The 57671-nt window shown below is 69.8% G+C and carries 41 protein-coding genes and 2 pseudogenes (1 of these 43 running past the window's edge); 25 read left to right on the top strand and 18 right to left on the bottom strand.

The features are described 5' to 3' along the window. The 6 genes and pseudogenes from ABZ948_RS29655 to ABZ948_RS29630 form a co-directional block, all read right to left on the bottom strand. A pseudogene (locus ABZ948_RS29655) lies at positions 1 to 318 on the bottom strand (extracellular solute-binding protein) (its annotated part extends 414 nt beyond the left edge of the window); the annotation flags it as partial. Between the two features lie 182 nt (positions 319 to 500). After that, positions 501 to 1472 carry a succinylglutamate desuccinylase/aspartoacylase family protein gene (locus ABZ948_RS29650; RefSeq protein ID WP_359764600.1) on the bottom strand — a complete coding sequence of 324 codons (972 nt, stop codon included), beginning with the start codon at positions 1470 to 1472 and terminating at the stop codon, positions 501 to 503. A 12-nt stretch (positions 1473 to 1484) separates the two neighbouring features. Then, positions 1485 to 2621 (bottom strand): N-methyl-L-tryptophan oxidase, encoded by a 1137-nt coding sequence (solA, locus tag ABZ948_RS29645; protein WP_359764598.1) that lies wholly within the window; start codon positions 2619 to 2621, stop codon positions 1485 to 1487. Between the two features lie 52 nt (positions 2622 to 2673). Continuing rightward, positions 2674 to 3807: an N-methyl-L-tryptophan oxidase gene (gene solA / locus ABZ948_RS29640; protein WP_359764597.1), complete on the bottom strand. Its 1134-nt coding sequence runs from the start codon at positions 3805 to 3807 to the stop codon at positions 2674 to 2676. 120 nt (positions 3808 to 3927) lie between these two features. Continuing rightward, the gene (locus ABZ948_RS29635; RefSeq protein ID WP_351336132.1) at positions 3928 to 4674 is read right to left on the bottom strand and encodes an IclR family transcriptional regulator; all 747 of its coding nucleotides are present in this window, start codon (positions 4672 to 4674) and stop codon (positions 3928 to 3930) included. Positions 4675 to 5111: 437 nt separating this feature from the next. Then, positions 5112 to 7325: a helix-turn-helix transcriptional regulator gene (locus tag ABZ948_RS29630; RefSeq protein ID WP_359764594.1), complete on the bottom strand. Its 2214-nt coding sequence runs from the start codon at positions 7323 to 7325 to the stop codon at positions 5112 to 5114. 531 nt (positions 7326 to 7856) lie between these two features. On the opposite strand from ABZ948_RS29630, the gene ABZ948_RS29625 reads away from it, so the two are divergent. The 5 genes from ABZ948_RS29625 to ABZ948_RS29605 all read left to right on the top strand — a co-directional run bounded on the left by ABZ948_RS29625 (position 7857) and on the right by ABZ948_RS29605 (position 15281). Next, a complete protein-coding gene (locus ABZ948_RS29625; RefSeq protein WP_359764591.1) occupies positions 7857 to 9284 on the top strand; it encodes an RICIN domain-containing protein in 1428 nt (475 codons plus the stop codon). A 406-nt stretch (positions 9285 to 9690) separates the two neighbouring features. Next, positions 9691 to 11037 (top strand): extracellular solute-binding protein, encoded by a 1347-nt coding sequence (locus ABZ948_RS29620; protein WP_359764589.1) that lies wholly within the window; start codon positions 9691 to 9693, stop codon positions 11035 to 11037. Positions 11038 to 11132: 95 nt separating this feature from the next. Then, positions 11133 to 11984 (top strand): carbohydrate ABC transporter permease, encoded by an 852-nt coding sequence (locus ABZ948_RS29615; RefSeq protein WP_359764602.1) that lies wholly within the window; start codon positions 11133 to 11135, stop codon positions 11982 to 11984. Next, complete coding sequence (locus ABZ948_RS29610) at positions 11981 to 12811, top strand: carbohydrate ABC transporter permease (RefSeq protein WP_359764587.1); 831 nt, start codon at positions 11981 to 11983, stop codon at positions 12809 to 12811. The genes ABZ948_RS29615 and ABZ948_RS29610 overlap by 4 nt, the downstream gene beginning before the upstream one ends. 124 nt (positions 12812 to 12935) lie before the next feature. Then, positions 12936 to 15281 (top strand): glycoside hydrolase family 3 N-terminal domain-containing protein, encoded by a 2346-nt coding sequence (locus ABZ948_RS29605; RefSeq protein WP_359764585.1) that lies wholly within the window; start codon positions 12936 to 12938, stop codon positions 15279 to 15281. A 7-nt stretch (positions 15282 to 15288) separates the two neighbouring features. On the opposite strand, the gene ABZ948_RS29600 is transcribed toward ABZ948_RS29605, so the two are convergent. After that, positions 15289 to 16320, bottom strand: a complete 1032-nt coding sequence (locus ABZ948_RS29600; RefSeq protein WP_359764583.1) for a LacI family DNA-binding transcriptional regulator — start codon at positions 16318 to 16320, stop codon at positions 15289 to 15291. Between the two features lie 87 nt (positions 16321 to 16407). Then, the gene (locus tag ABZ948_RS29595; protein WP_359764581.1) at positions 16408 to 18612 is read right to left on the bottom strand and encodes an RICIN domain-containing protein; all 2205 of its coding nucleotides are present in this window, start codon (positions 18610 to 18612) and stop codon (positions 16408 to 16410) included. A 353-nt stretch (positions 18613 to 18965) separates the two neighbouring features. Here ABZ948_RS29595 and ABZ948_RS29590 point away from each other — a divergent pair, with 353 nt between their 5' ends. The 7 genes and pseudogenes from ABZ948_RS29590 to ABZ948_RS29560 all read left to right on the top strand — a co-directional run bounded on the left by ABZ948_RS29590 (position 18966) and on the right by ABZ948_RS29560 (position 27476). After that, the gene (locus ABZ948_RS29590) at positions 18966 to 21866 is read left to right on the top strand and encodes a glycosyl hydrolase (RefSeq protein ID WP_359764579.1); all 2901 of its coding nucleotides are present in this window, start codon (positions 18966 to 18968) and stop codon (positions 21864 to 21866) included. A gap of 120 nt (positions 21867 to 21986) precedes the next feature. Beyond that, entirely contained in the window at positions 21987 to 22340 is a 354-nt protein-coding gene (locus tag ABZ948_RS29585; protein WP_359764577.1) for a VOC family protein, read from the top strand. Between the two features lie 90 nt (positions 22341 to 22430). After that, positions 22431 to 23177: an SDR family NAD(P)-dependent oxidoreductase gene (locus ABZ948_RS29580; RefSeq protein ID WP_359764575.1), complete on the top strand. Its 747-nt coding sequence runs from the start codon at positions 22431 to 22433 to the stop codon at positions 23175 to 23177. A 76-nt stretch (positions 23178 to 23253) separates the two neighbouring features. Further along, entirely contained in the window at positions 23254 to 23955 is a 702-nt protein-coding gene (locus ABZ948_RS29575; RefSeq protein ID WP_359764573.1) for a GntR family transcriptional regulator, read from the top strand. Between the two features lie 95 nt (positions 23956 to 24050). After that, the gene (locus ABZ948_RS29570; RefSeq protein ID WP_359764571.1) at positions 24051 to 25205 is read left to right on the top strand and encodes an acyl-CoA dehydrogenase family protein; all 1155 of its coding nucleotides are present in this window, start codon (positions 24051 to 24053) and stop codon (positions 25203 to 25205) included. Beyond that, positions 25202 to 26266: an acyl-CoA dehydrogenase family protein gene (locus tag ABZ948_RS29565; RefSeq protein WP_359764568.1), complete on the top strand. Its 1065-nt coding sequence runs from the start codon at positions 25202 to 25204 to the stop codon at positions 26264 to 26266. Before ABZ948_RS29570 ends, ABZ948_RS29565 begins: the two co-directional genes overlap by 4 nt. Then, a pseudogene (locus tag ABZ948_RS29560) lies at positions 26263 to 27476 on the top strand (CaiB/BaiF CoA transferase family protein). Before ABZ948_RS29565 ends, ABZ948_RS29560 begins: the two are co-directional and overlap by 4 nt. 45 nt (positions 27477 to 27521) lie before the next feature. On the opposite strand, the gene ABZ948_RS29555 reads toward ABZ948_RS29560, so the two are convergent. Further along, positions 27522 to 28148 (bottom strand): TetR/AcrR family transcriptional regulator, encoded by a 627-nt coding sequence (locus ABZ948_RS29555; RefSeq protein WP_359764566.1) that lies wholly within the window; start codon positions 28146 to 28148, stop codon positions 27522 to 27524. A 171-nt stretch (positions 28149 to 28319) separates the two neighbouring features. On the opposite strand from ABZ948_RS29555, the gene ABZ948_RS29550 reads away from it, so the two are divergent. After that, positions 28320 to 29153: an IclR family transcriptional regulator gene (locus ABZ948_RS29550; protein WP_359764564.1), complete on the top strand. Its 834-nt coding sequence runs from the start codon at positions 28320 to 28322 to the stop codon at positions 29151 to 29153. Between the two features lie 82 nt (positions 29154 to 29235). Next, complete coding sequence (locus ABZ948_RS29545; RefSeq protein ID WP_359764562.1) at positions 29236 to 31215, top strand: flavin-containing monooxygenase; 1980 nt, start codon at positions 29236 to 29238, stop codon at positions 31213 to 31215. Between the two features lie 43 nt (positions 31216 to 31258). On the opposite strand, the gene ABZ948_RS29540 is transcribed toward ABZ948_RS29545, so the two are convergent. Then, positions 31259 to 32065 (bottom strand): enoyl-CoA hydratase/isomerase family protein, encoded by an 807-nt coding sequence (locus ABZ948_RS29540; RefSeq protein WP_359764560.1) that lies wholly within the window; start codon positions 32063 to 32065, stop codon positions 31259 to 31261. Positions 32066 to 32272: 207 nt separating this feature from the next. Here ABZ948_RS29540 and ABZ948_RS29535 point away from each other — a divergent pair, with 207 nt between their 5' ends. Continuing rightward, on the top strand, positions 32273 to 32677 hold the full coding sequence (locus ABZ948_RS29535) for a nuclear transport factor 2 family protein (protein ID WP_359764558.1): 405 nt from the start codon (positions 32273 to 32275) through the stop codon (positions 32675 to 32677). A gap of 43 nt (positions 32678 to 32720) precedes the next feature. Here ABZ948_RS29535 and ABZ948_RS29530 read toward each other — a convergent pair whose 3' ends face one another. Next, positions 32721 to 33578: an LLM class F420-dependent oxidoreductase gene (locus ABZ948_RS29530; protein ID WP_359764556.1), complete on the bottom strand. Its 858-nt coding sequence runs from the start codon at positions 33576 to 33578 to the stop codon at positions 32721 to 32723. Positions 33579 to 33862: 284 nt separating this feature from the next. On the opposite strand from ABZ948_RS29530, the gene ABZ948_RS29525 reads away from it, so the two are divergent. The 8 genes from ABZ948_RS29525 to ABZ948_RS29490 all read left to right on the top strand — a co-directional run bounded on the left by ABZ948_RS29525 (position 33863) and on the right by ABZ948_RS29490 (position 41689). Further along, positions 33863 to 35020, top strand: a complete 1158-nt coding sequence (locus ABZ948_RS29525; RefSeq protein WP_359764554.1) for a serine hydrolase domain-containing protein — start codon at positions 33863 to 33865, stop codon at positions 35018 to 35020. Then, the gene (locus ABZ948_RS29520) at positions 35017 to 35889 is read left to right on the top strand and encodes an SDR family NAD(P)-dependent oxidoreductase (RefSeq protein ID WP_359764552.1); all 873 of its coding nucleotides are present in this window, start codon (positions 35017 to 35019) and stop codon (positions 35887 to 35889) included. Before ABZ948_RS29525 ends, ABZ948_RS29520 begins: the two co-directional genes overlap by 4 nt. Positions 35890 to 35903: 14 nt before the next feature. Further along, positions 35904 to 36854 (top strand): alpha/beta hydrolase, encoded by a 951-nt coding sequence (locus tag ABZ948_RS29515; protein ID WP_359764550.1) that lies wholly within the window; start codon positions 35904 to 35906, stop codon positions 36852 to 36854. A gap of 61 nt (positions 36855 to 36915) precedes the next feature. Next, complete coding sequence (locus tag ABZ948_RS29510) at positions 36916 to 37842, top strand: SMP-30/gluconolactonase/LRE family protein (protein ID WP_359764548.1); 927 nt, start codon at positions 36916 to 36918, stop codon at positions 37840 to 37842. 76 nt (positions 37843 to 37918) lie between these two features. Next, positions 37919 to 38824: an SDR family NAD(P)-dependent oxidoreductase gene (locus ABZ948_RS29505; RefSeq protein ID WP_359764546.1), complete on the top strand. Its 906-nt coding sequence runs from the start codon at positions 37919 to 37921 to the stop codon at positions 38822 to 38824. A gap of 26 nt (positions 38825 to 38850) precedes the next feature. Then, a complete protein-coding gene (locus ABZ948_RS29500; protein ID WP_359764544.1) occupies positions 38851 to 40077 on the top strand; it encodes a cytochrome P450 in 1227 nt (408 codons plus the stop codon). A gap of 20 nt (positions 40078 to 40097) precedes the next feature. Next, positions 40098 to 40418 (top strand): 2Fe-2S iron-sulfur cluster-binding protein, encoded by a 321-nt coding sequence (locus tag ABZ948_RS29495; RefSeq protein ID WP_359764542.1) that lies wholly within the window; start codon positions 40098 to 40100, stop codon positions 40416 to 40418. After that, positions 40415 to 41689 (top strand): NAD(P)/FAD-dependent oxidoreductase, encoded by a 1275-nt coding sequence (locus ABZ948_RS29490; protein ID WP_359764540.1) that lies wholly within the window; start codon positions 40415 to 40417, stop codon positions 41687 to 41689. The genes ABZ948_RS29495 and ABZ948_RS29490 overlap by 4 nt, the downstream gene beginning before the upstream one ends. Positions 41690 to 42354: 665 nt before the next feature. Here the strand turns inward: ABZ948_RS29490 and ABZ948_RS29485 are convergent. Further along, the gene (locus tag ABZ948_RS29485; RefSeq protein ID WP_359764538.1) at positions 42355 to 43674 is read right to left on the bottom strand and encodes an MFS transporter; all 1320 of its coding nucleotides are present in this window, start codon (positions 43672 to 43674) and stop codon (positions 42355 to 42357) included. A gap of 146 nt (positions 43675 to 43820) precedes the next feature. Here ABZ948_RS29485 and ABZ948_RS29480 point away from each other — a divergent pair, with 146 nt between their 5' ends. Then, positions 43821 to 44837 (top strand): LacI family DNA-binding transcriptional regulator, encoded by a 1017-nt coding sequence (locus ABZ948_RS29480; RefSeq protein WP_359764536.1) that lies wholly within the window; start codon positions 43821 to 43823, stop codon positions 44835 to 44837. Between the two features lie 174 nt (positions 44838 to 45011). Here the strand turns inward: ABZ948_RS29480 and ABZ948_RS29475 are convergent, their stop codons facing one another. From ABZ948_RS29475 to ABZ948_RS29460, 4 genes are all read right to left on the bottom strand, one after another. Continuing rightward, on the bottom strand, positions 45012 to 47354 hold the full coding sequence (locus ABZ948_RS29475; protein ID WP_359764534.1) for a beta-glucosidase family protein: 2343 nt from the start codon (positions 47352 to 47354) through the stop codon (positions 45012 to 45014). 89 nt (positions 47355 to 47443) lie between these two features. After that, entirely contained in the window at positions 47444 to 49903 is a 2460-nt protein-coding gene (locus tag ABZ948_RS29470; protein ID WP_359764532.1) for a glycoside hydrolase family 2 TIM barrel-domain containing protein, read from the bottom strand. 77 nt (positions 49904 to 49980) lie between these two features. Then, the gene (locus tag ABZ948_RS29465; RefSeq protein ID WP_359764530.1) at positions 49981 to 51153 is read right to left on the bottom strand and encodes a glycoside hydrolase family 1 protein; all 1173 of its coding nucleotides are present in this window, start codon (positions 51151 to 51153) and stop codon (positions 49981 to 49983) included. Between the two features lie 55 nt (positions 51154 to 51208). Then, on the bottom strand, positions 51209 to 53470 hold the full coding sequence (locus tag ABZ948_RS29460) for a glycoside hydrolase family 3 C-terminal domain-containing protein (RefSeq protein ID WP_359764528.1): 2262 nt from the start codon (positions 53468 to 53470) through the stop codon (positions 51209 to 51211). A 426-nt stretch (positions 53471 to 53896) separates the two neighbouring features. Between ABZ948_RS29460 and ABZ948_RS29455 the strand changes: the two genes are divergently transcribed. Continuing rightward, on the top strand, positions 53897 to 54955 hold the full coding sequence (locus tag ABZ948_RS29455) for a LacI family DNA-binding transcriptional regulator (RefSeq protein ID WP_359764526.1): 1059 nt from the start codon (positions 53897 to 53899) through the stop codon (positions 54953 to 54955). A 324-nt stretch (positions 54956 to 55279) separates the two neighbouring features. Here ABZ948_RS29455 and ABZ948_RS29450 read toward each other — a convergent pair whose 3' ends face one another. Together ABZ948_RS29450 and ABZ948_RS29445 are read right to left on the bottom strand one after the other, a co-directional pair. Then, positions 55280 to 56053: a carbonic anhydrase gene (locus ABZ948_RS29450; RefSeq protein ID WP_359764524.1), complete on the bottom strand. Its 774-nt coding sequence runs from the start codon at positions 56051 to 56053 to the stop codon at positions 55280 to 55282. A 78-nt stretch (positions 56054 to 56131) separates the two neighbouring features. Beyond that, a partial coding sequence (locus ABZ948_RS29445) for a M1 family metallopeptidase (protein ID WP_359764522.1) occupies positions 56132 to 57671 on the bottom strand: 1540 nt, incomplete at its 5' end.

The raw sequence follows: 57671 nt of genomic DNA, 5'->3' as shown, positions 1-57671 counted from the left end.
CTTGGCGTGGTCCATCATCGAGTTGTTGATGAGGTCGAACTGGGGGCGGCCCTGTTTGATCTGGGCCAGCATCTGGGTGCCCTGAAGGTTGGTGACCTGGACGCTGATGCCGGTCTCCTTGGTGAACGGCGTGTAGACCGCCTTCTGCAGGGCCTCGCCGAAGGCACCGCCGCTGTCGCGGACGATGACCGTCTTGCTGCCGCCCTTGCCGCCGGACGCGGCGCGGCTGGTGCCGGTGCCACAGGCGGAGAGGGAGGGCAGAGCGGCGAGAGCGGCGAGACCGCCGGCTCCGCGGAGGAGCGATCTGCGACCGATCATGGGATCATTCATGACAAATCTCCTGTGTGTTGACGCGTGGGGACGGGTTGTGCGGGGAGGGGAAGAGGCGGAGGGAGCGTCAGGAGGGGGGGTGTGGGATGCCGGCGGGACGTGAGGGCCGGTCAGTCGTGCGGCGGGGCGTGGGGGCCCGTCAGTCGTGCGGCGGGGCGTGAGGGCGCCGGTCAGTCGTGCGGCATCGCGATAGCGGCGAGTTCCGCTCCCGCGGCTACGGTGAGTCCGTTCATGCCGTAGAGGATCTTGCCCGTGGCGTTGGCGGCGACCTTGTGTTCGCTGCCGTCAGCCGGGTCGATGACGCGGCCGATGGTCTGACCCTCGGTCACCTCGTCGCCGGTGGCCGCGTCCGGGTACCACAGGCCGGTGGCCGGGGAGGCGACGTGGCCGGTCCAGACCCACTCACGCGGCTGGACGGTCACCGCCGCGACGTGCTGGGGCTTCTCGACGACGCCGAGATGGTGCAGCAGCCGGTACAGCCCGTCGAGCAGGGTCCGCGTTTGCTCGGGATCCCGGTCACCGAGCTGACCGGTCTCGATCAGGATGGCGGGGATGCCCTGGCGTGCGGCCGCGGCGTGGCTGTTGCCGCCCTGGGCGGTGCGGCCCAGCAGCACGCGTTCGTAGCCGACGGCGTGGGCCATGGCCTGTGTCCTGGCATCCAGTTCCTCGTCCGAGGTCAGGCGGTAGCCGACGAAGTCGAGCAGGGTCTCGTCGATGCCGCCACTGTGCAGGTCCGCGTAGGCGTCGGCGCCGCTGATCACCTTCTCGAACAGCCAGGCCGCCAGCCGCTCGGTGGGCCCTCCTGCGGGGTCGCCGGGGAAGACGCGGTTGATGTTGACGTCGTCCAGCGGGGACTTGCCCAGGCGGCCGTCGTACACGGCCGGGGGGTTGGCGACCGGACAGATGACCACCTGGCCGGTGATCTCCTCCGGCTCCAGGAGTCCGCCGAGGCGTGCGGCGGCATCGGTGCCGACGAACTCGCCGCCGTGCACGCCGCCGGTCAGCACCACACGGGGTCCGGGGCGGGCGCCGTTGACGAGGATCAGGGGAATGCCCACGGCCGTGGAGCCGAGGTCCACCGGGACGGTGCCCCGGGTCTTGCGGCCCGGCTCAGCGCTGAGCGGGCCGATGGTGAGTGTCATGTCGTTCCTCATTCAGGCGGTGGCGCGGCCGAGCGTGCTGATGAAGTCGATCGGCTGGTCGGTGCGGCCCTCCATGGCGAGGTCCGCGGCGATGTCGCCCATGGCGGGCGAGACTTTGAAGCCCTGGCCGGAGAATCCGGCCAGCAGGACGATGTCGTCGCAGCCGGGCAGGGGGCCGACCAGCGGGCGGGTGCTGCCGGTGTAGCCCTCCATGAAGACGGAGAGCCGCACCGGGTCGGGGTTCAGGCCGGGCAGATAGCGGCGCACGATCTCGGTGAAGGTCTCCAGTTCGTCGGGGGCGACGGTCCTCTCCAGCCGGTTCGGGTCGTCCACGGGCTGGTGATGGGCCTGGGGCAGGCCGAGCTTGACGGAGAGGCCGTCCGGGGACGGGAGCCCGTAGAAGTGGTGAGCGCCCCTGCGCAGGAAGCCCGGGCGCTCCTCGACGGCCGGGTGGTCGCCGTCGGGCAGGAACCAGGCGCTGATCGCACGGTGGACGCTCACCTGCCACGGCAGGTCCGGAAGCAGGTCACCCACCCACGGCCCCGGTGAGACGACCGCGGCGTCGAAGCGCTCGGTGTCGGTGTCCGTGCGGATCTCCACGCCTCCCCCGGCCACGGGACGGACCTCCCGCACCGGGGTGTAGCGGCGGATCCGGGCACCCAGCTCCTCGGCACGGCGGGCCGCGGTCTGGACGGTCAGCTCGGGGCGGACGAAGCCCGCGCGGGGATCTAGGACCGTCAGGTCACCGTCGTCGACCCGGAACTGGGGGAAACGCTTGGCCATCGCGTCGGCGTCGATCACCTCGTGGTCGAGTCCGTGCTCGGCGATGACGTCCATGACGGTGCGCATGTCGGGGTCGTCGGCCGGCCCCATGAACAGGCATCCCGTCAGCTTGCGCAGCTCCCTGCCGGTCTCCGCCTGCAACTGCTGCCAGAGGGCGTCGGCGTGCCGGACGAGCGGCACGTAACGGCTGTCGTCGGTCTGCACACTGCGGAAGACCCGGGTCTCGCCGCCGGCGGCACCGCGGTCATGGCCGGGGGCGAACCGGTCGTAGGCGACGACTTCGGCGCCCCGGGCCGCCAGCCGCCAAGCGGCCTGGCTGCCCACCGTGCCCGTACCGACGACGGCGACACGTTTCCTCGTGGCCATGTGGTTCTCCTTGCCGGATGTGCCGGATGTGCCGATTGGTGGTCGGGGGGCGTCAGGCCGCGGTGCGGCCGACGGTGGAGACGAAGTCGATGGGCCGGGGCGAGGTGCCGTCCAGCGCCAGGTCGGCGGCTATGTCGCCGAAGGCGGGCGAGAGCTTGAATCCGTGACCGGAGAAGCCGGCGAGCAGGACGACGTTCTCGGCGCCGGGCAGCGGGCCGACCAGCGGGCGACTGCTCTCGGTGTAGCCCTCCATGTAGACAGACAGCCGGGTGGGGTCCGGGTGCAGATCCGGCAGGTGGCGGCGGACCAGTTCGGTGAAGACCTCCAGCTCCTCCGGACGGACGGTGCGGTCCAGCGCGTTCGGGTCGTCCGCCGGGCTGTGCAGCTCCTTGTTGAGCCCGATCTTGACAGAGACGCCGTCCGGGGAGGGCAGTCCGTAGCAGTGCGTGGGGGAGGTACGGATGAACGCGGGGCGCTCCTCGCCGAACCAGGCGTCGGTGGTGGGCACGTACCAGGCGCTGATCAGGCGCCGGATGTCCACCTCCCACGGCAGGTCCGGGAGCAGGTCGTTCACCCAGGGTCCGACGGTGACGACGGCTGCGTCGAAGCGCTCGCTTCCGGAATCGGTGCGGATCTCCACACCGCTCCCGACGGGGGTCATCTCCCGGACCGGTGTGTAGCGGTGGATGCGGGCGCCCAGTTGTTCTGCCCGGCGGGCCGCGGTCTGGACGGTCAGTTCGGGCCGGATGAAGCCGGCGCGACGGTCGAGCACGGCGGCGTCCCCGTCCTCCAGCCGGTACTGCGGGAAGCGCTTGGCCATCGCCTCGCGGTCGAGCACCTCGTGGTCGAGACCGTGCTCGGCGATGGACTGCAGGACGGTCGCCATCTGGTGGTGCCCGGTCGGCCCCATCAGCAGGCATCCGGTCAGACGGCGCAGCTCACGGCCGGTCTCCTGCTGGAGCTGTCCCCACAGGGCGTCGGCGTGCCTGAGCAGCGGGACGTACCGGGAGTCCTCGAAGTGCGCGCTGCGGAAGATGCGCGTCTCGCCGCCGGCGGCACTGCGGTCATGACCGGGCGCGAACCGGTCGTAGGCGACGACTTCGGCGCCCCGGACCGCCAGCCGCCAAGCGGCCTGGCTGCCCATCGTTCCGACGCCGATGACGGCGACGCGCTTCTTGGCGGACACGGGTCTTCCTTTCGTTTCCGGGCGAGGATGCTGGGCGCCCGGCCATACGGACTGTGGGGTTCCACGGCATAGGGCAGCCGTGGCCCGAGGATCACTTCTGCCAGGGGGTGCGGAAGCCCCCTAGTACCTGGCGTGGGAGTCGGCGATCTCCCGGGCCGTGTCAGCGACCAACCGCCCCAGTTCGGGGAGGCGTTCCGCGTCGTAGCGCGTGCTGGGCATCGAGACGGCGACCGTCGCGAGCGGTGTGCCGTCCTCGTCGAGGATCGGCGCGGCCACGGCGCACACCTCCGGCAGGTACTGGTTGCGGTTGACCGAATAGCCGTCGGCCCGCACCCGCACCAGCTCGGCACGCAACTGTTCCGGATCGACCGGTGTGGCCTCACCGAAGCGTTCCAGCCCGTGTTCGACGGTCTCGTCCACGTCCTCCTGCGACAGGTGTGCGAGGACGGCACGGCCGGTGGCGGTGGCGTGCATCGGCGACGTGTCGCCGATGGCGTGGAAGGTCCGGACCGCGTGCGTGCAGTCCACCCTGTCCACGACCACCATGTACCGCAGCCCGTCCGGCACCGACAGGTGGATGGTCTCGTTCACGGCGTCCCGCAGCCGGATCATCGGCTCCCGCGCGGCCGCGCACAGACTCGACCCCTGGAGCGCCGCCGGCCGGACGACCAGGGCTCGGGCGCCGATCTCCCAGCGCGTCGTGTCCTTGCGGTTCGCCCGTAGCCACCCCGCCTCGTTCAGAGTGGCCAACGAGCGTTGCACCGTCGACTTGGGGAGCCCGAACAGTTTGGTGAGCTCCCCCACCGTCACCGGCTGGTGATGCGCCACCGCCTCGAGGATCCGCAGCGACCGGGTCACGCTCTTCATTTCCATTTGCTGCCCCCGTCGATTTCGCTGAGATCCATACGCACATCGATTGAATTCCTTCGGGCAGACACCCTGTCCGGGCGCACCGGGCCCGTTACCGCAGAATTCAAGAGCGGCAGCGACGCATTTCCCGACTGAGGCCCGAGGGCCGCAGTAGGAACGTCTCGCGACAACTGGATGAATGTCACGCCACAAAGCATCGGCATGGAGCCCGGTTGGCACTACTCGTATTTCTACGAGGTTCGCAGGGGGAGCCACTGGGTTGTCGGCGGGCGACTACGAGGTTCCTGCCGAGCGGCTACGGGGTCCGGCCCGGCCTCCACCAGGCCACCGCGAGCCCACCACCGGGCTCCGGGTGGCTCACGCCGGGCGCGCCACCGGCCCCCAGGGACTGCTGCGGGCCTCCACCGGGCCGCTGCAAGGCCCCTGCGACGCGACTACGAGAGTTCTACGGGGGTCGACCCCGAGTTGGCCGTCCACCAGGCAGCGATCTGGGACCGGCTCTCGAAGTCGAGCTTCGCCAGCACGTTCTTGATGTGGTACTCGGCCGTACGCGGGGAACGTCCGATGGCGACGGCGATCTGCTTGTTGCTCATCCCCTGGGCCACCAGGGCCGCCACTTCCCTCTCGCGGCGGGTGAGCGAGTGCTCGGCGGCGGCCCGTACGGCGTCGCCGACGGGCTCGGTGCCGGAGTCCAGGGTGTACTCGATGGCCTTGGCAGGAGTGTCGAAGTCGGCCCCCTCGGCGAGCGCGTCGGCGTACACGGGCCGCCCCAAAGCCTCGACGACCTGTTCCTCGCACCTCCTGTGGTCGTCGGCCATCTGGGGATCGAAAGCGTGGAGTGCTGTGCCGGCACCGCGCCACAGAGCGCCGGCGGCCCCCAGCAGCCGTGCGGCCCGCAGGTGCTCTCCGCCGGAGGCGGTCGCCCAGGCGAGATGCTCCAGCGTCAGCCCGACCGCCACATGGTCGTCGAGGCCCCGCAGGCATTCGAGTGCGGTATGCATCAGTGCCACGGCGGCATCGAGGTCACCGCGCGTCCACGCCTCGTAGCCGAGCGCCTTCAGGGTCTGCGCGCGATTCCAGCACTCTCCCTGCGCCTCAGCGGCGGCGACCGCCGCACTGCCCGTCTTCACCGCCCGGGGATCTATGAGATAGGCCTGAAGCTGAGCCAGGCCGAGCATCCACGCCGTCGCCGCGCGGTCGTCGCCCAGGGCCCGGCAGCCGGCCACGGCACCCTCGAAACCGGCCAGGCCCTGCCGAAGCTGCCCCCGGTACTGCGCTCCCACGCCGCGAAAGCCCTCGATCTCGACGCGGACCATCGGCTCGTCGAACCGGCTGACCAGTGTCTCGGCCTCGTCCAGCCGACTGTCGGCCACCGCGAGGTCGCCCTGCAGGAGCGCCACCCAGGCGGCCTTCGGCAGGGCCCGCGCGCGGACGGCGGTGGGCTCGGGCGCCGCTGCGAGCGCACGGTCGTACTGGCGTCTCCCCTCGGCGAGGAGGCCGCCGGCCCACCAGTAGAAGCGGAGGGCCGACACCAGCGCGAGCCTCACCTGAGGATCCGCATCGCACTCCAGGGCCGCGAGCAGGTTCGCGTGCTCGGCGCGCAGTCGGGCCAGGGCTTCCGCCTGGCCCGGACCCAGCCAGCGGCTGTCGATGCGCTGTGCGAAAGCGAGGAAGAAGTCGCGGTGACGCAGCAGCAGCCGCTCCTCCTCTCCGGATTCCGCGAGCCGCTCCCGCCCGTACTGCCGGATGGTCTCCAGCATCCGGTAGCGAGTCTGCCCCTCCGTCTCGGTGGGCAGGACCACGGACTGAGCGATCAGCCGGTCCAGCAGGTCCAGCACCGCGCCCGGGCCTATTCCTTCGCCCTCGCAGACGCCTTCGGCGGCGGACAGGGTGAAGCCTCCTGAGAAGACCGACAGCCGGCTCCACAGCAGCCGCTCGTCGGGAGTGCACAGGTCCCAGCTCCAGTCGACCGTCGCCCGCAGCGTGCGCTGACGCGGCAGGGCGGTCCGGCTGCCGCCGGTCAGCAGCGCGAACCGGTCGGCCAGCCGCTCTGCCACGTCGTCGACCGTGAGGGTGCGCAGCCGCGACGCGACCAGCTCGATCGCCAGCGGCACCCCGTCGAGGTCGTCGCACAGGCGATTCACGGCCGCCCGGTTGGTGTCGGTGACCTGAAAGTCCGGGCGCACGGCAATGGTCCGCTGCCGCAGCAGTTCGACCGCCTCCTCCTGCGGCAGGGGAGGCACGGCGAGGATGTGCTCACCGGTCAGGCTTAGCGTCTGCCTACTGGTCGCGACGACGTGCACGTCCGGACCCGAGGACAGCAGCGCCTGCGCCAGCTCCGCACAGGCATCGGCTACATGCTCGCAGTTGTCCAGCACCAGCAGTGCCCGGCGCCCGGACAAATACCCGATCACCTGGGCGACCACCGGCCTGGCGCCCGACTCCGGTATCCCGAGCGCCCGCGCGAGCGCGCCCCCGACCTCCGACGGATCTCCGACCGCGGCCAGATCCACCAGCCACACCCCGCCCGTGAAGAGCTTGCTGGACGCCGCAGCCACCTCGAGCGCCAGCCGCGTCTTGCCCACGCCGCCCACCCCGGTCAGGGTCAGCAGCCGTGCCGAGCCCAACAGGCTACGAGTTTCGGCCACCTCGTGCCGCCGTCCCACGAACGTCGTGAACGGCACAGGCAGCCCGCCAGTGGCGGTGATCCGACCTGTCACATCGCCACCCAACTCTTTCCTCCGAAGCGGGAAGACAGACACGGCCCAGGGGCCGGCACAGACGCCGCACCCGTTCGACGGACCGCGTCGTGGCCCGCCAACGCCTGCCCGGCCCAGCTGTCACCACGGTGAACATGTCCAGGCCGCAGACCAGGACATATGTCTATAGAAGAACAGGCTCAAATGGAACCTCTGAGCACTGTCGATGTCACCGCCCCCTCCCCTCGCGGGCGGATCCCGCGTCTACACAGCCCTCGCCGCGGAGCGGCAGCACTGGGCAGAGGAGCACGCACCAGTGCGGAGCAGCGCATGGAATCGGCCATGTTCACCCCATTGACAGGCAACTCCCATCAGGCGTCTCATGTGCCAAAGTGTTGGATTTGGCCAACTTTTGCTCGGTCCTGATGACGATTGTTGATTCCGTCACGCGGCCGGGCGCCGAAGTGGAGGTAACACCCCATGCGCCGCGTCTGGCTCCTTGTTCTCGCCGCGCTGGCGGCTCTCCTGCCGCAGGCCCTCCTGACGAGCACCGCCCACGCGGCGACCGTCAGCATCCCGAACGGAACCCAGTTCACCGACACCACCGGTGCCATCGTGCACGCCCACGGCGGCGGCGTGATCAAGGTCGGGTCCTATTACTACTGGTTCGGTGAGAACCGCAACGAGGACAATTCCTTCAGATATGTGTCGGCCTACCGCTCGACCGACCTCAAGACCTGGGAATTCAGACGCCACGTTCTGACCCAGGCATCCGACCCGGAGCTGGCGTCCGCCAACATCGAGCGGCCCAAGGTCATATACAACGCGGCCACCGGCAAGTTCGTGATGTGGATGCACAAGGAACTGGCCACCGACTACACCCAGGCCCGTGCCGCCGTCGCCGTCTCGGACACCGTCGACGGCGACTACGATTACCGGGGCAGCTTCCGCCCCCTGGGCTACATGTCCCGCGACATCACCGCCTACGTCGACGACGACGGCACCGGCTACATGATCTCCGCCGCCAACGAGAACCGGGACCTGCACATCTACCGCCTGACCCCCGACTATCTCAACGTCGACAGCCGCGTACAGCTGCTGTGGCAGGGGCAGCTGCGGGAGGCCCCCGCGATGTTCAAGCGCAACGGCGTCTACTTCCTGCTCACTTCCGGCGCCACCGGCTGGAACCCGAACCAGCAGAAGTACGCCACCGCCACCAGCATCACCGGCACATGGAGCGCCCTGCAGAACGTCGGTGACTCCACCGCGTACGGTTCCCAGACCACGTTCGTCCTGCCGGTCCAGGGCACCGCGGGCACCGAGTACCTCTACATGGGTGACCGCTGGGGCAATTCCTTCGGCCAGAACGTCAACGCGTCCAAGTACGTATGGCTGCCGCTTGAGTTCCCCACCAATACCACCATGACCATGGACTGGTACCCGCAGATCACCGTCGACACCGCCACCGGCAAGGTAGATGGTGTCGGCGGCCCGTGGGAGACCCTCACCGCCCGCCACAGCGGCAAGTGCATCGACATGCCCAGCAAGTCGCTGGACGACGGCGTCCAGTTCACCCAGTACACCTGTAACGGCGGCATGAACCAGGCGTTCTGGTTCAAGGACATGGGCAGCGGATACGTCCAGCTCATGGCCCGGCACAGCGGGAAGTGCATGGACGTGGCCGACAACTCCACCGCCAATGGCAACAAGATCATCCAGTGGCCCTGCACCACCGGGACCAACCAGCAGTGGCAGCTCCAGGACGCCGGCGACGGCTACGTCCGCCTCGTCTCCCGGCTGAGCGGCAAGTGCCTGGACATCGAGGGCGCCTCCACCGCCGACGGCGCCAAGCTCATCCAGTGGACCTGCGGGACCGGCACCAACCAGCAGTTCAAACGCGCGAGCTGATTCCGCCACCACACCGGGGTGGCCTGCGGACGTCCGGCGGGCCACCCCCTCATTTGCCCTGGTGCGCGGCGGCGAGCGCCAGCTGCGCGAGAAGAAGTAGCGCTCGGAGACCAAGCGGGGGCGCTCCGCGAAGAACTGGACCTGAGCCCTGTCCTCCGGATCGGGCCGGCTCCGAGGCACTGAGCCTGACCCGCGCCGGTGACTACAGGCAGCACATGACGTCGCACCTTCCGAAAGAGTTTCGTAACCGAGCGATTTCACCTCCTTGTCCCGGCCGTGAATGCCGTGTCAGTGTCCCGCTCCAGCAGGCAGGCCGTCCGCGGTGAAGGCATCCGAAAGCATTTCGTGCGAGCGCCTATCTGCCTGGCGCATGAAATACGGCATGCCGAGAGAAGAGAGGCAGAGCATGCACGGATTCCCGGTCCTCGGAAATTCAGGCAGTTCCCGTACCGTCGGACGTCCGGGAACGCGACGCGCGGCGGCCGCCGCGGTCACCCTGGCGGTGGCCCTGGGCCTCGCCGCGTGCGGGACGTCCGGGCCGGCCGGTTCGGCCGGGGGCGCGTCGTCGAAGGGCCTGACGATGTGGGCGCTGACGGACCAGACGATCCTCAAGCAGTCCGTGGACGCCTACAACAAGGACCACCCGGACCAGAAGATCACCCTGAGGCTGTTCGCCAACGACGACTACAAGCAGAAACTGCGCGTGGCCTTCGGCGCGAACCAGGCCCCCGATCTGTTCTTCAACTGGGGCGGCGGCGCCCTGAACGACTACGTCAAGGCGGGCAAGGTCGACGCCCTCACGGACGCTCAGGTGGACACCAAGCGGTTCACGCCCAGCGTGCTGAAGAGCGCCACCTTCGGCGGCAAGGTCTACGGCGTGCCCGCCAACGGTCTGGCCCCGGTCGTCCTCTTCTACAACAAGAAGGTCCTGAAGGACGCGGGTGTCGAGCCGCCGAAGACGTACGAGGACCTGCTCGCGGCCGTGAAGAAGCTGAAGGCCGACGGCGTCACCCCGATCTCCCTCGCGGCGAACTCGAAGTGGCCGACGCTGATGTACCTGGAGTACCTGCTGGACCGCGTGGGCGGCTCGCAGGTCTTCGAGAAGATCGCCTCGGGTGACGGCACGGCATGGAAGGAGCCGGCGGTCACCCAGGCCAACGCCCGCCTGCAGGAGCTCGCGAAGGCGGGTGCCTTCGGCGACAACGCCTCGTCCGTGAACTACGACCAGGGCGCCTCCACGGCCCTGCTCTACACCGGCAAGGCCGGCATGGAGCTGATGGGCACCTGGGAGTACGCCAACCTGGTCAAGGCCGCGCCGGACTTCGCGAAGAAGGACCTCGGCTATGTCACCTTCCCGTCGCTGCCCGGCGGCAAGGGCGACCCGAAGAACATCGTCGGTAATCCCTCGAACTTCCTGTCGCTGAACGCGGCCGGCAAGAACAAGCAGGCCGCACTCACGTACCTGAAGAACTACGTCATGAACAGCTCCCAGATCGACGCCTACCTCGCGGCGGGCAGCGTGCCCCCGGTGAACGGCCTGGAGCCGAAGCTGGCGGCGGTCAAGTCGTCCGACAAGGGGTGGCTGACCTTCGTCTACGGCCTGGTGCAGAACGCGCCGGGCTTCCAGCTCTCCTGGGACCAGGCCCTGCCCTCCGACCAGGCCGATCCGCTGCTCACCAACGTGGACAAGTCGTTCCTGCGGCAGATCAGGCCCGAGGCGTTCGGTACGAACATGAGTGAGGCGGCGAAGTAATGGCCGTCGTGGTCCGTACGCCGCGTCCGGTCGCGCCCGCCAAGGCGCGGCCGGGCACGGCCCGTCCCGGTCGCCGCCGCTTCGGCGGCCTGCTGATGGCCGCGCCGGCCTTGCTCCTGTTCGGCCTGTTCGGCCTGGTCCCGCTGGTCGGAGTGCTGGCGCTGAGCCTCGCCCGCTGGGACGGGCTCGGCTCCCTCGGCTGGGCAGGCTTCGCGAACTGGGCGGGGGTGCTGAGCGACGGCGCCACCTGGCAGGCGCTGTGGCTGACCCTCAAGGTGATGCTGGTCAGCTGGCTGCTCCAGACGCCGCTCGCCCTGGCGCTCGGTGTCTTCCAGGCGCCCCGGGGACGGCTGCGCGCGTTCTTCGCCGTGCTGTGGTTTCTGCCGCTGCTGCTGTCGGCGGTGGCGATCGGCCTGACCTGGCAAGCGCTGCTCGACCCGTCCTTCGGCATCGGCGTCACTCCCGGGCTGCACTGGCTGGCGCGGCCGCTGCTCGGCTCGCCCGACCTGGCGCTCTACACGGTGATCTTCGTGATCGCTTGGCAGTTCGTACCGTTCCACGCCCTGCTCTACCAGGCCGGGCTCCGGCAGATCCCGGTCTCGCTGTACGAGGCCGCCGCGATCGACGGCGCCGGACCCGTGACCCGTTTCCTGCGGATCACCCTGCCGCAGCTGAAGTACACGTTCGTCACGTCGAGCACGCTGATGCTGGTGGGCTCGCTGACCTACTTCGACCTGATCTTCGTCCTGTCGGGCGGCACGGGCGGCCCCGGTACGGCGACGCGGGTGCTGCCGCTGGCCATGTACATCACGGGGTTCCAGGCCCACGACATGGGCCGGGCCAGCGCGATCGCCACGCTGCTGGTGGTGTTCGGCCTCGGGCTGTCGCTGCTGACCACCCGCCTGTCCGGCTTCACCCGGATGGACAGCCAGCAGGAGGGCATGTGAGTACCGCCGTCGCGACCCTGCGCCGCACCGTCACCGGCGGGGCCGCGCTGCTGTGGACCGCGCTGGTCGTCGTCCCCGTGTACTGGCTGGTGGTGACCAGCCTGCGCGGCCGTACCGACTTCACTGCCGAGAGCCCGCTCGCCCCGCCCGGCCACCCGACCCTGGCCAACTACACGACCGTCCTCGCCAGTGACTTCACGACCTACCTTCTCAACAGCGTCGTCGTCACCGTGGCGACCGTCGCGGTCACGGTCGTCGCCGCGCTGATGGCCGCGTTCTCGATCGTCCGGTACGCCAATCCCTGGTCCCGGCTGTCGTTCCGGCTGTACCTGCTGGGCCTGGCGATCCCGCTGCAAGCGGTGATCATCCCGGTGTACCTGCTGATCATCCGCATGCACATGTACGACAGTCTGGCCGCGATCGTGTTGCCCTCGGCGGCGTTCGCGCTGCCGGTCACGGTGATGATCCTGGTCAGCTTCCTGCGGGACGTGCCCCAGTCGCTGTTCGAGGCGATGGTCGTGGACGGCGCCGGCGACTGGCGGATGCTGGTCTCGCTGGCGGCGCCGATGGCCCGCCCCGCACTCGTGACGGTCGCGGTGTACGACGGCCTGCAGGTGTGGAACGGCTTCCTCTTCCCGCTGATCCTCACCCAGAGTCAGGACAAGGCGGTGCTGCCGCTCGCCCTGACGCTGTTCCGGGGCCAGTTCGGCATCGACGTCCCCGCGACCATGGCCGCGGTCGTCCTGTCCACCCTTCCCATGCTGGTGGTGTTCGTCCTCGCCAGGCGGCAACTGGTCGCCGGACTGACCGCAGGCTTCTCCAAGTAGCACATTCCGCCCCGACCAACGGCATTTCATCCGAGGAGTCAGCCGGTGCCCTGGGCGCGCCGGCCTTCCTCGGCATGCCCTCCGAAGCACTCCCACGCCCGAGCAATCCCACGAGGAGTCGTGCATGACGACCACCACCCCGGACCCCGTCGGCCTCACCTCGGCAGACCCGTGGGCCGACCCCGGCCTCCCGGCGGACGAACGCGTCGAGGCGCTGCTGGACCGCCTCACCCTTCAGGAGAAGGTCGCTCAGCTGACCAGCACCTGGGAGGACGTCGAACCGGCGGGCCCGGACGTGGCGCCCGGCACCAGCCTCTTCGACCGCGTCGGCGACCTCGACGTCACCGCCCGCCACGGCCTCGGCCAGCTCACCCGCCCCTACGGCACCGTGCCCCGGCCCGCCCTGGAGCACGCCCGGCTGCTGGCCGAGCGGCAGCGGCAGATCATGGCGCAGAGCAGGTTCCGCATCCCCGCCATGGCGCACGACGAGTGCCTGACCGGCTTCACCGCCTACGGCGCCACCATCTACCCGACCTCGCTGGGCATGGCGGCCACCTTCGACCCGGCCCTGATCCGCCGGGTCGGCGCGGCGATCGGCGCCGACATGGCCGCGGCCGGGGTCCACCAGGGCCTCGCCCCCGTCGTCGACGTCATCCGTGACTACCGGTGGGGCCGCTGCGAGGAGACCTTCGGCGAGGACCCGTTCCTGGTCGGCGAGATGGGCGAGGCGTACGTCCTCGGCGTGCAGAGCGCCGGGGTGTACGCCACCCTGAAGCACTTCGCGGGCTACTCCGTGTCCATGGGCGGCCGCAACCACGCGCCCGCCCACATCGGCCGCCGAGAGCTGTACGACGTGATCCTGCCGCCGTTCGAGCGGCTGGTGGCCGCCGGGGTGGGGTCCGTCATGAACAGTTACGCCGAGATCGACGGCGAGGCCCCGGCCGCGAGCCGGTGGCTGCTGACCGGGGTGCTGCGCGAGCAGTGGGGTTTCGAGGGCACCGTCGTCTCCGACTACTGGTCGCTGCCGTTCCTGGTGAACGCCCACCGGATCGCGGCCGACCTGCCCGCCGCCGGGGCGCTCGCGCTGACGGCCGGCCTGGACGTCGAACTGCCGGACCAGCGCGGCTTCGGCGCGGCGCTGGTCGACGCCGTGCGCAGAGGAGAGGCCGACGAGGCCGATGTCGACCGGGCGGTGCGCCGGGTGCTGCGGCAGAAGGTGGCGCTCGGGCTGCTGGACCCCGACTGGGACCCCGAGCCGCCCGCCCTGCGCGCCGGTGCCCTCGATCTGGACAAGCCGGAAAACCGCGAACTCGCCCATGCCGTGGCGCGGTCGAGCGCCGTCCTGCTGTCCAACAACGGCGTCCTGCCGCTGCCGTCCCGCGGCCGGATCGCCCTGATCGGCCCGTGCGCCGACGACGTCCGCACCATGTTCGGCTGCTACAGCTTCCCCAACCACGTCCTCTCCGACCGCGACGACCTGGGCAACGGCGTCGAGGCCGTGTCGCTGCAGACCGCGCTCGCCGCCGAACTGCCGGGGGTGGAATGGGAGTTCATGCCGGGCTGTCCGATCCGAGAGGAGGACCGCTCCGGCATCCCGGCCGCCGCCCGGGCGAGCGCCGCCGCCGACCTGACCGTCCTGGTCGTCGGCGACAAGCCCGGCATGTTCGGCATCGGCACCTCCGGCGAGGGCTGCGACGTGGAGGACCTTCGGCTGCCGGGCGTGCAGGAGGAGCTGGTCGAGGCGGTTCTCGCCACCGGCAGGCCCGTCGTCCTCGTCGTCAACAGCGGCCGGCCGTACGCCGTGGGGCGGTTCGCGCAGGCCGCGGCGGCCATGGTGCAGGTCTTCCTGCCGGGCGAGGAGGGCGGCCGGGCGGCCGCCGAACTCCTCTCCGGCGCCGCGAACTTCAGCGGCAAGCTGCCCGTGCAGATCCCCACCTCGCCCGCCGGGCAGCCGTACACGTACCTCCACCCGCCGCTCGGCGACCGGCAGAGCTGGCTGTCCAACCTCGACCCGACGCCCGCCTTCCCCTTCGGGCACGGGCTGTCGTACACGACGTTCGAGATCGGCCACCTGACCGTCGACGGCCAACAGGTGCCGACCGACGGGCGGTTCGGTGTGAGTGTCAGGGTGCGGAACACCGGCGAGGTGCCCGGCGCGGAGACGGTCCAGCTGTACTTCACCGACCCGGTCGCCCAGGTCACCCGCCCGGTGCGGGCGCTGCTGGCGTTCGCCAAGGTGGAGTTGGAGCCCGGCGAGCAGGCGACCGTCCGCTTCGACGTCCACACCGACCGCCTGGCCTTCACCGGCCTTGAGGGCCATCGGATCGTCGAGCCGGGCGAGATCCTGCTGTACGCCGGTTCGTCCAGCGGGGACACTCCGGCCGAGGCGAAGGTGGAACTCGTCGGCGTTGTGCGGGATCTGACGGCCGTACGGCAGCACGGTGTGCCGGTGAGCGTCGAGCGGGACTGACCGCTCTTCAGGTGCTGCGGGCCACGGACGTCGAGGTCCGCAGCACCAGCTCCGTCGCCAGTTCGATGCGCGGGGACGCCGGTGGGCGGCCCTCGGCCGTCTGCAACAGCACCCGGGTCGCCTCGCGCCCCAGTTCCTCGAAGGGCTGGCGTACGGCGCTCAGCGGGGGGCTGGCCATGGCCGCCACCAGCGTGTCGTCGAACGACATCACCGACAGCTCCTCGGGGACGCGCAGTCCCTGCTGGCGGGCCGCCTCCAGCACGCCGAGCGCCTGCGCGTCGCTGGCCGCGAAAACGGCCGTCGGCGGCTGCTCGGTGCGCAGCATCTGCAGGGTGGCGGCGAGCGCCTCGTCGTAGTCGAAGTCGGTGGAGCGCACGATCGCCGGGTCGTAGCCGATCCCGGCCTCCTCCAGCGCGGCCCGGTACCCGTGCAGGCGGGCCGCTCCCGCCAGCGAGTGGGAGCGGCCCGCGACCATGCCGATCCGGGTGTGCCCCAGGCCGAGCAGGTGCTGCACGGCGTCCCGGGCCCCGCTCCAGTTGGTCACGCCGATGCTCGGGATCTCCGGCGACGGCGCGCTGAGCGGGTCCACCAGCACCACCGGCAGCCGCTGCTCGATGATGCGCCGCTGGTCCTCCTCCGCCAGCATCGAGATCACGATGATCAGCCCGGCCGCGCCGAGCGCCACACATTCCTCGAGCCACTGCGAGATGGAACGCCGGCCGGTGGTGCCGGTCACCACGTCCACGCCGAGCTCGCCCGCCGCGTCCACGATGCCGCGTACGACCTCCAGGGTGTACGGGCCCGACAGGTCCCGGAAGACGGTGATGATCTGCCGCGGCTCCCTGTGGTCGCGTTCCCACGGGCGGACGTATCCGTGGCGCGCCAGCAGTTCCTCGACCCGGGCGCGGGTCGCCGCGCCGACGTCGCGGCGCCGGTGCACCACCTTGGAGACGGTGCTGAGCGACACGCCCGCCTCCTGGGCGATATCGGTCAGCAGCCCGTACTGCGCGTCCAGCTGCCCCTTGTCCTGTACGGTCACGTCCCTCGTCCTTGACCTGGAATCCCGCCGCAAGCCAACAGCACCGGGCGCCGGAGGGACAACCCTCCGGCGCCCGGTGGTCCGGACTCAGTTCCGGCTCCACCTCTGGGTGGCATTGCCGAGAGCCGTCCACAGCTGCACCTTCGCCCCGTTGGCCGTCGCCCAGCCGGTGACGTCGATGGCGAGGCCGTTGGAGCGGTTGACGACGGACCCGTCGAGGCGGAACCACCACTTCTGGCTGGACTTGCCGTTGCAGGGCCACAGGATCAGCTGGGTGCCGGGGGTGGTGCCGTCACCGGCCGCGGCGAGGCAGTTGCCGAGGACACGCAGCTCGCCCGTGTCGGTCGCGGTGATCGTCTGGTTCTGGTTGCCGACGCAGTCCCAGATCTGCACCTGCACGCCCGTCTGTCCGTTCGGCACGTCGAGGCAGCGGGCAGAGTTGGCGCCCTTCAACGTGAAGGGGTTCTTCGCCGCCGGCTCCTGCACGAGCTGCCATTCCTGCGCGTCGTCCGCCGCGGGGTTCGCGGACGCGTCGATCGCCGGTTCCACGTCGACCGGGCCGTTCTGCGTCGCGCCCGTCATGAACAGGCTGGTGTTCCGCACCGACCGGACCTTGTAGTACCCATCGGTCGAGGGCACGAGGGTCCACCGCTTGTCGGTGGCGTTGTCGTCGACCCACTGGGCGAGGCGCTGCCCGGCCGTCGCGCTGCCGGTCCAGATGCCGGCCGCGCGACCGCCGGCCTTGTTGAGCAGGGTCACGTCGGAGCCCTTGTCCGTCAGGTGCCAGCGCTGCGTGTCGTCGGCCGCGTCCCGCGGTCTGAGGACGAGATCGGGGACGTCGCCGGTGAGGTTCGCGTCCTGCGTCTTGCCGGCGTCGGGGGCGAGGGCCTGCCCGGTCAGGCGGTTGACCAGGGTGTAGTAGGTGCCGTCGGAGTGGCCGAGGTCGACCTCGCCGTAGCGCACGGGCCCGACGCTGTTGCCGCTCCAGGATGCCTGGAGGACGAGGACGCGTCCGGTCCCCTCGACGTACTGCAGGTTGCGGCTGTACCCGGCGGGCAGCGTCGTCTGGTACTCCTTCCAGGTGCCGTCGCTGCGGCCGGACTCGTTCACCCACACGTTGCCGCTGCCGGCGGCGTTGTACACGATCCGCCCGTCCGGCATCGGCAGCAGCACCGGGCTGCCGCCGGTGGCGAGCGTGTGGCCCCCCGCCGGTACCGGCAGGTCGGTGATCGGGTGGTCGGCGGCCGCGTAGAACTTCAGCGGATCGTCCGCGATCTTGTACCGGACGTCGGTGCCGCCTCCCCAGTACTCGTACGTCATGATCCACTTGCCGTCGGTGGTCGGCGCGACCGTCGTCATGCCGGGGCGTCCGCCGCCGATCTCCGTCTTGCCGTTGCCCCGGTCCACGGTGAGGCCGGGCACGTCGACGACCGGCCGGCTCCAGGACGTGCTGGTGCCGTCCCAGGTCCGGTGCACGAGGACCTGGCCGCCGGAGTCCGGCGCCGTCGCGTTGTCCGGGTCCAGGGTCGGCACACCGGTGGCGGTGTCGTAACCGAGGTAGTCGTTCTCGTCGGAGTAGTAGGCGATCAGCTTGCCGCCCCGGGCCAGCAGGTGCGGCTCCCATATCGGGTCGACCTGTGCCGCGGTGTTGGCCCGGGACACCCGTCCGATGCTTCCCGCGCTGCCGCCCTGCCACCCGCCGGCGGCGATGATGTTCTCGAAGCTCCAGGTCGCGCCGTCATCAGTGCTGGCGTACAGGGCGAGCGCGACGTCCTTGCGGTCGCCGTCACCGGTCGGCGTCCACGTCGGGTCGGCGGCCTTCTGCTCCCGGTAGTAGGAGTCGTCGCCCGAGACGATGCTCGCGAGCAGGAGCGTGCCTGCCTTCAGATCACCAACGTCCTGCGGGAGCGTGTACGGGTACGCGTTGGTCCAGTTGCTCGTGTACTTGGCGTACTGCGGGTCGCTGGACAGTGCGGCCGGAGGTTTCACATCGGCCAGCTTCTGCCAGGTCGTGCCGTCGTCGTCGCTCTTGTAGACGGGGAGCGTCTGCCCCACCGGGTCGGTCTGGCTGTTCTCGAACGTCGCCACGATCCGGCCGCTCGGAAGCTGCGCCGACTTCGGGTAGAGGACGCAGGGATTCTTGTTGCACGCGGCGGGATTGCCCGCCACGTACAAATTCGACGGGGTCGGCTGATAGGCCGCCGCGCTCCCTGCGGAGGCGACGGCGAAAGCCACGCCGACGCCTATGGCTGTCGCTGCCGAGAGAGCCCTCCGGGCCAGTGGTTTTCTCATTGCGTTTCCTTCGAACGTGGCGACGTTCGGCAATTGCCTTCCGGGCAGTATTGGGACGCGGCGCCGCCATGTCACGAGCCCGTTTCCGAAAGACTTTCGTGAACCGGTCGTCGATGCCCGGCGTTCTGGACGGTCCGGCCAGCCGGTGACCCCGACTTCGCTGCCCCGCGCTTCGAGACGGCCCCTTCCACTGACTGGAACTGCTTCACGGGCAGCCGCCTTTCGGCGTCCACACTGACGGTGGCCACGTCCGTTGCCCTGACGGCAGCCGCAGACAGGCGTCCAACTCTCCGGCTGGGCGCCTGGATGGCACTGCTTGGCGTCTGCCCCCCTTTTTTCCTCCAGGAGCCCTCATGTCTCCCTTGTCCCGCAGGCAGCTGTGCGCCGACGCCCTGGTTCTCGCCGCGGCACCGGCAGTGCTCGCCTCGACGTCCGGCGTCGCGTCGGCAGCGCCGTCCCCGCTCGCCGCACCGCCCTTCGCGCGGACCTTCGCCTCACCGCCGGCCGAGGCGCGGCCGAAGATCCGTTACTGGTGGCCGTGCGCGGACATCGACCCCGAAGCGATCGCCCCGGAGATCCGGGCGATGGCCGAGCAGGGCTTCGGTGCCGCCGAGATCCAGTGCATGTTCGCCTTCACCGATCCCCGGACGGCCGGCTGGGGCAGCCCCGCCCTCACCGCCCGGCTCCAACAGGCCGTGGAGGCCGGCCAGCAGCACGGCGTGCGCATCGACATCACCGTGGGTCCCGCATGGCCACTGGTGGTGCCCGGCGTCACACCGGACAGCCGCGAGGCCGCCCAGGAGATCGTGTACGGCCGCACACAAGTCGAAGGTGGTGCCACCTACAGCGGTCCGGTGCCGGCCGGCCCCGCCCCGCACTCCGGGGTGACACGGCAGACGCTGGTGGCCGTCCACGCGGTGCGCCACGTCGGCAGCCCCACCGCGAAGCCCGTACGCCTGGAACGGCAGTCCCTGGTCGATCTCACCGGATCCGTGCGCGAGGGAAACCTCTCCTGGACGGCGCCGTCCGGCGGCAACTGGCTGCTGATCGGCTACTGGCAGCGCGGCACGGGCCAGGCATCCGTGACCGGGCAGGCTGTGTCGGGCGAAGCCGCGTACGTCGTCGACCACTTCAGCCCGGCCGGAACCGACGCGGCCACCGGCTACTGGGACACTCACATCCTGACGCCCGCGCTGCGCCGCCTCCTCAAGACCAACGGCGGTGACCTGTTCGAGGACTCCCTGGAACTGGACTCCGCCCAGCACTGGACCCCAGGCCTGCCCGACCGCTTCCACAGCCTGTGCGGCTATTCCCTGCTCCCGCACCTGCCCGTCCTGTTCATCGACAGGATCCACCGGCAGTACACGCCGGTGACCGTCGACGACACGCCCGACTTCGAGTTCACCGACCTCAGCGGCGCCCGCGTCCGCGACGACTACTACCGCACCCTGACCGATCTGTACGTCACCGAGCACGTACAGCCGCTCAAGACCTGGGCCCACTCTCTGGGCCTGCGCCTGCGCGCGCAGCCTTACGGCACCACTTTCGACTCCTCGACCGTCGCCGCCGCCCTCGACGTACCCGAGACCGAGACTCTGGGCGACACGGCTGACTACACCGACCCTCCGTCCCGCTGGATGTTCATCGGCGCTGCCCACCTCGCCGCACGGAACGTCGTCTCCCTGGAGGGCTGTGCCACCTTCGGAAGCGCCTACGCCCAGACATGGCCACAGATGCTGAAGCACTTCAACGCAGCGTTCGCACACGGCGTCAACCAGGTCGTCTTCCACGGCTTCGCCACCGATCGCACGGCCGCGAACCTGCCCTGGCCCGGGTTCTCACCGTTCACGCTGCAGGGCGGCAACGGCTTCTCCGAGGCGTGGGGCCCGCGCCAGCCCACTTGGCGGGACACAGGCAATATCACCGCCTGGACGGCACGCATGCAGCACGTCCTCCGGCAAGGCAGCCCGGTGGTCGACCTCGTCGTCTACCGGCAGCGCTACGACGCTTCCCTGCAGGTCCCGGACGCTCTGGCCGGCTTCACCTTCGACTTCGCCGGTCCCGACCAGTTGGCCGGGACCCGGGTGAAGGGCCGCAGGCTCGCCTCCGACGGCCCCGCCTACCGCGCGCTGATCCTCGACAGCCAGACGCCCCTGCCCGTGCGGACCGCCCGACTGCTTCTGACGCACGCACGCGAAGGGCTGCCCGTCGTCGTCATCGGCGCGCCCCCGGTCCGCACTCCCGGTGCCTTCCGGCCCGCCGAACAGGACGCCGAACTCGCCCGCCTCGTCAAGCTGTTGCTGGCCCAGCCGTCCGTGCGGCGCGTCACCACGTCCGCAGAACTGCCAGGTGCGCTCAAGAAGCTTGGCGTACGGGCCTCGGCCGAGACCGCCGGCACGGGCCTGCTCACCGTACGACGGGCCCAGTCCGGCAGGGACTTCTACTACGTCCACAACCCCACGTCCGCCCCGGTCTCCTCGGAGATCTCGCTGGAGGGCGGAGGGCAGCCGTACATGCTCGACGCCTGGACCGGGCGGACCACCCCGCTCGGTCAGTACCGGAGCGAACGCTCCCGCGTCACCGTGCCGCTCGCCCTCCCCGCAGGTGCCACCGCCGTCATCGCCCTCGACCGGACCGCCCGACCGGGCCGCCACGTCACCGACGCCGATGGCGGGGAGATCGTCACGGTCGGTGGTGTGCGGCACCTGCGGGCGACGACGAGCGGCGCGTCCACCGTCACGTGGAACAGTGGGAAGAAGACCGAGGTCGTCGTCCCCAAGGTCGCGGCGCGACAGACACTCGACTCGTGGCAGCTGTCGGTCGAGGACTGGCACCGAGGCACGGACGGGCAACGCGAGATCACCCACCACGAACTCGCCCTCGACCGGCTGAAGCCCTGGACCGACATACCGAAACTCCGGGACGTGGCCGGCATCGGGACGTACACGACGACCGTACGGCTGGACCACCTCGACGGTGCCTACCTCGACCTCGGTGAGGTGACCGACACCTTCGAAGTGACGGTCAACGGACGCGCGCTGCCGCCCGCCGACCAGGTGACCCGCCGCATCGACCTCGGCTCCTTCGTCAAGCCGGGCCGCAACACGCTCACGGTCCGGGTGGCGACGCCGCTGCGCAACCGCCTCCGCGTCACCGACGGATATCCGGGCCAGGCCGAACAGCCCCGCCAGCAGTACGGCTTGATCGGCCCCGTCCGCCTCACGCCGTACCGCCAGGTACCTGTCCGAAACTGACCGTCAGGGGGCGCTCTCCCGCTCACTGGAACATGGGCGCCGACAGGGTGGCCGAACCGCTGTACTACCCGTATGCCGACGTCCAGTCCCAAGCGACAGTTCACGTTCACCAAAATCATCGTGAACGATCTTGAGGTCGAGTCCTCGTTCTACTCTTCCGTGATCGGCCTCGTCGAGACACACCGGGTGACCGGCGGCGAGGGCGACGGAACATACGCGGAGTCCGTCATGCGTTCACCCGACAGCGACGGGCCTTCGCTGTTGCTGATCAAGCACCTGCACCGCGAGGCCCCCACCCCTGGTGAGGCCGTGTTGGGCTTCTCCGTCGCCGACGTGGACGAGCTGGTGCGAGCGGCTCAGGCCGCGGGAGGCACGGTGCGCGGCGAACCCAGGTCGATCCCCCGGTACCGCATGCGGACCGCCCAGGTCACGGACCCTGAGGGGCACCTCCTGGAGTTCGTACAGCACCTCTGAGGACCGCGGACGACTGACGCGGACCACGTGCGAAGTGGACGCGTCGGGTGCGGAGCCTTCGATCACGACTGTGCAAGGGAAAGGAACACGATGTTCGATCTTTCGGGCCGCACTGCGCTGGTCACGGGAGCCGGCCAGAACGCCGGAGCCGGGATCGCCCGGGCGCTCGCCGCCCAGGGAGCCGCGGTAGCAGTCAACGACCTGGTGGCCGAGCGTGCCGAAGCGACCGCCGGGGAGATCACGGCCACGGGCGGAACGGCAGTTCCGGCCCCCTTCGACGTCACCGACCTGGACGGAGTGCGTGAGGGCGTCGCACAGGCCCGTACCCGACTGGGGCGCCACCTGGACATCCTGGTGCACAACGCGGGCATCGCGGCCGACTTCGGCCAGGGACAGTTCAGCTCGCTGGACCCGAGCCGGTGGCGAGCGCCCGTGGAGATCAATCTCTTCGGTGCGATGAACTGCGTTTCAGCGGTCCTCGACGACATGTGCCAGGCGGGCTGGGGGCGGATCGTGCAGATCTCGTCCGGGTCGGCGCGCACCGGATCCGCCCATGGACTGTCCCTGTACGGGGCCGCGAAGAGCGGCGTGGAAGGCTTCATCCGGCACATATCCCAGGAGGCCGCCCCGCTCGGGGTCACGGCCAATACCTTGGCACTCGGGCTGCAGACCAACGCTGCCGGCGACAGCACGGCGGACATCGCCGCGCACATCCCCACTCGCCGCCTCGGAACGCCCGAGGACGTCGGGGCCGCTGTGGTCTACCTGGCTTCCCCGGAGGCGTCCTGGATGACCGGGCAGACCCTCAACCTCAACGGGGGCAGCGTCACGTACTGAGATCGGCCACGGCGGGGGCCACCGTGCCGCAGCTGGTCGCACCCCTCTACGGTGGAGCGGATCACAAGGAGTGCCCATGCCGCCTCGAAAGTCGTCCGCCGCCGAGGTCAGCGCCCCCGCGCATCAGGCGGTGGCCCGCTCTGTCAACGACATCAAACAGATGATCACATCGGGCGATCTGCTGCCCGGCCAGCAGATCCGCCAGGAGCACATCGCAGCCGTCCTGGGTGTGAGTCGCCTGCCCGTGCGCGAGGCATTGCGCCAGCTCGTGGCGGACGGGCTGGTCGTCCATCGGCACAATGTCGGCTTCGCCGTCGCCCGGCTCAGCCGTTCGGAGTTCGATCAGATCTACCTGATGCGGCGGCTTCTGGAGACCGAGGTGATCCGCAGCCTTCCCCGGCCCTCGGCCCGGCAACTCGCGGACATCGCAACGCTGGCGGAAGAGGTCGAACGGGCTGCGGCCGACGTCGACCTGCCTCGGATGCGCGCCCTCAACAGCCAGTTCCACCTCGCCGTCTTCGACTTGAGCGATCTGAAACTCGTCGTGGGCGAGATCCGGCGTATCTGGACCTGGGCGCTGCCCTACCACTCCGTCTACCTCTACGACGAGGCCGGGCGGACGCGCATCCTGGCCGAGCACCGCGAGATGGTCGCCGCGCTGCGCGCCGGCGACGTGGAGCGGCTGGTCGAGTTGATGGACGCGCATCGTGCGGGCTCAGCGGACCGGCTGAACCTGATGCTGGAGGCAGGGGCGGTGACGCACCCGCACGCCGACTGATCCGACGAGCCGGTGTCGCGTCCACTCAACGGAACATCGGCAACTCTCCTGGATCCCGTCTCGTAGCGTCAGTCGGACCCGAAGGAGGAGTCCGGTTGACTGCGACAATCCATCTCTCCCCGCACCGGCTCGACCCAGCGGCGAGCGAGCTGCGCGACGAGGTCCGCAGTTTCCTGAGCGCCGAGCTCGCGGCAGGTGCCTTCACCCCGCGGTGCGACGCCTGGATGTCCGCTCCGGATCCGGCGTTCAGCCGCCTTCTGGGCGCGCGCGGCTGGATCGGTATGACGCTCCCGACCGCCTACGGAGGCCACGGCCGGTCGGCTCTCGACCGGTTCGTGGTCACCGAGGAGCTCCTGGCCTCGGGTGCTCCGGTCGCCGCCCACTGGATCGCCGACCGGCAGATGGCGCCGTCTCTCCTGCGCCACGGCACCGAGGCCCAGCGGCGGCGCTACCTTCCCTCGATCGCCCGGGGCGAGTGCTATTTCGCGATCGGCATGAGCGAGCCCGACGCGGGCTCCGACCTGGCGTCGGTGCGTACGCGGGCACGCGAGGTCGCCGACGGCTGGGAGATCACGGGGACGAAGATCTGGACGACGGGGGCGCACTACGCCCATGCGATGGTCGTCCTCGCCCGCACCGACGGCACGTCCACGGACCGGCATGCGGGTCTGTCGCAGTTCCTTGTCGACCTCCCGGCACCGGGCGTCGAGATCCGGCCCATCCTCACCATCGACGGTGAGCACCATTTCAACGAGGTCGTCTTCGACTCCGTCGTCGTTCCGCACGGCAGCCTGCTGGGCGAGCGCGGAGCCGGCTGGCGTCAGGTCACCGCCGAACTGGCGTATGAACGATCCGGCCCGGAGCGGCTGATGAGCACCGTGCCGCTGTTGCGGGCTTGGGCGGAGCAGCTGGGCGAGCGGCCCGGTGAGACAGTCGCGCAACGGGCGCTCGGCGGACTCACGGCCCGGGCCTGGACCCTGCGCCAGATGTCGCTGTCGGTGGCGGCCGCGCTGGCCCGGGGACGCTCGACGGAGGTCGCCGCCGCGCTGGTCAAGGATCTCGGGTCACGGTTCGAGGGGGATGTGGTGGAAACCGTACGGCAGGTGACGGGGATCGAGCCGCGCAGGGGCGCGGACGGGCTTGAGGGGCTGCTGGCAGAAGCGGTTCTCCACACTCCGGCGTTCACCCTGCGCGGCGGCACCAACGAGATCCTGCGCTCGGTCGTGGCACGTGGACTGGGGGTTCGATGAACGAGGAGCTGCACGGGGAGATCCGCTCCGCCGTCTCCGCGATTCTGCGCGGCCGGAGTACGCGGCACGCTCCCTCCGAACACTTCGACCACCAAGTGTGGGAGGACCTGAGTCATGGTGGGTTCCACCTGCTGGGCGTCCCCGAGGAAGCCGGTGGCAGCGGGGGCGGGCTGAGCGACCTCGCCGTGGTCGTCGACCTGATGGCCTTTCACGCGGTTAAGGTGCCCGTGGCCGAGACGGCGTTTCTGGCGGGCTGGATGCTGGCACGCGCCGGACTCTCCCTGCCCCCGGGTGTCGTGGTCGCCTCGCTCGACGATGCCCGGGGAGAGTGGCGGAACGGTGCCCTGCGCCTGTCGGGGGCCGTTCGAGTGCCGTGGGGGCGCCACGCGGACCACGTCGCCACGACCGTTCGGTGCGGCGACGAGATCCTGGTCGCACTTGTGCCCGTTGCACAGCGTGAGTCCCCGGCCATGCACCTCGCGACGGCTGAGAACCTCGCCGGCGAACCGCGTGACACGCTGCACTTCGACGACATCGAGCCGGCTGGCCATCTCGCCGCTGTGGCGCCTGTCGATGTCTGCGCGGAAGCGATCCTGCGGCGAGGCGCGCTGGCGAGGTCCCTCCAGCTCGCCGCGGCGGCCCGGGCCGTCTACCTGTCGGCCCGGCAGTACGTCACCGAGCGGGAGCAGTTCGGCCGTCCTCTCGCCGGCTTCCAGGCCGTGCAACAGCAGCTGGCCGCACTCGCCGCCGAGGTCACCGCGCTGCAGGTCAGTGCGGACGCGGCGCTCCTCGCGGTCGCGGCGGAGGATCACGACGCGGGTGTGGCTGTGGCGGCGGCCAAGGCCACGGCGTCGGCGGGCGCTCGCACCGTCGCCTCCATCGGGCACCAACTGCACGGCGCGATCGGGTACTCACGCGAACATCACCTCGGCGCCGCGACAGCCCGGTTGTGGGCGTGGCGTGAGGAGTTCGGCAGCGAGAGCCACTGGCACGACCACCTCGCCGCCGCGGTGCGTCAGGAGGGCTCGTGGTGGCATGTGGTGACGGGAGACGCGCGATGAGTACGGGCGGAGCACTTCGCGGTGTCCGTGTTCTCGATCTGAGCAGAGTCCTCGCCGGCCCGTTCTGCGCCCAGATGCTCGCCGACCACGGCGCGGACGTGCTCAAAGTGGAGTTCCCCGCCGGTGACGAGACGCGGCGCTGGGGGCCGCCGTTCGTCGACGAGGCGGAGACGATGAGCGCCTATTACCAGGGCCTCAACCGCAGCAAGGCCAACATCGCGCTCGACCTGCGTGTCGAGCGCGCCAGGCAGGTGTTGTACGAGCTCATCTCCCGAGCGGACGTGGTCGTGGAGAACTTCAAAGCCGGCACCCTGGAACGCTGGGGCCTGGGGTACGAGTCACGCCTCGCCCGGGAGTTCCCCCGGCTCGTACACTGCCGGATCACCGGCTACGGCGTCGACGGCCCGCTCGGCGGTCTGCCGGGTTACGACGCCGTGTTGCAGGCCTACGGCGGGCTGATGAGCGTGAACGGCGAACCGGACGGTACCCCCTTGCGTGTCGGCGTACCGATCGTGGACATCACCGCCGCGCACCAGGCGTTCGCCGGTGTGCTGCTCGCACTGCTGGAGCGGACGACCAGCGGTCGGGGACAGCTCGTCGACGTGACGCTGTTCGACGCCGTTCTGTCCCTCATGCATCCGCACACCGCGACCTACTTGAACTCCGGTGAGATCCCCCGACGCACCGGGGCGGCCCACCCGACCGTCGCTCCGTATCAGGTGTTCCGCACGGCGCGAGGCGGATGTCTGTTCGTCGCCGCCGCCAGCGACGCGCATTTCGCCGCCCTCACGGAAGTCCTCGGTGTCCCCCAACTGGCGGGGACCCCCGCTTCCTGCGCAACCGGGACCGGATGGTCAACCTGCCGTGGCTCCTGGCCGAGTTGGAGCCGGCATTCCTGACCCGGGACGCGGACGACCTCGCGTCAGCTCTGACGGCGAGGGGAGTTCCGGCCGGCCCGGTGCATGATGTGGCGGGCGCCCTGTCCGCGCCGCACACCCGGCACCGATCGATGGTCGTCCGGGACGGCGAGTACCGCGGAATCGGCGTGCCCATCAAGCTGAGCCGGACGCCTTCGGCGCCACCCAGCGCTCCGGTGCCCACGGGCGCGGACACCCACCGCGTCCTGATCGATCTCGGCTACGACGAGGAGCAGATCGCGGTATTGCGCCGGTCCGGCGCCCTCGGGCCTGCGAAAGCCGCCGCGGACTGACGTCCCGGGAGTCTCCCGCCTCGGCCGCGTGCGGGCTCCGCCCGCTCACCCGGAGGAGGAGTGAGCGGGACATGTCGTACGGACGCCGTCGAGCACCATCCGGAACGCCTCGCGCAGCAGATCGGCGATGTCCTCACCCGTCTCCGACGTGATCCAGTGCATGAAGACATGCCGAGTCGCCTGCACGATGAGGAAGCCCGGCAGGACCGATGCCAGCGGACTGTCCCCCTCCCCGATGCGCTCCCGCAGGAAGCCGGCCATCGCCTGGCACAGCTCGTCGTCGACCTCCATCCACCGCAGGCGGTACTGCGGGCTGGCCGCCACCAGGGCGAGGAACGTGCGGCCGAACGGACTGAGATTAGGGCCCGAGTCCAGCTCCGCGGTCCATGCGGTCACCAGCGTCTCCACCAGGTCGCCGTCCCTGGGCGCGTTGCGCAGCGCTTCTACGACCTGCTGCGAGCTGTGCCGGAACAGCGGCCTGACGACGTCTTCCTTGACGGGGAAGTGACGGTAGAACGTACGCGTCGACATTCCCACGGCGTCGGCGATGCGCTCGACGGTGGCCGATGTGTCACCGTCGGCGACGAAGATCTCGGCTGCCTTCCTCGCGATCGTCATGTGCAGTTCCTCGGCCCGCCGCTCGGTGAGCGTCGGGCGGCTCCGCTTCACCATGCCCGCACCTTTCCGGCCTCCCCGACCCTCACACCAGTCCCCGCGCTCGATCGTATGCGGGTATTGGATCCAATCCATTTACACGCTGGAAACCCAGCAGTACACTCACACCTGTCAGTTTGCGACACGTTGTCGCAATGTGCAACCGGATGAAGATGCCGGGAGACGACCATGACCACGGCACCGAGCCACACCTCCCCTGTCACGATGATCGACAGGGTGGCTTGTCTTCTCCAAGTGTTCGACGGTCGCCACAGACTCACGCTTGCCGAGATCTCCCGATACGCCGACCTGCCGCGCTCCTCGACACACCGCATCCTGCAGCGACTTGTCGATCTGGGCTGGGTCGAACGCGAGGGCTACAAGTACAGCCTGGGCATCCGCATGTTCGAGCTGGGCTCGCAGGTCGTCCGTCGGGACCGCGTCCACCAGGCCTCCCTTCCCTTCATGCACGCCCTGCACCGGTCGACCGGTCTGACCGTGCACCTGAGCACGCTGGTGTCCGCGGACGTCTTGCACCTCGAACGCATCGGCGACTGGCCGGAGAAGGGGGACTGCTGGCGTCTGGGGGGCCGGCAGTCCGCCGTGCACTCGGCCGCCGGTCGCGTCCTGCTCGCCCAGCTCTCCGAGTCCGACTGGCCCGACCTGGACTTCACTCCCCCGGCCACCGTGTACGGCATCCACACGCTCCGCGACCTGAGGCACGAGCTCATCCGCGTCCGCGAGCGAGGCGGTGTCGCGATCGACTTCCAAGGTTGTGGCGCCGGCGTCAGCGTGGTTGCCGCGCCCGTCGGCCCGCCCGGAAGCGGCGGGCGCGCGGCACTGTCCCTGTGCGGCCCCGCGGACACCATGCCCGCACAGGACGCAGGCGACGCCGTACGCATGACCGCGATGGACATCTGGTATGCCGCGTCGGGGATGCCCCGCCGGCACCGGCGTCCACCCCTGCGCCTTCCCTCCGGCCAGCGCCGCTCCGCCCCGGCCTCCGTGCTGCCGCACGGCTGAACCAGCCGAGCGGGGCGCACTTCTCGCTTCTGTCGCGACGCCGTACGTCGCCGCTTCGACCTTCCAAGGAACCGGTGCCCCGATGACCTTGATATCCCCGGACCAGCCCACCTATGTCCTGTCCCCCGTCACCGACGTCGACCGGGAAAGCCTGGCCGCGGCGATCGAGGTCGCCGAGCCGGGCGCTCTGCTGATGTCACTGATCCATGTGACCGGAGACACCGGTCTCGTCGACGAATTCGGGGAACTGCTCGCGCGGGAGCGCCGCCGGGCCGTGGAGGAGGGACGCACCCCGACGATGATGGGCGAGTATCCGCCGATGGTCGCGGCGGAGGTCCGTGCCCGGGCGAGGCGGCTCCTCGACGGCCCTCTCACACCCCGGATCGCGGTTCCCGGCGACCTGCTGTTCCGGCGCATGGCCGAGGTGTGCCTGACCGACTCCGTCGGTGTGGAATACGTTCCCCATCTGCGCGAGCAGGGAGGCTTCGAGGAAGCGCGCCGGACCGTCGCGCAAACCCGCACTCCCCCGGCGGACTTCAGTGTCGCGATCATCGGTTCCGGCATGATCGGCCTGAACGCCGCGATCAAGCTCGGCCAGGCGGGATTCCGCTACCAGGTCTTCGAGGAACACGACGACCTCGGCGGCACGTGGTCGCGCAACACCTATCCAGGGGCCGCGGTCGACACCCCGAGCCACTTCTACTCGTACTCCTTCGAGCTCAACCCCAGGTGGTCGAAGTACTACCCGACGGGAGCCGAATACCTCGCCTACCTGCGCCACGTGGCCGCCAAATACGACCTGTACCCCCGCATCGCGTTCTCCAGCAAGGTGCTGGGCTGTGTCTGGCACGCGGACGAGCAGGTCTGGGAGGTCACCGTGCGGCGCAAGGACGGCACCGTCCGGACGCATAGGGCCAACGCGGTGGTCACCGCCACCGGCGTGCTCAACGGACCGTCGATCCCCGAGGTCGACGGCATGAACGCGTTCGAGGGCGAGATGATGCACACCGCCGAATGGCGCCATGACGTCGACCTGCGCGGCAAGCGTGTGGTCGTCCTCGGTGCGGGCTGTACGTCCGTGCAGGTCGTCGCGAGCATCGCCGACAAGGTCGCGTCGCTGGACGTCGTGGCCCGCCAGCCGCACTGGGTCATCCCGGAGCAGCAGGTCTCCGCGGGCGTACCCGACGGCGTCCGGTGGGCGCTGGAGAACCTTCCCTACTTCCACCAGTGGTTCAGGACCAAGACATACTGGTGGGCCGGGGACAAGGGCTGGTCCGTCCCACGGATCGACGAGGAGTGGTACGCCACTCACGTGTCAGCCTCTCCGGCCAACGACGCGGTGATGCAGGTCTGTCTGAGCTATCTGGACGAGGCGTTCGCCGACCGCCCGGACCTGAAGGAGAAGCTGACACCGGACTTCCCGCCGTTCGCCAAGCGGATCGTGAAGGACCCCGGCTTCTTCGAGGCCGTCAAGCGCGACAACGTGTCCGTGCACCGGGCCTCGTTCCAGGAGATTCGTCCCGACGGCGTCGTCACGACCGAGGGCGAGTTCATCCCTGCGGACGTCATCGTCTGGGCCACCGGCTTCAAGCTCGAATACCTCGGCTTCCTCGATGTGGTGGGCCGCGACGGCATCAGGCTGAGCGACGAGTGGGCCGACCAGAACCCCCGGGCCTACCTCGGCATCACCGTCCCGGGGTTCCCCAACCTGTTCGTCACGGCCGGGCCCAACGCGGCGCCCAACCACGGCGGCGGCCACAACATCACCAGCGAGGGGCATGTCCACTACGTCGTCGAGAGCCTCCGGTACCTGATCGAGAACGGCCTGACCTCGATGGAGCCGACCCGGGCAGCCACCGATGCCTACAACCAGCGGGTCGACGACGAGCTGGACAGGACCGTCTGGCAGCACGGGGGTTCCGCGAACGGCTACTACCGCAACAAGGCCGGCCGGGCCTGGGTCAGCTGCCCCTGGCGTCTGGTCGACTACTGGGCCATGCTGCGCGCGCCGCGACCGGAGGACTACGTGTTCGTCGCGCGGGGTGAGAACCAACAGGCATAGAACCAACAGGCAGCGACGGCCCCCGTACTCGACGGCCCCGCGGTCATTCACCCCGGAAGACCGGCGTCCGACGCTCCAGGTTCGCGGCGATGCCCTCCGCGCAATCACGGGTGGCCCAGAGCCGGGCCTGCTCGGACAGTTCGTGTTCCAGGGCCTCCCGCACCCTGCCCAGGAGGCCCGAGCGGAGAGTGGCTCGGATCGACCGTACGGCGAGCGGTGCGGCGGCAGCTAGCGAGCGTGCCCACTCCACCGCCGCCGCGCGCTGTCCGCCGGGCGCGCTGAGCCGGTCCACGAGTCCCGTGCGGTGGGCCTCCTCGCCTCTGACCACTCGGCCGGTGAGGAGCATGTCCGCCGCGACCTGCCGACCGACGAGTTCCGGCAGGGTCACGCTCAGTCCGAAGCCCTGGTGAAAGCCCAGCAACGCGAAGTTGGCGACGAAACGGGAGTTCACGTCGGCGACACGGAAGTCGGCGGCGCAGGCGAGGCCCAGACCACCGCCCACGGCTGCCCCCTGGACAGCGGCCACGATCGGTGTCCGGATCTCGAACAGCTCCGCGGCGCGACGATACAGGCGCTCCGACACCGCGACCCGGTCCTCGGTGAAGCCGCCTCCGTCGCCGAAGTTCGCGCCCGCGCAGAAGTGCTTGCCCTCGGACGCGAGCACAAGCGCACGGCAGCCCGGGTCGTCGTCGAGGGCTCGGGCGGCATCGACGATCTGCCCGATCAGCGCCTCGTCGAAGTAGTTGGCGGGCGGACGGCGCATTTCGAGCAGCCCGACACCGTCCTGGACCGTGACGGACAGGTCCGCTCCTTGCAGGGTCGTGGCCTGGGTGTCGGCGTCGGCGGTCACAGCAGGGGCCTCCACGTCTCCGGGGACAGGGTCTGCGTCCAACCTTCCCCAGGTCTTGGCTTCTCCCCCGTCAGGTGTCCGGTGAGTGGACGTTCGCCCCTCCTCGGGGCGCCCACGGGCGCACAGTCGTCCTCAGGGCCTGCAACCGCACGCAAGCGTGCGCGACCGATGCCCATCCCTCAATGAGACAGGAGCAAGGTGCAGCAAGTGAACGGAGAACCGAAGGACACACCGGACGCCATCCGGATATCCAACCTCCTCAACGCGTTCGCCCGCAACGCCGACGAGGGCCCGGTGGAGGGGATGGGCCGGCTCCTCGCCGAAGACGTCGAGTGGCGCATGACCGACGTGACCTGGCGCGGACGTACGGAAGTCCTCTACGGGCTCCAGGGAATGCGCGTCCTCGGGCACGCCGGACCCGACTCCGGCAACCGGCACATCGTCACCAACCTGGAGGTGCACGTGAACGGTGACCGCGCTTCGGCGTTTTCGTACTTCCAGCTCGTCTCCGGTGACCAGCCCGCCGCGATCCTGGTCACCGGCTCCTACCGGGACGAGCTCATGCGGTGTGACGACCGGTGGCTTCTGGCGAGGCGGGAGGTGTCCACCTGACCGCGCGGAGCCTCCCCTCAAGGGCTCGAGTCTCCGCGTCGGCCTACTCGGGGTCCAGCACTTCGGTCGAACCGTGGTAGACCGCAGTTGTCTCAACCATCTCGTCCAGCGTGTGAAGGGCTTCCGTCTCCGGCTGGGTCGGCAATGACAGCAGAACCCCGTCCACATCGAGTCCGGCGTAGCGTTCGAGTGTCTCCGGGTCATGCGGAACGCCGTGCACCACGACAGCGGGGCTCACACCGGCGACCTGGCGCATACGGTCGATCTGCTCCCCCAGCGCTTCGACAGGCAGGTGGGGCATGTGCGACGGCATCCAGGCCGCCCCGTACTCGGCCAGACGCACGAAGGCGCGCGCACTGGCACCGCCGACGTAGATGGGCGGATGCGGTCGCTGCACCGGCTTCGGCCAGGAGTAGACAGGATCGAAGTCCACGAATTCCCCATGGAATTCCGCCTTTTCCTGCGTCCACAACTCGATTATCGCGCGCATGCGCTCGTCCAACAGCCGCCCGCGTGTGCGCGGATTCGTTCCGTGATTTCGTATCTCTTCCAGAATCCAGCCGGCACCGACCCCGAACACGACCCGGCCGCCCGAGATCAGATCCAGAGATGCGACCTGCTTCGCTGTGATGATCGGATCTCGTTCCACCACCAGCGCGATTCCGGTGCCCAGACGAAGAGTCCGCGTTGAGACAGCGGCCGCCGTAAGCCCGACGAAAGGATCGACCGTGCGAAAATACTGACGGGGCAGGTCGAACCCGGTGGGCAGCTCGATCTCCACCGGAATGTGCGTGTGCTCCGCCAGGAACAGTGAATCGAACCCACGTTGTTCGACGGCCGGACCCAGCACCGTCGGATCGATGCTCTCGTCCGTGAGGAACGTCGAAACTCCGAACTTCATTCATCACTCCGCAACTTGAGTGCACCCACTCCTGATATCCGAAAACACAACTCTTACCTCTCGATTCGGGTGCCGAGCGGAGACAGTCTTGCAATCGACAGTGGCTGCGCTTGGGTCCTGTTCCAGTCAGTGGGAGAGGTGCCGGCGGCCACCTGCACCCAGGTAGCCGTCCACTCACCGGAACACCACGCCCTGGTGACCCCCGCCTCGCCCTACCGTCCTCACAAGCGCGGGACCCCGGTCGCAGCGTGACAGGACAACCGTCATTCGCCCAAGGAGAGCTGATGACCGCCTCGGCCATGCATGACCCGCGCATCACCCAAGCTCTCGACCGCGCCCTGGAGTTGGGCGAGACCGGCATCGCCGTGGCGGCTTACCACCGAGGTGAGCTGATCGTCGACGCCGTCGCCGGACTCGCCGATGCCGAACGCCGCACACCGGTGGACGAGCACACCCTCTTTCCCGTGTTCTCCGTCACCAAGGGAGTGACCGCGACAGCCGTGCACCTTCAGGCCGAGCGCGGACTGGTCGACCTGCAGGCGCCCATCGCCCGGTACTGGCCCGAGTTCGCGGCCCACGGCAAGGAAACGATCACGGTCGCGCAGGCACTGTCCCACCGCGCCGGAATCCCGCAGATGCCCGAGGGTGTCACACCGGAGCTGCTGGCCGACTGGGAGTGGATGACCAGCCACATCGCGGACTTCGCCCCGGTCTTCGAGCCCGGCACCACCAACGCGTACCACGTGCTGGTGTGGGGCTGGATAGCGGGTGAGGTGGTGCGCCGCACGGACCCCGCGCGTCGTCCTTTCGACGTCTTCGTCGCCGAGGAGATCTGTGCTCCCCTCGGTGTTCAGGACTTCCACCTCGGCGTGTCCGACGGCGACTTGAAGCGGGTGGCCACGCTGTACGGTGGCAACGATTTCGGCCTCGTCGACGAGTACAACGTCAGCCCGAAGCCGGTCTTTCCCGGGGCGGACGCCCACAACCTGCGCGCCATGCAGCAGGCCGTCGACCCCGGAGCGGGCGCGATCACCACGGCCGGCTCCGTGGCCCGCGTCTTCGCGATGCTCGCCGAGGGCGGTGAACTGGACGGCGTCCGGTTGCTCTCGCGGGACCGGGTGGCCTCCTTCTCCCGACCGCGGCAGGACGCCGACGCGCCCGACCGGATCCTCCCCATCCCCGTCTGGTTCGGTGCGAGCGGGTTCTGGCTCGGCGGGAAGTGGGGTGCCTCCGACCCGCACGTCGGCGACCACGGCGACATCATCTACAGCCCCGGCGCGGGCGGCTCGCTCGCATGGGCCGACCTGCGCGACCGGATCGCCGTCGCGATCTGCCACAACAACATGGACGCCTCGGCGGTCATGGAGCCGGAGCGGACGTTCGCTCCCGTGGTCCGGGCTGTCCGGGCGATCATCGATGAACGCGAAGCAGGCCGCCGATGAGCGCCGCCCAGGAGCTCTTCGGCGGCGGCGTCGCCGTGATCACGGGAGCCGGCGCGGGCGTCGGTGCCGGTCTCGCGCGCTACGCCGCACTGGAACTCGGCATGACCGTGGTCCTGGCCGACATCGACTCCCGCGCGATCTCCGCGTTGCGTGGCGAACTCGAGGACGGCGGTGCCCGCGCACTCGACGTGCCCTGCGATGTGCGGGACCCGGAGGCGCTGGAGCACGTCGCAGAGCGCACCCTGGCCGAAGCCGGCCCGGTCACCCTGCTGGTCAACAACGCCGGCATCGAGCAGTTCGGCTACCTGTGGGACACCCCGGTCACCAACTGGCAGCGGCTCGTCGACGTCAACATCAGCGGGGTCTTCCACGGCATCAAGGCGTTTCTGCCCCGGATGATGTCCGAGCCGAGGCAGTCGTGGGTGTGGAACCTGTCCTCGGTGGGCGGGGTCTGCGCCAGTCCGCTGCAGGCGCCGTACATCATGAGCAAGCACGCCGTGCTGGCGCTGACCGAATGCCTCCACCAGGAGGTCGAACTCGCCGGGCACGCTCAACATGTGCACGTCCAGGCGGTCCTGCCGGGAGCAGTGGCATCGGACATCTTCGAGTCCGCCGGTGCCGTCGAGAGCGGTGACATCCACGCGGCGGAGGGCCACCGCGCCGCCATGCTGAGAATCAAGACCGGGGCGATGGACCCCGTGGACGCGGCGCGGGTGTTCTTCTACCAGGCCGCCGAGGGCGAGTTCTATCTGCGGTCCCAGCCCTTCGTCGCGGACGCCATGGCGGCGCGGGCCGAGGTTCTGGTTCGGCGCCGGGTCCCGCGCCTCAGCCAGGAGGGCCTCGTCGTGCCTCGAACCGACCTGCCCTGACACGGGAGACCACCATGCCCCCGCACCCGCCCCCGCTCGACCCGGACGCCTCCGTGATCGCCGCGGCCATCGCCGGCATGCCGTCGATGCGCGAACGGGGTCTCGCCGCGCTCCGCCGCGACCTGGAAGCCCTGCCGTTCCCGCCGGACCTGCCCGTCATGGCCGCCACCGGAGACCGCCGTATCGACGGTCCGTGGGGGAACATCCCGCTGCGCATCCACCGTCCGGCCCTCGCCGACAGGACGCCGGTACTGGTGTACTTCCACGGCGGCGGCATGTGCATGGGCTCCAACCACTCGTTCGAGCCGCTCGCCCGGCGCCTCGCCCACAGCAGCGGGGCCACGGTCGTAGCCGTGGACTACCACCTGGCGCCCGAGAGCCCGCCGCCCGCCCAGTTCGACGACGCCTACGCCGCCACCGTGTGGACCGCCGAGCACGCCGAGGACATCGGAGTGGACCCGGATCGTCTCGTCGTCATCGGCGACAGCGCCGGAGGCACGCTGGCCGCCGCGGTGGCGCTCGCGGCCCGGGACCGGGGTGGCCCGGCGATCAGCTGCCAGGTACTCCTCTGTCCCGGGCTCGACCGGGACCTGGGGGCCCGTTCGATCAACGAGTGCGCCGACGCGCCGGTCCTGAGCCGGGACGACGTGCTGTTCCTCAACGAGACCGCGGACGGCGGTCAGCGCTGTCCGGACGGCCCGTACCGCATCCCCGCCTACGCCGGCGACCTCGCCGGACTGCCCCCGGCCATCGTGGTGACGGCGGAGTGCGACCCGCTCAGGGACTGGGGCGAGCGCTACGCCCACCGGCTGCGCGAGGCCCGTGTGCAGACCACCCTCACGCGTTACCCGGGTTCGTACCACGGATTCGTCATGCAGTCGGACCACCTGGCCAGGGGACGACTCGCCCTCGCCGAGACCGGTGCCCTGCTGCGGGCCAAGTTCGCTCACCCACTGCCCTTTTGACCGCCCGCCGACCGGTGCGTGCCGTTCCCACCGCCGTCTACCCGGACCACCAGGAGAATCCGTGACCGACACCACCGCCGATCCGTTCGCCGACGCCCGCTCCCTCACACCGCACCAGCTGTCGAACGGGTACACATGGCCCGAGTGCCCGCGCTGGCACGACGGATCCCTCTGGTTCAGCGACATGTACGCTCACCGCATCGTGCGCCTGGAAGCCGACGGCACGCCGCGCACCGTGGTCGACCTCGCCAGGCGCACGTCCGTGAACGGGACCGAGGTCATCCCGGGTGGGTTCGGCTGGCTGCCCGACGGCACGCTCGTCGTCACCTCGATGCACGAGCGGCTCGTCCTGGCCTTCGACGGGGAACACCTCACCGAGCACGCCGATCTGCGCGACATCGCGAACGGACCGGTCAACGACATGGTCGTCGACGGCGACGGACGCGCCTACGTCACCCAGCTCGGCTTCGACCTGTTCACCGGGGAAGCACCGCGCGACTCCCCCCTGCTGGCCGTGGAGCCGGACGGCACGGCCCGTGCCCTGACCGAACTGGACGGCTTCATGGGCGCCAACGGCATCGCCGTCACGGCCGACGGCCGCCGGGTGGTGACCGCCGAGGCCTTCGCCAACCGCATCACCGTCATGGACCGCGACGAGCAGGGCCGGCTGAGCGGCCGCCGGGTCTTCGCGACCACGCCCTCCCTGCCCGACGGTATCTGCCTGGACGACGACGGGGGCGTCTGGGCGGGGATGCCGGCCGTACCCGCCGTGGCCCGGTTCACCGAGGGCGGCGTGGTCACGGACATCGTCCCTTTCGACGCCGGCCAGGCGCTCCCACCTGCGTGCGTCCTGGGTGGCGCCGACCGCAGCACTCTGTTCGTCTGCGCGGGTCTGGACGTCATGGACTGGGCGGAGTCCCGCAAGAACCGCAGGGGCACCGTCTGGCAGGTCCCCGTCCGGGTGAGCGGTGGAGCCGCCCGCCCCTGACCGGCACCTCTCCTGCTCGCTCGATGGTCCGTGTGGTCCGTCGCGTGAGCGCTCACCTCTCAGTTGGGACCTTGTTATGGACACTCTCTCCTTCGCTGACCGCGTCGTCGTGGTGACCGGGGCGGGCCGCGGTATCGGACGGGCACACGCTCTGCTGCTGGCCGCGCGCGGTGCCGGTGTCGTCGTCGCCGATGTCGGCGCCCGCGTCGACGGCTGCGGTGTGGAGGGCGACACTCCCGCTGCGGACGTGGTCGCCGAGATCGAGGCCGCAGGCGGGCGGGCCGTGGCATGCCGGGCAGACATCTCCACCGAGAGCGGTGCCACCGCGGTCGTCGAGGCCGCCGTCGAGGAGTTCGGCCGGCTCGACGCGGTCATCAACAACGCCGGCATCGTGCGCACCGGACACTTCGACGAGGTCCCGGTCGAGGAATACCGACGCCATCTCGACGTGCACTTCTTCGGCTCCCTGTTCCTGTGCCGTGCCGCGTGGCCCCATCTGATCGCCTCCGGCACCGGCAGAGTGGTCAACACCGTCTCCGCCGCGATGCTCGGCAACCCGCTGATGACGCACTACGGCAGTTCCAAGGGCGCGGTGTTCGCCCTGACCCGCAATCTCGCTCTCGAAGGTGCCCGGCACGGCATCCTCGTCAACGCCCTGTCACCTGGCGCCGGCACGCGCATGGCCGAGAACTCCGCCGCGGCTCTGTCCCCTGAAGTGATGGCGTACATGCGGACCCAACTGCTGCCCGAGCACGTGGCCCCGGTGGCCGCCTACCTCGCCCACCCCTCCTGCCAGGTGACCGGCGAAGTATTCAACGCCGCCGGCGGGGCCGTCAGCCGCATGGCCGTCGTCACCACGCAGGGGATCCACGACAGCGACCTGACCATCGAGACCGTGGCGGCACGCTTCGACGACGTCATGGCCCTCGCTCCCGGGGCACGGCCCGACGTCGTGCCCGTCCCTCAGACCCACACCGCCTGAGCCCCAACGCCCCACCGGAGTAGACGATGACCGCATCCACCGACGCCAACACGGCCTATCCCTTCGGGCCGCTGCCCGCCGACGACGCCGTGGAGCACCTGCGCCGCCTCATGGCCGACCGGCCGATGAGCAAGGTCACCATGCCGTACGGCGGCGACATCTGGATCGTGCACCGCAATCGCGCGGCACGACAGGTGCTCAGCGACCCCCGGTTCGTCCGGGAACCCTTCCGCACCGGCGAGCGGGTCGTGCCTTTCTTCGTGCCGTTTCCCGACTTCCTGCGGACGACTCTCCAGTTCGAGGATCCGCCGCAGCACGGCAAGCTGCGCAAACTGGTCCAGAAGGCGATATCGCCCCGGCGTGTACGGGACATGCGCGCGTCCGCCGTGGCCTTCGCCAACGAACTGATCGACGACATGCTGGCCCGCGGCGGCGTCCGCAACCTCGTGTCCGAGTACACCGTCGCCCTGCCGATCGAGATGCTCAGCTCGCTGCTGGGCGTGCCGTCCTCGGACCGGGAGAAGTTCGAGCGGTGGAGCTCCTCCACCCTCGCGGTGGCGGGCAGGAGCGAGGAGGAGGTCGAAGCCGACCTCGCCGAACTCTCGGCCTACATGACAGATCTGATCGCGAAGCGCCGCGAGGAGCCGCGCGACGACCTGCTCAGCGCCCTGGCCCACGCCCGCGAACGCGACGAGACGCTCACCGACGCCGAGATCCTTCCCATCGCCTTCATCCTCATCGTCGGCGGCTTCGACAACACCGCCACCTTCCTCGCCACCGGAGTGCTGTCACTGCTCCACTCGGACGAGCAGCGCGCACTGCTGATGTCCGACCCGGACGGTCTGGCCCCGACCGCCGCGGAGGAGATCCTGCGACACGGCCAGTGGGCCATCGGACGTCCGGTGGGCGGAGGCGGCGGCATGGTGCCGTTCGTCGCCACCGAGGACGTCGAGGTGGACGGCCAACTGATCGCCGCCGGGGAGGCCGTCAGCTTCGACCCGGGCGCCGTGAACCACGATGCGGGTGTCATCGACGATCCGGCCCGGTTCGACATCACCAGGAGCCACAACCCGCACCTGATGCTCAGTCACGGGCTGCACCACTGCCTGGGCGCCCCCCTGGCCCGCATGGAGCTGCAGGTCGGCATCGCCGAACTCTTCAAGCGCATTCCCGGCCTCCGCCTGGCCGGCGAGCCGGAGTTCCGCCACGACGTCCTGACCCAGCCCATGACCAACCTGCCCGTGACCTGGTGACGGAAAGGAGCACCATCACCATGCCCAAGGTCTTCTACACACAGCCCGACGGCACCGAGCGGGGCGTCGAGGGCACTGCCGGCGACTCCGTGATGCAGATCGCCGTCCGCAACGGTGTCCCGGGTGTGCTCGGGCAGTGCGGGGGCGTACTGTCCTGCGCGACCTGCCACGTCTTCCTGGACGAGCAAAATGCCGACGACTTCCCGCCGGTCGGCGAGGACGAGGACGAGATGCTCGACTGCACCGCGGTGGAGCGCGCGGCCTCTTCCCGGCTGTCCTGTCAGCTCTCCCTCGCCGAGGGGCAGCACGTCCGCGTCACCGTCCCGGAAACCCAACTGTGAGCACCGACGGACGTCTGCTGATCGTGGGGGCCGGCCAGGCGGGCGTCCAGACGGCGAGCAGCGCCCGGGAGCTCGGGTGGCAGGGGCCCATCACCCTCCTCGGGGCGGAGCCGTACCCGCCGTATGCGCGCCCACCGCTGTCCAAGGCCTTTCTGAGCGGAACCGCCACCCAGGACAGGCTGGCCCTGCGCTCCGCCGAGTTCTACTCCGACCACCGCATCGACCTGGTGCTGGACGAGCGCGTCCAGCACCTCGACCTGGCCGGTGACGGCACCGGCAGCGCCGTCACCGACAGCGGCCGTCAACGGTCTTTCGACCGCCTGGTCCTGGCCACCGGCGCCGAGCCGCGCCGTCTCCCTCTGGAAGGCGCCGGCCTGGCGGGCGTGGTCGTGCTCAGGGACCTGGATGACGCTTCGGTCCTCGCTGGTCGTCTGGCCGCCGCCGACAGTCTGGTGGTGGTCGGTGGTGGGTTCGTCGGCTTGGAGGTGGCTGCCACGGCTGCCGCGGCGGGTGTCCGGGTGAGCGTGGTCGAGACGGCGTCGAGCCTGATGAACCGTGTGGTGAGCCCGGTCACCGCGGAGATCGTCGCGAGTGCCCATCGGGCTGCGGGGATCCGTGTGCTGACGGGCCTGCGGCCTGCACGGTTCGTCGGTGACGGCCACCACGCCGTCACCGCCGTGGAGTTGGACAACGGCGAGCACCTGCCCGCCGACCTGGTCCTGATCGGTGTCGGCGCCCGCCCCCGCGACGACCTCGCCGCGACGGCGGGCCTGCACTGCGACTACGGAGTGGTGGTCGACGACCGGTCAGTGGCCTCCGACGGCCACACCCTGGCCGTCGGCGACTGCGCGAACCTGCCCGACCCCTCGCCCGGGCCGGGCCCCGCTGCGCGCGTCCGTCTGGAGAGCGTCGACAACGCCGTCGAGCAGGCCCGAGCAGCCGCCGGCACCCTCGTCGGTGCGCCGCCGCCCTCTCGCGGTGTGCCGTGGTTCTGGTCGGACCAGGGCAGCCTCAAGCTGCAGATCGCGGGGTTGGCCCGACCGGACGACGAGGTCGTCGTCCGCGTCGGCAAGCGCCCGGGGCAGCACACAGCGCTGCGGTATCGAGGCCCTGGGCTCGTTGCCGTGGAATGCGTCGACAGTCCCGCCGATTTCCTGACCGTGCGCAAGGCACTCACAGCGGGCGTCGAACTCTCCCGGGAGGCGGCTGCCGACACCGGTGTTCCGCTCAAGCAGCACCTCTCCGCCGCACTGACCTCCGCACAGCGCTGATGCACTTGGTGCCCCACCGGCGGGAGCCGGTGGGGCATCTTGGGCTGTGCCGGGTTGTTTGCCCCAGCACCACAGCCACTGCACAGCTCTGAAGCTCGCCTGGGCCAACTGGCCCGTTTCGGCGTCGCGCCCAGGTCGCCGACCACCATGACGAACCCCGCCTCCGCTGTCGGCAGCGACTCGACGATCTGTGCCCGTGGGGAGGAGCGGAATGGGTCGTGAATCGGCCGCTCGACGCGCCCACCGCACGCCCCGGTCAAGATCTGCCCTGTGAGTCCGGCGAGGTCTGCGCGGTGTCCCGGGCCAGGCCGCGCGATGTGGTGGGCCCCCGACTGCATCCAGCGTGGCGGCCACCACCTCGCCGGCGTCGCTCCCATAGCGGTGAGCCGCAAGACGGCCCCCGGCCTCGCAACGAAGCGCGACCGGGGACTGCAGCCGATCGGCAAGACCAGCGCGCCCTTGTGGCTGCCCTGCGCGAACTCGCTGTCAAGAGCAACGACGTTGACTACGGCGCGGTCGGCTTGCCGACACCGCTACGACGCCGCCACATCCTGTTGACGCCGGGTGTGCACATCGATGGCCGGCCCGGTCGGCCGGGCCGACGAACTGCGCAGTCTTCTCTCCGAGTGTCATCCCGCCAAGCCGGTACGCGATCGCTCATCGTCTCAACGCACATCGCGGATCTTCCACGTCGTGATGGCCGCGCCGAGCGCCAGCACTGCCCCTGAGGTGAACAGAACGCTGTAGTTGCCACCCCCTGCGATCCGCAGGATCGCAGGGGCCGCAAGGGGCGCGACCGCTCCCGCCACACCGGAGGAGAGGTAGTAGATACCCATGTACTTGCCTGCCTTGTCCTTCTCGGGCAGGAGACCCGTCGCCATGGCAAGGTCAACCGAGTTGAAGGCACCGCTGCCGCCCGCCAGCAGGACTCCGCCGACAGCGAAGACCGGGATGGAGGACGCGCTCGCCGTGACCACGAGGCCGCCTGCGACGAGCCCGGAGGCGAGGTAGATGAACGGCTTGCGCCTGGCGAAGCGGTCGGACAGCGTCCCTCCCGCGATCGAGCACCCCACCATCGCCACCAGGCTGATCCCGCCGACCACGGCGAGCTGGCGCCCCGCCTGCTCCGGTGTGAGCCCCAAGCGGTCCAGCAGGAAGTACAGCTGGTAGGTGCTGAAGAACGTGAAGCCGAACTGCAGACAGAACTTCCCGACCCAGACGAGGGCGAAGTCGGAGTGTTTGGCCGGGTTGAACCACAGGCCCTTGAACACATCGAGCAGTGAGCCGATCCGGGTGTCCTCGGGCGCCGGCTGGTCGGGCACGGTGAGCAGGTACACCAGGGCCACAACTCCGAGAACGGCCACGGGTGTCAGGAAGAGCAGATAGGCATTGCCGGTCAGGAAGCTGCCGAAGAGACCGGCTCCCACACCCGCGACGGCAGCGCCCGAGCCACCGATGGCTCCGACCGTGCCTCGTTGTCCCTCGGACACCTGCTCCGCGAGAAACGGATTGATGGCGGCGCTCAGAGAAGCGGCGGCGACCATGGACACGATGTACCCGACGAGCATGACCACCACCGTCGGCGCCGCAGCGATGATGAGAGCGCCGAGCGCCGAGAGACCGAGTCCGATCACGATGAAGGGGCGCCGCCGCCCCCACCGCAGCCGCGTCCCATCGCTCAGCACGCCGGCCAGCGGGCCCGCGACGAGGCCGAAGACCCCGCCCACCCCGATGACGAAGCCGAGGCTCGTGTCCTTGGCCGCGGGGTCGATCACCTGCACCTTGTAGGCCAGGCTGAAGAGGGTCGGCATCAGCAGCGTCAGCTGGAAGCCGAACATCGTGAGCGCGTAGACCGTGATGAACCAGGGGCCGACGGGCGAAGGCCCCGAACTCTGCGGTGTGCCGGGCGACTCGGTGGCCACAGCTCCGGCTCCCGGTTGGGCAGCATCCGGGATGCGCCCGGATTCGATGGGATCAGCACTCATCCATGGCTCCGTTGTGCTTGAGGTGATGGCGCGCGCAACCAAGATTTGCCGGGACCGTAACGCGGCCCAGCTTGCGCGCGCAAGCATCAGGAGGGTGTTAATCTGATGATGTTGGTTGCGCGCACAAGCAGAGGCCGGAAGGACGCATGACGCCGCGTGAGGTGAAGGAGATGGCCGGTCGGCGCGTCACCGCCGCCGACGTGGCCCGGTCGATCGGGGTCTCCCGTGCGACAGTGGGTTATGTCCTGAACGACACCCCCGGTGCACGGATCTCACCGGAAACCCGCCGTCGGGTACTGCAAGCGGCCGCGCACCTGGGCTATCAGCCGAGCAGGGTGGCTCAGTCACTGGCCCGCGGCAGATCGAGAATCGTTCTCATCGTGGTTCCCGACTGGCCGTTCGAGTACACGCTGCGCGCGCACCTGGATGAGGCCGCCCGCGTCCTGGACGAGGCCGGCTATGCCACCATCACGTACACGCATCACGAGTCCGAGCACACCCGGCCGCTGTGGAAGCTCGTCGAGCCGGAGGTCGTCGTCGGGCTCGTCCCGTTCACTCCCTCGGAAGTCCGGTCCATCCGGGCGGCCGGAATCACCCGCATCGCACCCGACCCGGTGCGGCACGTCGACCTCGGCTCCATGCCGGCGGTCGTCATGGGGGCCGAGCTCCAAGTGCGCCACCTCGCAACCACCGGATGCCGCAGAATCGCCTTCGCCGCGCCGTCGGACAAGCGCCTGTCAGATCTGTCGGCTGTCCGTCAGCGAGCTGCCGCGCGGGAGGCCGCCGCGTTGGGGCTGGAGTGGGTGGACGCCCGTGAGATCGACTACCACGATGAGAGTCTGCCGACGCTTCTGCACGGCTGGCTGGCGGCCGGCGTCAGCGGCGTGGTCGCTTTCAACGACGACATCGCCGCCATGATCGTGGGCGCGGCCGCCCGGGCGGGCATCGAGGTGCCGGGAGCCCTGGCCGTCGTCGGGCATGACAACAAGCCTGTGGCGTCCTACTTCGCGCCCACCATCTCGTCCGTGGCCATCGACAGCGTCGACCTGGGCCGATGGACCGCCGGACAGGCCCTTCATCTCGCCGAGGGCCGCACCACCACCGAGGGTGTTCCCGAGCTGAACGCCATCCTCTTCCCACGCGAGTCGACCAAGCGCCCGTAGGAGGGCTTTTCATCGTCGAGACCAGCCGCGTCGCCACGCGTGACCGCGGGTGGGCCGACGTCCTGAAGCTCGGCGTCCCGGCACCGTGAAAGGCACCCGCCCGAAGACGGCGACGCCGCCCCGGCCGATTGCGCTGCGGCATTCGGCGCCTGGGCCGGGGCGGCCGCCTTGCGTTCACCGCAGGACGAGCCGGGGCACCACCACTGTTCCACTCGCGCGGATGTCGTCGCTGGCCAGTCCCAACAGCAGCGTGAGGTCGCCCTCTTCGACGCCGCGACATCCGTCCGGCCAGGTGTAGGCCAGACGCTGGAGAGGCACGGTGAACTCGACGGAGGCGTCGGACCCCGGCGCCAGCTCCACCCTGGCGAAGTCGAGGAGCTGACGCACCGGGCGCACGACGGTCGCGACCTCGTCACGTCCGTAGAGCTGCACCACAGCGGTGCCCCGGTGGTCCCCGATGTTGCTCACCCGTCCCGTCACCGTGATCGCTTCGTCCGACACCGTGGCTCTGCCCAGGGTCACGTCGAAGTCGGTCCAGGTCAGGCCATGACCGAAGGCGTACAGCGGGGAGTTGTCGTCGAGGTCGGTGTAAACGGGCCGGGTGCCGCCGTGGTTGGAGTACCCGCTGCCGATGGGGTGGCCGTGGTAGAGCGGAATCTGACCGAGGCAGCGGGGGAAGGTGGAGGGCAGCCGGCCGCCGGGTTCGGCCAGGCCGAAGAGCACGTCGGCGATGGCCTGACCGGCCATGTCGCCGAGCAGAGGAGCCAGGACAACAGCAGCGGACGCGTCGTGGACGGCCTCCAGCAGCAGTGGACGACCGCTCACCACGACGGTGACCACCCGCTTGCCGAGCCGTCGCAGCGCCGACACCAGCTGCTCCTGGTTGCCGGGCAGCCTCGGGTCGGAACTGGTGCGCCCTTCACCGGCGGTGTGGTTGCCGACCCATCCCGTCCGCTCACCGACCACGGCGACGACGACGTCGGCGTCCGCGACAGCGGCGGCCAGTGCCGTCTCGTCCAGGCCCGCTCCGGGCTCGATGCTGCCGATGGAGTGATACCCGATGCCGGGGACCATGGACCGCAGGGTGGTCACGACGCTGTCCGCGTCCGGATGCAGTCGGTGGGCCGCCGCCTCGAACGCCGGCTCCGTGCCGGGCAGGCGCGTCTGGAAGAGGTCGGTGAAGACCTCCGCTGATGCCTCGACGCCGGGTACGTCACCGGCGATGATCTGGCGGATCGCGATGGGGAGTTCCCGGTTGGCCACGTCGGAGTAGGCGCCGAAGTGGATGCGCAGTTCGTCGGCGGCCGGACCGACGACGGCAATCCTGCCCGCCCCGGCGTTCAGGGGCAGCACGCCGTCGTTCGCGAGCAGGGTGATGCTCTTGGTGGCGATGTCGCGGGCGAGCTCGCGGGTATCGGCCTTGTCCGTCGACACCGGCGGTGCCGAAGCCCGGGCCGGGCCGAAACCGGGGACGAGGCCGAAGCGCGACTTGAGTCGGAGAACGCGTTCCGTCGCCCGGTCGATCACCTCTTCGCTGATGCGTCCGGCCGCCACCTCCGCGCGCAGAGCGGAGAACATCGGTGCGCTCGGCAGTTCGACGTCGATGCCCGCTTCCAAGGCCTGGACTGCCGCTGCCCCGGGCGTCGCCGCCGTGTGCTGTCTGCTGAGCAGCATGCTGACCGAGTCGTAGTCGCTGACAGTGAGGCCGTCGAAGCCGAGTTCGCCACGGAGCAGGTCGGTCAGCAGCCAGCGGTTGGCGGCGGCCGGGATCCCGTCCACTTCGTTGTAGGAGTTCATCATGACCGACAGGCCGGTTTCCCTGATGGCGCGGCGGAAGGGCTCCGCATACACGTCGGTGAGCTCGCGCCGGCCCAGCTGCGTCGCGGCCTGGTTCAGCCCGCCGAGCGAGTGCCCGTACCCCAGGAAGTGCTTGCCGGTGGCCAGGACACCTGACTCGTGCCGCTCTCCCTGAAGACCGGTGATGTAACCGACGCCCATGCGCGAGACCAGTTCCGGATCCTCGCCGTAGGTCTCGTGGACGCGGCCCCATCGCAGGTCCCTGACGATGTCGAGGACCGGCGAGAACATCAGATGAAATCCGAGGTCGCGGGATTCACGGGCCACGATCTCGCCGATGCGGCGCGGCACCTGGGGGTCCCACGTCGCCGCCTGGCCCCAGGGGGTCGTGAACTGGCTGCCCGCCTCGTGCACCAGCCCGCTGACGGCCTCGCCGTGCACGAGCACGCCGATCCCGAAGGGACTGAGGTCACGGACGATGTCCTGGATCTCCCCGAGCACCTTGCGCAGTTCGTCGCGCTCCGTGGCGAGCTGGTACGCCAGTGACAGATGCCCGACGCCGTGCGGGCGCCTCCCGGGGATGCGAGACAGGTCGACGACGCTTTCCCCGCCTGTGTAAGCGGCGGTCGGATCGACGAGGTCGTAGTAGCTCAGCCCGGTCAACTGGGCGATTTTCTGGTCCAGGTCCAGTCTCTGGACGAGCTTGGCGATGTCGGTCATCGTCTTCCTCGGTGCGTGTCGTGAATGTGCTCGTGGGTGCCGGGGGGAGGGAAGCGTGGTGGAGTCCGTGGGTCTGGGCTCCGCCCGTCTCACCTCGCTGCGGACGGTCGGCTGGTCTTCTCGGCCGTCACCAGGGCTTCGGCGCACTGGCCGGTGTCGGCGGTCACCTTGACGCGGATCTCACCGGTCCCCGTGGGCCGGACCACGGCCAGTGCGCGCCCGCCGAATGTGGGGTGGGTGTTGTCGGTGAACGGTTCAGTGTTCCTCGGGTCGCCACTGCCCAAGCCCTGCAGGACGCCGGGGCCGTCAACACTCACCTCGACTCGACGGTCGGTGGCGGTGCAGACGACGCCGTCGGCGTCGACGAGGGCGATGTCGACGAACGTGAGATCGTCCGGACCGGCAGCCACCACGGGACGGTCCACGGTCACGGCGAGAGCGATGTCGCCGGTGGCGGTGACCAGCTCGCTGCGCCCCGTCTCCGCACCGTCGCGGTGGGAGACGGCCGTGAGGGTGCCCGGAGTGAAGGGCACCTCGAACTCGGTGCGGTACCGGTGCCGGGCTCCGGCGGCCTTGCGGCCGAGCGAGTCCCCGTTCACGAACAGTTCCACCTCGTCGGCGTCGCTGTAGACCTCGACCACCAGCGGCTGCCCCTCGTGCCCGGGCCAGGTCCACGTCGAGAGGCTGTCACTCCAGGCCCACGGTGAGGACATGACCTCCCGGCCGTGGGACTCGGGCCGCTGAACCGCGATGTAGGGCGTGGAACGAAGGCCGTAGACGATCTCGCGGTAGTACGAGGCGGGACGGCGTACGCCGGTGATGTCGTGGTCGCCGACCCATGCGGTGAGCCAGGGATACTCCCCCATGAACCCGCCCGACTGCTCGGCGTACTGGGGCCGGCCGACACCCACCTCGCCGAGGTAGTCCCATCCCGTCCAGGTGAAGTCGCCGATGACGTGCGGGTTCGTCGTCACCAGGTGCCAGAGGCGGTCGATGTGAGTGGGGAAGGTCTCCGAGCCCACGATCACACGGTGGGGAAACAGCCGGTGGTCGAGTTCGTAGCGGCCGTCGAGGTAGTTCATGCCGGCGATGTCGAGCGTCGCGAACACTTCGGCGGTGCGTTCGGTGACCAGAGGGGAGGCGCCGAGCTCGTTCATCATCTCGCCGGCGTTCGCCATGAACGTGTTGATGCCCGTGCCGTCGTCCGCGGCCGCGCTCGCCGCCTCCGACTCGGCCCGCTTCCTCAGCTCGTCCATCACCGTGAGCAGGGCGTTGACGCCGCTCGTGACGTACCGGGTGTCGTCGAGTGAGCGCACGCGCTCGGCCAGTCGCCGCGCCCACATCGCACCGTGCGGTCCGCCGACCTCGGGGATCTCGTTGCCGATCGAGTAGGCGAAGACACTCGGGTGGTTCCTGTCCTTGCGCACCATCGCGTCGATGTCACGCTCCCACCACTCCGCGAAGTCGAGGGCGTAGTCGAAGTCGCTCTTGCTTCGCGTCCACATGTCGAAGGCCTCGTCCATGACCAGCATGCCGAGTCGGTCGCAGGCGTCGAGCATCGCGCGGCTCATGGGATTGTGCGCGCTGCGCAGGGCGTTGAAGCCGGCCCGCTTGAGCAGTTCCACCCGGCGCTCGTCGGCCCTGGCGATGGCGGCGGCACCGATCACGCCGTTGTCGTGGTGGACGCAGGCGCCCCGCAGATCGACGGCTTCACCGTTGATCCGGAAGCCGCGCTCCGCGTCGAGGTGCAGGGTGCGGATACCGAACACGGTGTCGGCCTCGTCGATGACCTCCTCGCCCGCGCGCACGGTGACCGACGCACGGTACAGGTGCGGCGTGTCAGGGCTCCACAGCGCCGGGCGGGACACGAGCAGACGCTGGCGCAGAACGGCGTCCTCGCCGGGAAGCACGCTCACCGGAGCGCGGTCCACGGCGACGACGCTGTTCCCGCCGTCGAACACCGTCGTCTCGACCATGACCGTGCGCAGCCGGGTCGTCCGGTTCTCCATCGTCGTGGCGACGTGCACGACGGCGTGGTGTGCGTCGATGTCGGGCGTGGTCACGCGGATCCCGTCGAGTGCGACATGGACGGGATCGGCGACGACCAGGTGGACAGGGCGATGGATGCCACCGCCCGAGTACCAGCGCGAGTCGCGGTGCGCCCGTGCCTCGACGCGCAGCACGTTCTCCTCGCCGTAGCGAAGGAAGTCGTCGGCCACGATGGAGAAGCCGGTGTAACCGGAGGCCCAGCGGCCGGCGAGGTCGTCGTTGAGGTACACCGACGCCGACCGGTACACGCCCTCGAACTCGATCAGGACGTTCTTGCCCGCGTAGTCGTCCGGTACGAAGAACTTCTTCGTGTACTCCCATGTGCCGCCCCGGAAGAACCCGGTCGCCGTCCCGTCGTCCAGCTCGGCCTCCCGGGGTGTGCCGATGACGGCGTCGTGCGGCAGGGTGACCGGCTCGGCGACGACCGGCCGGCCGAGCTCGGCGAACTCGTTCGCCTTGACGCGAAACGTCCACCCCTCCGAGAACGGCTGACGGATCACTGGTTCTGCCTTTCTGAACGGTCTGATGGGGCTCGTCGAGTTGGCTGGGGCGTCGCAGCGGCTCTGACGCCGCCTGGTCAGATGGCGTTGGCCCTGGCCACCTGACCGAGCCACGCGAGGCTGGGCTTGGGGCGGCGTTCGAAAGTGGTCCGGTCGACGGAGACGAGGCCGAAGGTCGGCTCCCAGCGCCCCCACTCGAAGTTGTCGAGCAGACTCCAGTGCAGGTAGCCCCGGACATCGATGCCGTCCGCGACCGCGTCGAGCAGACCGCGCAGTGCCGAGGTCGTGTACGCGATACGCCGCTCGTCGTCAGGGGTGGCGATGCCGTTCTCAGTGACGACGAGAGGCACGTCGCCCACCACCTCATGCGTGTGCCGCAGCGCCATGCCGAGCGCGTCGGGCCGGTACGCCCAGCCCATCAGGGTGTTGTCGGGGTGTTCCGGATGCGGAACGATGCCGTTCTTGTCGACCATCTGGCTGGTGTAGGACTGCACACCGACGAAGTCGTCGTCGCGGGCCGGCTCCAGGTACATGTCCTCCCACAGTCGCTGCATCGCGGCGTGCTCGGCCTCGGCCCCGGGCGCGGGGACGAGTGCCTGGTTGGCCACGGTCCAGCCGACCTTCGCGCCGGTCGCCGCACGTACCAGCGGCGCGGCCGCGCGGTGCGCGGCGATGAGGGCCTCGCCGATCTCGGCGTCGGGCAGAGCGCCGACGAACTGGTACTCCTTGCCTTCGGCGAGCCGCCGCTGCTGTCCGTGGTTGACCGCGACGATGTTGGGCTCGTTGATGGTGCACACCCACTCGACTCCGTCGAGGATGGTGCACGCCTGCTCGACGTACCGGGTGAAGATCTCTGTCGCGTCCTTCGCGAGCCACGCTCCCTTGTCTCCGAACCAGATGGGGTGGGTGAAGTGGTGCAGGGTGACGACAGGGGTGAGGCCCAGTTGGACGGCAGTGTCGATCATGCGGCGGTAGTGCGCGAGTTCGGCATGGGAGAACTTCCCGGGACTCGGCTCGATCCGCGACCATTCGACGCTGAAGCGGTAGGCGTTGAACCCGGCGTCGGCCAGGAGGGCCATGTCCTGCGGGTACCGGTGGTAGCTGTCGACCGCGTCGCCGCTGAACTGGACGCCGTGTTCGGCGGCGGTGTGTTCCAACTGCCACCAGTCGTTGTTGAGGTTGTTTCCCTCGATCTGGTGCGCGGCCGTCGACGCGCCCCATAGGAACTGCTGAGGGAATGTGCGGGTCATGAGTGCCGGCTCCTTCGTTGATTCGCGGGCCGGGTTCGCTCCCCCGGCCATGGAGTCAGGAGGTGGTCGTCGCGCGCTGAGTACTCAGTGCCATGAGCTCGTCGAGTCGCTCGTCCGGGATCGGCTCGGGCAGATAGACGAGGAGCAGACGCAAGGTCATGTGGGAGGCCATTGCCCGGATCGCCGGGTTCTTCCAGCTCTTTTCCGCCTCTTCGTCGGTCGAGCCGGCTGTGAGCGTCTCGGTGAACGCCTCTCCGACCACCGGATGGCTGAACCACTCGCCCACGGTCGAGTCCAGGGTCAGTGCCGGCGGGTGCTCCCTGGCATCGCCGGGCAGCTCCACCTCGGCCTCTGCCTCGATCTCATGTGCCGAACGGCCCACCTGGACCCGGTAGGTCCCGCGGGCGACTGTCCACTCGCCCTCCGTGATGTCGTAGTAGGCGAACGCGCGGCGGTCCAACGGGATCTCCACCACGGTGCTCTCGCCCGGATCCAGGGCGACCTTGGCGAAGCCGCGCAGTTCCCGGGCCGGCGTGCTGACCGGCCGCTGGGGCGCGGAGACGTAGACCTGGACGACGTCCTTGCCGAAGCGCTCACCGATGTTGGTGACCCGCAGACGGACGATCGCGGTGTCGGCCGTGACGTCGGCCAGTTCGAGATCGTCGTGGGCGAACCTCGTGTAGCTCAGGCCGTGACCGAACGGGTAGCGCACGGCCACGTCGTAGGTCTCGTAGTAGCGGTAGCCGACCATGACGCCCTCGCCGTAGCGAACATGTCCGGCTTCGCCGGGGAAGTTGACGACCGATGGGGTGTCGTTGAGCCGGAACGGGATCGTCTCGGTCAGGCGGCCGGAGGGGTTCACCCTGCCGGTCAGTACGTCGGCGATCGCGCCGCCGCCGGCCTGGCCCGGCAGCCATGCCTCGACGATCGCGTCGACATCGTCGTGCCACCCCTCCAGGCTCACGACACCACCGTTGAGCAGCACCACCACCGTCCTGCGTGCAGCAGCAGCCACGGCCTTGATCAGCTCGACCTGTTCGGCGGGCAGCAGGATGTGCCGACGGTCGAAACCCTCGGATTCGTCCACTTCGGCCAGGCCCGCGTAGACAACGGCGACCTCGGCCTTCGAAGCGGCGGCCACGGCCTCCGCTCGCAACGCCGATGCGTCGCCGGCGCCCGAGGTGTCGAATCCCTGTGCGTAAGCGATCCGGGCCTCGGGGAGGAGCGCCCGCAGTTCCGCCAAGGGCTCGTCGACCATGGCGGCGTTCACGTGCGAGCTTCCGCCGCCCTGGTAGCGCAGGGATCGCGCGAACTCACCGATCACGGCGAGCGAGGCCGGGGCGGTCAGCGGCAGGACGTCGCGGTCGTTCTTCAGCAGGACGAGGCAGTCCGCCGCGAGTTCGCGCGCCACGATGTGGTGCGCCGCGAAGTCGATGACGGGTTTCTCGTCGCTCGAACCGGTTGCTTCGATCAGGGCGCGAAGCCGGGCCACGACCCGGTCCACCACAGCCTCGTCGAGTTCCCCGCTGCGGACGGCGTCAGCGACCTGCCTGTCGGTGCGACCGCCGGTACCGGGCATCTCCAGATCGCACCCGGCCGCCACGGCCGCGACCCGGTCCTGCACCCCACCCCAGTCGGAGACCACCAGACCGTCGAAGCCCCACTCGTCGCGCAGGACTTGAGTGAGCAGCCAGTGGTGCTGCGTGGCATGGACGCCGTTGACCTTGTTGTAGGCGGCCATCACGGAGGCCGGCTGGGCCTGGGTGACGACCCGCTCGAAGGCCGGGAGGTAGATCTCGCGCAGCGTGCGCTCGTCGACGTCCGCGCTGACGCGCATGCGGTCGGTCTCCTGGTTGTTGGCGGCGAAGTGCTTGACGCAGGCGCCCACACCCGTGCTCTGCAGACCGGTGATGTACGCCGCTCCCAGGACTCCGGCCACCAACGGGTCCTCGGAGAAGTACTCGAAGTTGCGTCCGCACAGCGGAGAACGCTTGATGTTCACCCCAGGGCCGAGGAGTACGTTGACGCCGTGGGCCCGGGCCTCGTGTCCCAGGGTCTCGCCCGCTCGCCCGACGAGCTGGGGGTCCCAGCTGCTGGCCAGCGCCACCGCGGGCGGGAGGCAGGTGGCCGGGGCACTGTCATGGACACCCATGTGGTCACCGGCGTCGCCCTGCTGGTAGCGCAGGCCGTGCGGGCCGTCGGCGAGCACGAGCCCGGGGATCCCGGCGTGCTCGACCGGCTTGGACGTCCACATGTCGTGGCCTGACAGCAGCGAGGTCTTCTCATCGAGCGTGAGTCCGGGGTCGTGCGAGCTCATGAGCACCTTTCATGGGTTCGTGTGAACGGCAGTGATCCGCTGGGTCAGGGGTGGCGGCGCGGGCGGCGCGGAGGCTCCCGCCTCGCGGGCCGCTTGAGCTCACTGCGCGCACGTGGCTGACGATCAGAGGCGTGGCTTCGCTGACGCGAGCCCACAGGTCGGTGTGAGCGGCCCATCGCGGTCTTGGTCTGTTCAGGATTCCTGGATCTCGCTGCGGCTCTCCTACCTCTGGTGGTGGAACGTTCCGCGGGCTCTCGTAGTCATGAACGCCGGCTGCCTGTGGCGACGGTCTAGTGACTGCCCCGGCGGATGCGGGACCGCGGAACTTCTCCAGCTTGCGCGCGCAAGCTGGAGATCTGGAAGCTACTATCGCCTAGCGGGCTTGCGCGCGCAAGCAGTGCATGGCGATCGGAGGGAGCGTTTCGAGTGGCGGGCACGGGAGCGAAACGGCGTGTCACGGCGGCGGACATCGCCCGCTCACTGGGGGTCTCCCGGGCGACGGTCGGATACGTACTCAACAACACGCCAGGGCAGACGATCTCCGAAGCCACTCGGCGACGCGTCCTGGACGAGGCCTCACGCCTGGGCTACCGCCCGCATACCAGCGCCCAGCGGCTTGCCAGCGGACGCAGCCGCATCATCCTGCTGGTACTCCCGGACTGGCCGATGGGGTTCACTTTCTCGAAGCACCTGGAAGAGGCATCGGCAGCGCTCGACGAGGCGGGTTACTCGCTCGTGACCTACACCCGTCGCGCCGGCGGGCACTCCCGCCCGCTGTGGGAGGTCCTCGAACCCGATGTCGTCATCGGCTACGCGATGATGGTGGGCCTCGACGCGTTCAGCCCTGACGAACTCGACTCGCTGCATGCCGCGGGCGTGACCAAGGTCTTCCCGGATCCACGCCTGCCGGGTGCCTCCTCCCCCGACGCCGCGTCCGTGGCGGCGATCGTCGCCGGCGCCCGACGTCAGGTCCAACACCTGCACAGTCTGGGCCACCGACGCCTTGCCATCGCCCTGTCCGCCGACCCACGACACGCGCTGCTGGCCGAGTCCCGGTCCCGTGCTGCCCGACATGCCGCCGAGCAGCTCGAACTCGGGGTCGTGGACGCCCGCCCGGTGGACTACCGCGACGGTTCCGCCGACCGAGCGGTCGAGGCGTGGCACGAGACCGGTGTGACTGCTGTGGTCGCTTTCAACGACGAGACGGCTGCTGCGACGGTGGGCGCTGCGGTACGTGCCGGGCTGTCCGTCCCCGGCGACCTCGCTGTCGTCGGTCACGACGACACACCCTTGGCGGCGATGTTCGTGCCCTCGATCTCCAGCGTCCGTTTCGACACCGCCGGTCTGGGCCACTACCTGGCCGAGATCGCCCTGCACGAAGCCGAGGGGCGGCCACTCAGCCGACAGGTTCCCGACCTCGACGCGACCGTCGTCGTGCGCGAGTCCACGGGCCCTGTGAACACCGACGCCGGCGGTGATCCGTAGGAAGCTGTTGCCTTTCCGGGCTTGAGGACCGTGCCGTGCCTGGGAACACCCCCGCATCCTCGCCCGGGACTGAAGGCATCTCGATCCATCCTCGAGGCAGTCGTGGAGGCGTGACGGCTGAGGCGCCGACCGCCGTGCAGGGCAGGCGGTGGCCGGTGACGACCTCCCACTTCAGCCATGCCTCAAGGCGCTTCGGCGCAGGACCGAGCGAACTCGCGCGGCGAGGACCGCATGGCGGATGGCCGACCGGCGGCCGACATGCGCGTACGCGGCCCGGCCCACCCTCCTTGAAGGGGGCGAGCCGGGCCTGGCCAGATGCCCGCGTCAGGCGGAAGGGGCTCCGGTGAGGACCTCGACGCGGCCGGTGTCGAGCGAGTAGTAGGCGCTGACGACGGCCACGTCGCCCTTCTTCACGAGCGGGGCGAGGTCGGCGTTGGTCCGCAGGTCGGCGGAGGTCTGCTTGGTGTGGACGCGGATCATGGCGTCGACGGGGTCGGCGTGCTTCTGCTGGGAGATCTCCTCGTATGCGGGGCGCAGGGCTTCGACGATCGACTGGAGGTTGCCGGGCAGCGGCTTGTTGTCCTTCAGCGCCTTGTACGCCGCCTTGATGGCGCCGCAGCGCTGGTGCCCGAGGACGACGATCAGCGGGGTCCCCGCGGTCATGGGGCCGTACTCGACGGAACCGGTGACGACCGGGGCGACCACCTGGCCGCCGGTGCGCATGACGAACAGGTCGCCGAGCCCGGTGTCGAAAAGCAGCTCCGGCGGCACCCGGGAGTCGATGCACGACAGGATCACGCCGTAGGGCTTCTGCTCCTCGGCGACGAACTCGCGCCGCGCGGGATTGCGATCGGGGTGCTGAAGGTTCCCGTCCACCCAGCGCTTGTTGCCGTCCATCAGCCGTGCGAAGGCCGCCCAGGGTGAGTCGGGGCGTGCGTTCGTGGCGGCTGAAGGGGTCGTCGTCGCAGCTGCGGGCGTCGCTTTCGCCGCTGCTGCGCTGTTGTCCGTCTTCGACGAACAGCCGGTTATCACGGCGGCGGTGGCGAGCAGCCCTCCGGTGAGAAAGGCTCTGCGCTGCGGAAGCGGGGCAGTGCTCATGGGGGTTCTTCCTTCCAGTGTCGTGCGGTGTTCACTCGGCGGAACCGAGGGCTTGAAACAGCCCCGTTCCCGGGTGGTTCAGGAGCGCCAGTCGGGGTGCCCTGGCATGGGCGGGACCTTCTCGGCGTACAGCCAGGAGCGCAGGAACGGGCCGAGGTCGCGGCCGGTGACACGGCCGGCCAGGCGGATGAAGTCGGCGGTGTCGGCGACGCCGTCGCGGTGTTCGCGGATCCAGGCGCGCTCGATGCGCCGGAAGTCGGCCTCGCCGACCTTCTGCCGCAGGGCGTACAGGGTCAGGGCTCCGCCCTGGTAAGGGGTCCAGCCGTAGGGGGCGAGCGCCTGGGGCTTGAAGGCGCCGCGGCGCGGCGCGGCGATCGGCCCCTCCTTGCGGAGGTTGGCGTTGGCCTTCCGGTACATCTCGCGGATCGACTGCTCCGCGTTGACGCCGTGGCGTTCGGCCGTCCACAGGGTCTCGTAGTAGACGGCGTGGCCCTCGTTCAGCCACAGGTCGCTCCAGCGGCGCGGGGAGACGCTGTTGCCGAAGTACTCGTGGGAGATCTCGTGTTCCACGACGCCGTCCGTGCCGTTGTCCGCGAATCCCTCGGGGGTCAGATGCCCGGCGGGCAGCAGGGTCAGGGACTGCGTCTCCAGTTCGCCGCCCACGGGGGTGGCGTAGACGCCGTACGTGCGCAGCGGGAAGCCGCCCCGGCCCAGGCGGTGCTCCAGGAACCGGATCGCTTCGGGGACGGTCCTGTTCAACTGCGGTTCGATGGCCCGCGCTTGTTCGGTGGGGAGCGCGTAGCGCAGCTTGATGCCGTGCGGGCCCTGCTTGTGGACGACGGTGAAGGGGCCGACGCCGATCTGGAGCAGTTCGGTGGCAAGCTTCCGGCGGCTCTCGAAGCGGCGGGTGGTGTACGCGCCTTCGCGCCTGGTGGCGCTGAGTTCGCCGTTGGCGATGGAGTTCAGCCGGGAGGGCGCGGTGATGGTGATGGTGGCGGGCGCCTTCTGGGCGGGGTGGTCGGCCAGGGCGGCGATGCGGTGGGCGCCGGACGGCTGGTTGATGGTCTGGACCCAGGAGCCGTCGCGGAACATGCCGACCACGGGGCCCGTGCCCAGCTGCGCCGCCTGCCGCGTGTCCGGCACGGGGGCCTGGATCCGGACTCGTACGGTGAACCGCTCCCCGCGCCGCAGCGGCACCGCCGGCGTCACGCGGAGTTCCTCGCCGGAGCGAGACCAGCGGGCCGTGCGGCCGTCGACGGTGACCTCACGGACGGTGGTGCCGGTCAGGTCGAGGTTGAAGCGGGACAGGGCGTGCGAGGCGCGGGCCTGGACGGTGGAGGTGGCGGTGTACTGCTTCAGGTCCTTGGTGAACCGCAGGTTGAGGTCGTAGTGGCGGACGTCGTAGCCGCCGTTGCCGAGCCCGGGGTGGAGCCGGTCGCCGAGTCCGGCGGCGCCGGGGCGCGGGGTGTCCGCGGCGTGCGGCGTGGGGGACGCCGCGGCGGTGGTGCACGCCGTCAGGCCGAGCAGGGTGGCCGCGAGTGCGGCCGCGATCGCGGGAGTCCAGGGGTGCCGTGTATCGAACTCGCGGCGTCGATGGGGGCGTTGCTGGAGAAGGCCC

It is taken from the genome of Streptomyces olindensis (assembly GCF_040645895.1).
Classification (GTDB): domain Bacteria; phylum Actinomycetota; class Actinomycetes; order Streptomycetales; family Streptomycetaceae; genus Streptomyces; species Streptomyces olindensis.
This window is presented reverse-complemented; position numbering and strand designations above follow the sequence as displayed.

Coding starts and splice junctions, on each gene's coding strand:
- ABZ948_RS29595 (WP_359764581.1), bottom strand. CDS start 18,612: ATGAGAAAACCACTGGCCCGGAGGGCTCTCTCGGCAGCGACAGCCATA.
- ABZ948_RS29520 (WP_359764552.1), top strand. CDS start 35,017: ATGAGCGCCGCCCAGGAGCTCTTCGGCGGCGGCGTCGCCGTGATCACG.
- ABZ948_RS29465 (WP_359764530.1), bottom strand. CDS start 51,153: ATGACCCGCACATTCCCTCAGCAGTTCCTATGGGGCGCGTCGACGGCC.
- ABZ948_RS29575 (WP_359764573.1), top strand. CDS start 23,254: ATGCCGCCTCGAAAGTCGTCCGCCGCCGAGGTCAGCGCCCCCGCGCAT.
- ABZ948_RS29620 (WP_359764589.1), top strand. CDS start 9,691: ATGCACGGATTCCCGGTCCTCGGAAATTCAGGCAGTTCCCGTACCGTC.
- ABZ948_RS29525 (WP_359764554.1), top strand. CDS start 33,863: ATGACCGCCTCGGCCATGCATGACCCGCGCATCACCCAAGCTCTCGAC.
- ABZ948_RS29485 (WP_359764538.1), bottom strand. CDS start 43,674: ATGAGTGCTGATCCCATCGAATCCGGGCGCATCCCGGATGCTGCCCAA.
- ABZ948_RS29580 (WP_359764575.1), top strand. CDS start 22,431: ATGTTCGATCTTTCGGGCCGCACTGCGCTGGTCACGGGAGCCGGCCAG.
- ABZ948_RS29450 (WP_359764524.1), bottom strand. CDS start 56,053: ATGAGCACTGCCCCGCTTCCGCAGCGCAGAGCCTTTCTCACCGGAGGG.
- ABZ948_RS29495 (WP_359764542.1), top strand. CDS start 40,098: ATGCCCAAGGTCTTCTACACACAGCCCGACGGCACCGAGCGGGGCGTC.
- ABZ948_RS29545 (WP_359764562.1), top strand. CDS start 29,236: ATGACCTTGATATCCCCGGACCAGCCCACCTATGTCCTGTCCCCCGTC.
- ABZ948_RS29605 (WP_359764585.1), top strand. CDS start 12,936: ATGACGACCACCACCCCGGACCCCGTCGGCCTCACCTCGGCAGACCCG.
- ABZ948_RS29480 (WP_359764536.1), top strand. CDS start 43,821: ATGACGCCGCGTGAGGTGAAGGAGATGGCCGGTCGGCGCGTCACCGCC.
- ABZ948_RS29460 (WP_359764528.1), bottom strand. CDS start 53,470: ATGAGCTCGCACGACCCCGGACTCACGCTCGATGAGAAGACCTCGCTG.
- ABZ948_RS29635 (WP_351336132.1), bottom strand. CDS start 4,674: ATGAAGAGCGTGACCCGGTCGCTGCGGATCCTCGAGGCGGTGGCGCAT.
- ABZ948_RS29565 (WP_359764568.1), top strand. CDS start 25,202: ATGAACGAGGAGCTGCACGGGGAGATCCGCTCCGCCGTCTCCGCGATT.
- ABZ948_RS29530 (WP_359764556.1), bottom strand. CDS start 33,578: ATGAAGTTCGGAGTTTCGACGTTCCTCACGGACGAGAGCATCGATCCG.
- ABZ948_RS29625 (WP_359764591.1), top strand. CDS start 7,857: ATGCGCCGCGTCTGGCTCCTTGTTCTCGCCGCGCTGGCGGCTCTCCTG.
- ABZ948_RS29500 (WP_359764544.1), top strand. CDS start 38,851: ATGACCGCATCCACCGACGCCAACACGGCCTATCCCTTCGGGCCGCTG.
- ABZ948_RS29475 (WP_359764534.1), bottom strand. CDS start 47,354: ATGACCGACATCGCCAAGCTCGTCCAGAGACTGGACCTGGACCAGAAA.
- ABZ948_RS29515 (WP_359764550.1), top strand. CDS start 35,904: ATGCCCCCGCACCCGCCCCCGCTCGACCCGGACGCCTCCGTGATCGCC.
- solA (WP_359764598.1), bottom strand. CDS start 2,621: ATGGCCACGAGGAAACGTGTCGCCGTCGTCGGTACGGGCACGGTGGGC.
- ABZ948_RS29590 (WP_359764579.1), top strand. CDS start 18,966: ATGTCTCCCTTGTCCCGCAGGCAGCTGTGCGCCGACGCCCTGGTTCTC.
- ABZ948_RS29505 (WP_359764546.1), top strand. CDS start 37,919: ATGGACACTCTCTCCTTCGCTGACCGCGTCGTCGTGGTGACCGGGGCG.
- ABZ948_RS29555 (WP_359764566.1), bottom strand. CDS start 28,148: ATGGTGAAGCGGAGCCGCCCGACGCTCACCGAGCGGCGGGCCGAGGAA.
- ABZ948_RS29615 (WP_359764602.1), top strand. CDS start 11,133: ATGGCCGCGCCGGCCTTGCTCCTGTTCGGCCTGTTCGGCCTGGTCCCG.
- ABZ948_RS29550 (WP_359764564.1), top strand. CDS start 28,320: ATGACCACGGCACCGAGCCACACCTCCCCTGTCACGATGATCGACAGG.
- ABZ948_RS29650 (WP_359764600.1), bottom strand. CDS start 1,472: ATGACACTCACCATCGGCCCGCTCAGCGCTGAGCCGGGCCGCAAGACC.